At 74.2% G+C, this 57,671-nt stretch carries 42 protein-coding genes and 2 pseudogenes (1 of these 44 running past the window's edge); 29 read left to right on the top strand and 15 right to left on the bottom strand.

The features are described from left to right. The 4 genes from ACIQVD_RS28645 to ACIQVD_RS28630 all read right to left on the bottom strand — a co-directional run. Window positions 1–115, bottom strand: partial view of a DUF262 domain-containing protein gene (locus tag ACIQVD_RS28645; RefSeq protein WP_402292130.1) — the start only. The gene continues 1,706 nt to the left of window position 1, outside the view; the window shows 115 of its 1,821 coding nt (coding positions 1–115); its start codon is at window positions 113–115; its stop codon lies off the left edge, out of view. Window positions 116–211: 96 nt separating this feature from the next. After that, on the bottom strand, window positions 212–2,113 hold the full coding sequence (locus ACIQVD_RS28640; protein ID WP_402292129.1) for a DNA/RNA helicase domain-containing protein: 1,902 nt from the start codon (window positions 2,111–2,113) through the stop codon (window positions 212–214). A 759-nt stretch (window positions 2,114–2,872) separates the two neighbouring features. Beyond that, window positions 2,873–5,101, bottom strand: coding sequence for a SpoIIE family protein phosphatase (locus tag ACIQVD_RS28635; RefSeq protein WP_400690643.1), 2,229 nt, complete (start codon window positions 5,099–5,101; stop codon window positions 2,873–2,875). Window positions 5,102–5,165: 64 nt separating this feature from the next. Beyond that, a complete protein-coding gene (locus ACIQVD_RS28630) occupies window positions 5,166–5,564 on the bottom strand; it encodes an STAS domain-containing protein (protein WP_400690646.1) in 399 nt (132 codons plus the stop codon). 262 nt (window positions 5,565–5,826) lie between these two features. Between ACIQVD_RS28630 and ACIQVD_RS28625 the strand changes: the two genes are divergently transcribed. The 7 genes and pseudogenes from ACIQVD_RS28625 to ACIQVD_RS28595 all read left to right on the top strand — a co-directional run bounded on the left by ACIQVD_RS28625 (window position 5,827) and on the right by ACIQVD_RS28595 (window position 16,012). Continuing rightward, complete coding sequence (locus tag ACIQVD_RS28625) at window positions 5,827–9,996, top strand: SpoIIE family protein phosphatase (RefSeq protein WP_402292128.1); 4,170 nt, start codon at window positions 5,827–5,829, stop codon at window positions 9,994–9,996. Then, window positions 9,996–10,286 (top strand): STAS domain-containing protein, encoded by a 291-nt coding sequence (locus ACIQVD_RS28620; protein ID WP_400690652.1) that lies wholly within the window; start codon window positions 9,996–9,998, stop codon window positions 10,284–10,286. Before ACIQVD_RS28625 ends, ACIQVD_RS28620 begins: the two co-directional genes overlap by 1 nt. A 130-nt stretch (window positions 10,287–10,416) precedes the next feature. Next, window positions 10,417–11,310: an MEDS domain-containing protein gene (locus ACIQVD_RS28615; protein WP_400690655.1), complete on the top strand. Its 894-nt coding sequence runs from the start codon at window positions 10,417–10,419 to the stop codon at window positions 11,308–11,310. Then, complete coding sequence (locus ACIQVD_RS28610) at window positions 11,307–12,281, top strand: anti-sigma factor RsbA family regulatory protein (RefSeq protein WP_400690658.1); 975 nt, start codon at window positions 11,307–11,309, stop codon at window positions 12,279–12,281. Before ACIQVD_RS28615 ends, ACIQVD_RS28610 begins: the two co-directional genes overlap by 4 nt. A gap of 202 nt (window positions 12,282–12,483) precedes the next feature. After that, window positions 12,484–12,733 (top strand): annotated as a pseudogene (locus ACIQVD_RS28605) (transposase); the annotation flags it as partial. A gap of 262 nt (window positions 12,734–12,995) precedes the next feature. Beyond that, entirely contained in the window at window positions 12,996–14,774 is a 1,779-nt protein-coding gene (locus tag ACIQVD_RS28600; RefSeq protein ID WP_400690661.1) for a flavin monoamine oxidase family protein, read from the top strand. After that, window positions 14,771–16,012, top strand: coding sequence for an amidohydrolase family protein (locus ACIQVD_RS28595; protein WP_402292127.1), 1,242 nt, complete (start codon window positions 14,771–14,773; stop codon window positions 16,010–16,012). The genes ACIQVD_RS28600 and ACIQVD_RS28595 overlap by 4 nt, the downstream gene beginning before the upstream one ends. Window positions 16,013–16,026: 14 nt before the next feature. On the opposite strand, the gene ACIQVD_RS28590 is transcribed toward ACIQVD_RS28595, so the two are convergent. After that, window positions 16,027–17,784, bottom strand: coding sequence for a flavin monoamine oxidase family protein (locus ACIQVD_RS28590; RefSeq protein ID WP_402292126.1), 1,758 nt, complete (start codon window positions 17,782–17,784; stop codon window positions 16,027–16,029). 274 nt (window positions 17,785–18,058) lie between these two features. Here ACIQVD_RS28590 and ACIQVD_RS28585 point away from each other — a divergent pair, with 274 nt between their 5' ends. From ACIQVD_RS28585 to ACIQVD_RS28560, 6 genes are all read left to right on the top strand, one after another. Then, window positions 18,059–19,291: an adenosylhomocysteinase gene (locus tag ACIQVD_RS28585; RefSeq protein ID WP_400690670.1), complete on the top strand. Its 1,233-nt coding sequence runs from the start codon at window positions 18,059–18,061 to the stop codon at window positions 19,289–19,291. A 1-nt stretch (window position 19,292) separates the two neighbouring features. Then, window positions 19,293–19,787 (top strand): cupin domain-containing protein, encoded by a 495-nt coding sequence (locus ACIQVD_RS28580; protein ID WP_402292125.1) that lies wholly within the window; start codon window positions 19,293–19,295, stop codon window positions 19,785–19,787. Window positions 19,788–19,795: 8 nt separating this feature from the next. Then, window positions 19,796–21,433, top strand: a complete 1,638-nt coding sequence (locus ACIQVD_RS28575; RefSeq protein ID WP_402292124.1) for a glutamate--cysteine ligase — start codon at window positions 19,796–19,798, stop codon at window positions 21,431–21,433. Continuing rightward, window positions 21,430–22,005: a pyruvoyl-dependent arginine decarboxylase gene (locus tag ACIQVD_RS28570; protein WP_402292123.1), complete on the top strand. Its 576-nt coding sequence runs from the start codon at window positions 21,430–21,432 to the stop codon at window positions 22,003–22,005. Before ACIQVD_RS28575 ends, ACIQVD_RS28570 begins: the two co-directional genes overlap by 4 nt. Before the next feature lie 140 nt (window positions 22,006–22,145). Beyond that, entirely contained in the window at window positions 22,146–23,390 is a 1,245-nt protein-coding gene (locus ACIQVD_RS28565; RefSeq protein ID WP_400690682.1) for an amidohydrolase family protein, read from the top strand. 947 nt (window positions 23,391–24,337) lie between these two features. Continuing rightward, complete coding sequence (locus tag ACIQVD_RS28560) at window positions 24,338–25,183, top strand: SDR family oxidoreductase (RefSeq protein WP_400690685.1); 846 nt, start codon at window positions 24,338–24,340, stop codon at window positions 25,181–25,183. A 476-nt stretch (window positions 25,184–25,659) separates the two neighbouring features. Here ACIQVD_RS28560 and ACIQVD_RS28555 read toward each other — a convergent pair whose 3' ends face one another. Next, window positions 25,660–26,223, bottom strand: coding sequence for a rhodanese-like domain-containing protein (locus tag ACIQVD_RS28555; RefSeq protein WP_402292122.1), 564 nt, complete (start codon window positions 26,221–26,223; stop codon window positions 25,660–25,662). Here ACIQVD_RS28555 and ACIQVD_RS28550 point away from each other — a divergent pair. Continuing rightward, window positions 26,213–26,890, top strand: coding sequence for a phosphotransferase (locus ACIQVD_RS28550; protein ID WP_402292121.1), 678 nt, complete (start codon window positions 26,213–26,215; stop codon window positions 26,888–26,890). The two genes, ACIQVD_RS28555 and ACIQVD_RS28550, sit on opposite strands and share 11 nt — an antisense overlap. 483 nt (window positions 26,891–27,373) lie before the next feature. Next, window positions 27,374–29,428, top strand: a complete 2,055-nt coding sequence (locus ACIQVD_RS28545) for a discoidin domain-containing protein (RefSeq protein ID WP_402292205.1) — start codon at window positions 27,374–27,376, stop codon at window positions 29,426–29,428. A 111-nt stretch (window positions 29,429–29,539) separates the two neighbouring features. Here ACIQVD_RS28545 and ACIQVD_RS28540 read toward each other — a convergent pair whose 3' ends face one another. The 6 genes and pseudogenes from ACIQVD_RS28540 to ACIQVD_RS28515 all read right to left on the bottom strand — a co-directional run bounded on the left by ACIQVD_RS28540 (window position 29,540) and on the right by ACIQVD_RS28515 (window position 36,692). After that, window positions 29,540–30,718: a hypothetical protein gene (locus tag ACIQVD_RS28540; protein ID WP_402292120.1), complete on the bottom strand. Its 1,179-nt coding sequence runs from the start codon at window positions 30,716–30,718 to the stop codon at window positions 29,540–29,542. Between the two features lie 201 nt (window positions 30,719–30,919). Next, entirely contained in the window at window positions 30,920–31,858 is a 939-nt protein-coding gene (locus tag ACIQVD_RS28535) for a DUF389 domain-containing protein (RefSeq protein ID WP_402292119.1), read from the bottom strand. Between the two features lie 448 nt (window positions 31,859–32,306). After that, a pseudogene (locus tag ACIQVD_RS28530) lies at window positions 32,307–32,414 on the bottom strand (acetylxylan esterase); the annotation flags it as partial. A 308-nt stretch (window positions 32,415–32,722) separates the two neighbouring features. Beyond that, a complete protein-coding gene (locus ACIQVD_RS28525) occupies window positions 32,723–33,964 on the bottom strand; it encodes a benzoate/H(+) symporter BenE family transporter (protein WP_402292118.1) in 1,242 nt (413 codons plus the stop codon). A 248-nt stretch (window positions 33,965–34,212) separates the two neighbouring features. Next, complete coding sequence (locus ACIQVD_RS28520) at window positions 34,213–35,088, bottom strand: cyclase family protein (RefSeq protein WP_402292117.1); 876 nt, start codon at window positions 35,086–35,088, stop codon at window positions 34,213–34,215. Beyond that, window positions 35,085–36,692 (bottom strand): FAD-dependent oxidoreductase, encoded by a 1,608-nt coding sequence (locus ACIQVD_RS28515; protein WP_402292116.1) that lies wholly within the window; start codon window positions 36,690–36,692, stop codon window positions 35,085–35,087. The genes ACIQVD_RS28520 and ACIQVD_RS28515 overlap by 4 nt, the downstream gene beginning before the upstream one ends. A 70-nt stretch (window positions 36,693–36,762) precedes the next feature. On the opposite strand from ACIQVD_RS28515, the gene ACIQVD_RS28510 reads away from it, so the two are divergent. The 6 genes from ACIQVD_RS28510 (at window position 36,763) to ACIQVD_RS28485 (ending at window position 42,034) form a co-directional block, all read left to right on the top strand. Then, window positions 36,763–37,203 carry a MarR family winged helix-turn-helix transcriptional regulator gene (locus tag ACIQVD_RS28510; protein ID WP_402292115.1) on the top strand — a complete coding sequence of 147 codons (441 nt, stop codon included), beginning with the start codon at window positions 36,763–36,765 and terminating at the stop codon, window positions 37,201–37,203. A 468-nt stretch (window positions 37,204–37,671) separates the two neighbouring features. Beyond that, entirely contained in the window at window positions 37,672–37,995 is a 324-nt protein-coding gene (locus ACIQVD_RS28505) for a hypothetical protein (protein WP_402292114.1), read from the top strand. Beyond that, entirely contained in the window at window positions 37,992–38,240 is a 249-nt protein-coding gene (locus tag ACIQVD_RS28500) for a hypothetical protein (protein ID WP_402292113.1), read from the top strand. The genes ACIQVD_RS28505 and ACIQVD_RS28500 overlap by 4 nt, the downstream gene beginning before the upstream one ends. 41 nt (window positions 38,241–38,281) lie before the next feature. Continuing rightward, window positions 38,282–38,830, top strand: a complete 549-nt coding sequence (locus tag ACIQVD_RS28495; RefSeq protein WP_402292112.1) for a GNAT family N-acetyltransferase — start codon at window positions 38,282–38,284, stop codon at window positions 38,828–38,830. Further along, complete coding sequence (locus tag ACIQVD_RS28490; protein ID WP_402292111.1) at window positions 38,827–40,878, top strand: ATP-binding cassette domain-containing protein; 2,052 nt, start codon at window positions 38,827–38,829, stop codon at window positions 40,876–40,878. Before ACIQVD_RS28495 ends, ACIQVD_RS28490 begins: the two co-directional genes overlap by 4 nt. Before the next feature lie 232 nt (window positions 40,879–41,110). Continuing rightward, window positions 41,111–42,034: a phosphorothioated DNA-binding restriction endonuclease gene (locus ACIQVD_RS28485; RefSeq protein ID WP_402292110.1), complete on the top strand. Its 924-nt coding sequence runs from the start codon at window positions 41,111–41,113 to the stop codon at window positions 42,032–42,034. A gap of 38 nt (window positions 42,035–42,072) precedes the next feature. On the opposite strand, the gene ACIQVD_RS28480 is transcribed toward ACIQVD_RS28485, so the two are convergent. Beyond that, window positions 42,073–44,379, bottom strand: a complete 2,307-nt coding sequence (locus ACIQVD_RS28480; RefSeq protein WP_402292109.1) for a family 20 glycosylhydrolase — start codon at window positions 44,377–44,379, stop codon at window positions 42,073–42,075. 261 nt (window positions 44,380–44,640) lie between these two features. Here ACIQVD_RS28480 and ACIQVD_RS28475 point away from each other — a divergent pair, with 261 nt between their 5' ends. From ACIQVD_RS28475 to ACIQVD_RS28460, 4 genes are read left to right on the top strand one after another with little or no spacing between them, the layout of a single operon-like run. Beyond that, window positions 44,641–45,408 (top strand): SDR family NAD(P)-dependent oxidoreductase, encoded by a 768-nt coding sequence (locus ACIQVD_RS28475; RefSeq protein ID WP_402292108.1) that lies wholly within the window; start codon window positions 44,641–44,643, stop codon window positions 45,406–45,408. A 58-nt stretch (window positions 45,409–45,466) separates the two neighbouring features. Continuing rightward, window positions 45,467–46,183, top strand: coding sequence for a FadR/GntR family transcriptional regulator (locus tag ACIQVD_RS28470; protein ID WP_402292107.1), 717 nt, complete (start codon window positions 45,467–45,469; stop codon window positions 46,181–46,183). Further along, window positions 46,180–47,325 (top strand): galactonate dehydratase, encoded by a 1,146-nt coding sequence (gene dgoD, locus ACIQVD_RS28465; RefSeq protein WP_400690765.1) that lies wholly within the window; start codon window positions 46,180–46,182, stop codon window positions 47,323–47,325. The genes ACIQVD_RS28470 and dgoD overlap by 4 nt, the downstream gene beginning before the upstream one ends. After that, window positions 47,319–48,143 (top strand): hypothetical protein, encoded by an 825-nt coding sequence (locus ACIQVD_RS28460; protein WP_402292106.1) that lies wholly within the window; start codon window positions 47,319–47,321, stop codon window positions 48,141–48,143. Before dgoD ends, ACIQVD_RS28460 begins: the two co-directional genes overlap by 7 nt. Before the next feature lie 87 nt (window positions 48,144–48,230). On the opposite strand, the gene ACIQVD_RS28455 is transcribed toward ACIQVD_RS28460, so the two are convergent. Both ACIQVD_RS28455 and ACIQVD_RS28450 read right to left on the bottom strand, forming a co-directional pair. Beyond that, entirely contained in the window at window positions 48,231–50,696 is a 2,466-nt protein-coding gene (locus tag ACIQVD_RS28455; RefSeq protein WP_402292105.1) for a ricin-type beta-trefoil lectin domain protein, read from the bottom strand. Between the two features lie 42 nt (window positions 50,697–50,738). Further along, window positions 50,739–52,250, bottom strand: coding sequence for an RICIN domain-containing protein (locus ACIQVD_RS28450; protein WP_400690773.1), 1,512 nt, complete (start codon window positions 52,248–52,250; stop codon window positions 50,739–50,741). 558 nt (window positions 52,251–52,808) lie between these two features. On the opposite strand from ACIQVD_RS28450, the gene ACIQVD_RS28445 reads away from it, so the two are divergent. The 4 genes from ACIQVD_RS28445 to ACIQVD_RS28430 all read left to right on the top strand — a co-directional run. Further along, on the top strand, window positions 52,809–55,046 hold the full coding sequence (locus tag ACIQVD_RS28445; RefSeq protein WP_402292104.1) for an alpha-galactosidase: 2,238 nt from the start codon (window positions 52,809–52,811) through the stop codon (window positions 55,044–55,046). Window positions 55,047–55,228: 182 nt separating this feature from the next. Further along, window positions 55,229–56,038, top strand: coding sequence for a DeoR/GlpR family DNA-binding transcription regulator (locus ACIQVD_RS28440; protein ID WP_402292204.1), 810 nt, complete (start codon window positions 55,229–55,231; stop codon window positions 56,036–56,038). Window positions 56,039–56,363: 325 nt separating this feature from the next. Further along, window positions 56,364–57,416 carry a substrate-binding domain-containing protein gene (locus ACIQVD_RS28435; protein WP_402292103.1) on the top strand — a complete coding sequence of 351 codons (1,053 nt, stop codon included), beginning with the start codon at window positions 56,364–56,366 and terminating at the stop codon, window positions 57,414–57,416. A 79-nt stretch (window positions 57,417–57,495) separates the two neighbouring features. Further along, a partial coding sequence (locus tag ACIQVD_RS28430; protein ID WP_402292203.1) for an ATP-binding cassette domain-containing protein occupies window positions 57,496–57,671 on the top strand: 176 nt, incomplete at its 3' end.

The raw sequence follows: 57,671 nt of genomic DNA, 5'->3' as shown, positions 1-57,671 counted from the left end.
TGGCCCGGATCCGGTCGTCGTCCCACTTCCACTCACGCTGGAAGTCGGGAAGTTGCAGCGTGCCTGAGGCGACGTCCGCGAGGACGTCCTTGAGCTTCGGACTGTCGAGCGCCACCCGGTCTGTTCCCCACCCTAGAAGCCAACGTGTGCCAGAGTAATTCGATCAACGAGGTCACGTCGGCGTCAACCCAGTTGCCTTGCACCGGAATGATCAGACAGTCGCATCAGTCTTCTGGCGAGCTGTCTGAGCCATTTGTGGGCGTACCAGCTCGCGCAGCTTGGCGCGGGTCTCCGAGTCCGTGGAGTACACGACGGTGCCGATCATGCCGCGGGTGAGCAGGACCTTGTAGGTGTTGCGGATCAGGCGGTTGATGTCGGCGTCGCTGGTGGACTTGCGGAAGACCGGATCCTTGGAGGCCGTCCGGTCGGGGACCCAGTGGTCGGTGCGCCAGACCAGGTCCGGGCCGAGGATGACGCCGCTCCAGTCGTACTCGAAGCCCTGGGCGGTGTACACGCAGCCGACCTGGCCGAAGCCTGCCGGGTCGGTGGCCCACAGCGCGGCCGGCGGGGCGCCCGCGATCGAGCGGTCGCCGTAGACGTTCCACGGGCGGGCCCAGTCGCCGATCCGCACGTCGAGGGGGAGCGGATCGCCCGGGGCGACCTTGGTGGTCCACTTCCAGCAGTACCCGGCCGACATCCGGGCGCCGTAGCCCTCCGCGCGCCGGGCGTCGAGGAACGCCTCCAACTCCTCGGGAGCGTCCACGACTTCGAGGGCGACCTTGCCGTCGGGCTCCCAGCCGACCGGGCCGCCGGGCTCCAGACCCAGCAGGCGCACCACCCAGCGCAGGTAGGCGTCGCTGCCGCCGCAGCGGAACTGGCTGTCCAGCTCGACCACCTCGCACTCCAGACCCTTCACCGCGGCAGCGGCCCTGATCTGCGCCACGGTGCCCATCTCGCCCGGCCGGACCACCTGGTGCTCGTCCAGCAGGAACACCGGCACCCGGGCGGCGTCGATCAGCTCCTCGATCTGGGGCTTGCCGGTGCGTTGGGCGGCCCGGGTGTAGCGGTTCGCCGAGGTCTCCCTGATCCGGTGCGCCTCGTCGCAGATCAGCACGTCGAACTCGTTGCGCTCGGCGGTCATGAAGCTGTTGAAGTACTTGAACAGCTCCTGCACCTGGCGCTTGCGCGCCCCGGCCACCCGGCGCATCGTGGTGGTGAACGAACTGGACCCGGTCGCGTGGAAGGCCGTCACTCCGCGCCGGTACAGATCGCCCAGCAGGGACAGCGCGATCACGCTCTTCCCGGTGCCCGGGCCGCCGGTGATGACGACCACCTGCTTGTGATCGGACTGCTGCGCCCGGCGCACCGCCCGCAGCACCAGCTCGTAGGCGATCCGCTGCTCGTCCAGCAGGACGAACTGCTCGCGCTCGCGCACCTCGTCGGCGGCGGCCTTCATCAACTGCCGGGACGGAGCGATCTTGCCCGCGAGCAGCAGATCCGCGGCCTCCGCGCCGGGGACCGGCTTCAGCTTCGAGCGCAGGTACTCGACGAACTCCCCGCGCCGTTCGCGGGTGAAGAGCCGGCCGCGCTCGTCCTGCGGCACCTCGTACAGGCCCTGAACGCCGAACTCCGTCGCGTTGTGCAGGAACGCCACCCCGGAGATCCGCTCGGGGTGCTCGGCGAGCGCCCCGTTGAAGGAGATCAGGTAGTCGCAGTAGCCGCGGACCTGCTCGATCGGGTTCAGCACCGGCCGCGTGTAGGCATCGATCCGGCACAGCAACGGCTCGCCGTCCTCCGGGAGCGCGCTGCTCCACTGCTTGAGCTCGACCACCACGTACGACGGCTCGCCCGTGACCGGGTGAACGCCGGCCAGCACGGCGTCGGCCCGCTTGCTGTTCAGCGGGAGGGAGTACTCGAGGAGCACCTCGACCGCGCCGAGTCCGGCGTCCAGGAGGGCGTTGGTCAGCTCGGGGATGCTCATCTCCCAGGAGCGCACCTCGGACGGGCCGGGCTTGTGGCCGTGCTGGTGGACGAACTGGTCGATGAGGCGCACGAACAGTGATCCGGCCAGCCTCTCGGCGGCGACCGCGGACGCGGAGTCGCGGAACAGCAAGACATGCTCCCAGGCAGCACGAAGTGACTCGTGCGGGTGGGGGCATGTCCCTGGAGGGAAGCCCGGCGGGCCGCGCTGATGACTGGGCCAAACCTACAACGGGCGGTCTGAGCGCGTGCCCGAACACTTGAGCTTCCATCGGCCCATGGTGGCCGGGGGCGGGTGATGGCCACGACAGCTGTGACGGAGTGGGAGAACCGGAGACGCGCGGGGACCACGCGTCGTCTATCGCCGTCTCCGAGGTGGCTTTCGGTGAACGGACAGCGCGGGCTGTCTACGCTCTGACGTGCGGTGACGGCCATCGCCGGGCGACTGGGGGTCAAGGGGTCGCAGGTTCAAATCCTGTCGTCCCGACAGTGATGTCGGTGGTGAGAGCCGGTACTTGGGAGACCAAGTGCTGGCTCTTTCTGTTGCCGCGTCAGGTGGTGGTCGCCGGGCCGGTCGTCGGTGCGCGGGGTGCGGTGGCGGCCGGTGGGGGGAGGGGCGGGGGTGCGCACGGTGACTGCCTCGGAAGGGGCCGGGTGCGCGAGGGTCTGCCCTTGCCAGGGTGCTCCTGGGCTGCGACCACCGGTGGGAAAACGGTGTCCGACCTGGGACAGAGGGAGATCTGCGGCTGCCCGCTGTGCGGTGCTGGCCGGATGAGGCGGTCGTGGTGGGCGTCGGCCGGTGCGCGGACGAGGCGGACGAGGCGGGTGACCGCCCTCCAGTAGCTGATGACGGGGCGCCGGGGGTTCCGGCGCGGCAGGCGTCCGCCGTGCGTCACCCGTCGACGGACGCGGTGGCGGTGAGGACGAGGACGGCTTGGTCGTCGTCGGTGCCGCTGTCGCCGGTGAAGGCCCGGACCGCCTCGACGACCGTGGCCAGGACGGCCGGTGCCTCCCTGCTCGTGGCGGGGGCGAGGGCGTCGAGGAGGCGGTCCTCACCGAACTGCTCCCCGTCGCCGTTGCGGGCTTCGGTGATGCCGTCGGTGTAGAGGACCAGGCTCTGGCCGGAGTCGAGGTGGAGGCGGCGGGTCTCCAGCCGGGGGCGGGGCATGATGCCCAGGAGCAGGCCCTCGCTGTGGACGGGGTGCGTGCCCTCCGCGGTCAGCTGGAGGGGCAGGGTGTGGCCGGCCCTGATGAGTTCGATGTCCAACCCGGTGGCCGTGGGGACGAAGTGGCCGTAGACGAGGGTGACGAAGCCGGTGCCGTTCTGGTTGTGCCAGTCGGTCAGCGCGCGGTTGACCGCTTGCACGACGGCTTCCGGGTCGGCCAGCAGGGGGGCGACGGCGCGGGCGGTGTTGCGGACGAGGGCGGTGGTGGCGGCGGCCCGGGCGCCGCGTCCGCTGACGTCGCCGAGCATGAAGGCCCAGCGGTCCCCCTCCAGCGGGAAGACGTCGTAGAAGTCGCCGCCGACCTCCAGTCCCTCGCCGGCGGGGTGGTAGTGGGTGGCCACTTCGGCGCCCGGCAGATCCGGCAGGTCCGGCAGCAGGAGCCCGGCCTGGAGGTCCCGGGCGAGCGCGGCGCGCTGGGAGTACTGGAGGGCGTTGCGGGCCGCGGAGGCGGCGCGGCGGGCGAGTTCCTCCGCCAGGACGACCGTCCGTCCGTCGAAGGTGCGGCCGCCGGTGCTGAGGAGGGTCAGCGTTCCGAAGAGCCGGCCGCCGTCGGTGAGCGGGACGCACAGGTAGGCGGTGACGTCCAGTTCGGCCCAGGGGCCGGCTTCGGTGGGGGGTCGGCGGGCGACCTCGCTGAGGCCGGAGTCCAGGACGCGCGCGGCCGGGCCGTCCGTCGGGTCGGCCTGGCCGTGGGAGGCCAGCAGGTGCCGGGCGGGTTCGTCGGGAGCGGCCGTGGCGACGCGGCGGAGCCGGCCGGTTTCGAGGATGTCGACGGCGCTCAGCGGGGCCAGGTCGGGGACGCACAGGGTGGCCAGGCGCTTGAGGATCTCGGTGTGGTCGAGGTCGGCGCTCAGGGCGGTGCTGGCCTTGAGGAGGAACGCCAGGTCGTCCCGGGCCGCCTTCTCCCGCGCTTCGGCGGCCGAGCGGGCCTGCTCGACCTGGTGGCGTTCGATGGCCAGGGCCGCGGTGTCGGCGAACACGCCGGCCAGTGCGAGGTCGGCTTCGCTCGGGGTGCTCGGTGTGCGGTGGTACATGGCGAAGGTGCCCAGCAGGCGCCCGTCGCGGGCCAGGATGGGGGTGGACCAGCAGGCGGCGAGCCGGGCGCGTTCGGCCAGGTCGCGGAAGTCGTCCCAGTAGGGGTCGGTGGCGATGTCGGAGACGATGACCCGTCGGCGCCGGTGGGCGGCCGTCCCGCAGGAGCCCACGCCCTCACCGGTGGCGATGCCGTCGATCGCCCGGTTGTAGAAGGCCGGCAGGCTGGGGGCCGTGCCGTGGCGCAGGTGGCGGCCGTCCTCGTCCGCCAGGAGCACCGAGACGAGCACCCCCGGCGACAGTTCCTCGATCGCCCTCGCCATCCCCTCCAGGACCTCGGACAGGGGGGCCTGGCGGGCGATCTGCTCCAGGAGGACGCGGTGTTCGGCGGTCAGCCGTTGGGCGTGCTTGACCTGGGTGGTCTCCACCCCGATCATCCGCACTCCCGTGACGTTCCCCCCCTTGTCGCGCCGGGGTTCGTACGTGAAGTCGAAGAACGCCTCCCGGGCCCGCGCGCCGACGCCCAGCACGACCCGTACGTCACGGCCGGTGTGGGAGCGGCCGGTGCGGTACACGCGGTCGAGGAGCGCCAGGAACCCCTGCTCGGCGAGCTCGGGCATCAACTGGCCGATCGGCAGGCCGGTTTGCGGCCGGTCGGCCCGGCCGATGGCGGTGAAGAACGCCGGGTTCGCCGCCTCCAGGAGGTGCGCGGGGCCCGCCATCGAGGCGAACACCGCCGTCGACTCGCCGAACAGGGCCCGCAGGTCGGTCTCGGTGCTCGGGCCGCCGGCCGTCGCGGACGGGCGCATCCGGTCGGACATCCGGTCGGACATCCGGTCGGAGTGGAAGGGGGTCTCGGTCATCCTCTTCCTCCTCCCCGCTCTCCGGTGGCCGGGCTGGTGGGAGCGCGGCGCGCGCCTCCCGGCCTCATCGGGTCTCGCCGGCCGGGAGCGGCGCACCCGCCTCCGGCGAGGGGGCCAGGGCGTCGAGCGCGGAGTCCAGGGTGGGCCGGAAGGTGAAGAGCTGGTCGAGGCCGACGATGCGGAAGACACGCATCAGATCGCTGTTGGGACCGACCAGGACGAAGGGGGCACCGGTGTCCCGCGCCAGGTTGTAGGCGATGACGAAGGTGGTGATGCCGGTGGAGTCGCAGTAGGTGAGGCCGGAGAGGTCGATCACCACGGGGTTGTCCGGCCCGAAGGTCGCCTCTTCGACGAGTCGGGTCAGCTCCGGCGCGGTGTGCTGATCGAGTTCGCCGGCCGCGCGCAACACGTCCACCCCGGAGGGGTGCCGGAGCCTGGCGGCGGTAAAAGTACGATCGGACACCTTTTCTCCTGTGCGGGTAGCAGGGGGCTGCCTCCGTCGAACGGTACGGGACGGGCGGCACCCGACGACAACCGCGCCGCCCCCGACGGGCACCGCGCCGACCGGCCCGCCGGGACGAGCCGCTCCGCACCGGCCGGCGCAGCGCGGCGGGTGCTGCTGCCCTGCTGCTCCGTACGGTCCTTACCGACCACAAACGCGACTGATCTATCCTACGGAACGAGTCAAGGTCCCCTCCCGCTCCAGGCTCACGAAAGGGTGCTCAGTGACACGTGCGGACAAAGGCGGGAGTCCCGCGCCGTCGACGGCCGGGAACGAGGTCTTCGCGGTCGGCGGGAGCGTCGGCGCCGACCTGGCCCGGGTCGACTGGTCGGCCACGCCGCTCGGTGAGCCCGAGCACTGGCCGCAGAGCCTGCGCACCGCGGTGCGCATCCTGCTGTCGTCGAAGTTCTCCATGTGGATGGCCTGGGGCGAGGAGCTGACGTTCTTCTGCAACGACGCCTACCGGCGCGACACCCTCGGCCAGAAGTACCCGTGGGCCCTGGGTCGCCCCTCCGCCGAGGTGTGGGCGGAGATCTGGGGCGACATCGGCCCGCGCATCGACGCCGTCCTCACCACCGGGGAGGCGACCTGGGACGAGGGGCTGCTGCTGTTCCTGGAGCGCTCCGGCTACACCGAGGAGAGCTACCACACCTTCTCCTACAGCCCGCTCCACGACGACGACGGCACTCCCGTGGGCATGCTGTGCGTGGTCAGCGAGGACACCGAACGGGTCATCGGCGAACGCCGGATGGCCACCCTGCGCGACCTGGGCTCCGATCCCAGCGTGGTGCGGACCGAGCAGGAGATGCTCGACTTCGTCGCCGCCCAGCTCGGCCGCAACCCGTACGACCTGCCGTTCACCCTCACCTACCTCGCCGACGACGAGGGCGGGGCCCGGCTCGCCGCGGCCACGGGCATACCGGCGTCCCACCCGGTCGCCGCGCCCCGGCTCCGGGCGGGCACCGACCCGCTGTGGCCGGTGGCGGCCGTGGCCCACGGGGAGGGCGTCCTGGTCCCCCTGGACGGCGCGCCGTTCGCCGACCTGCCGGCCGGAGCCTGGGAGCAGCCGCCGGTGCAGGCCCTGGTGGTCCCCCTGCTGCAACAGGGCGGCGCGCCGTACGGGTTCATGGTGGCGGGCCTGAACCGCTACCGGGAACTCGACGACGGCTACCGCGGGTTCGTCGAGCTGGTGGCCGGGCACGTCGCCACCGGCGTCGCCAGTGCCCGCAGCTACCAGGCGCAGCAGCGGCGGGCCGAGGAGCTCGCCGAGCTGGACCGGGCCAAGACGACGTTCTTCTCCAACATCAGCCACGAGTTCCGCACCCCCCTGACCTTGATCATGGGGCCGGTCGAAGAGCTCCGGAACCGGCTCGCCGACGCGGACCCGTACGTGCGCGAGGAACTCGACGTCGTCCACCGCAACGGACTGCGCCTGGGCCGACTCGTCAACACCCTGCTCGACTTCTCCCGGATCGAAGCCGGCCGGATGCAGGCCAGCTACGCGCCCGTCGACCTCGCGGCGGTCACCCGGGAACTGGCCAGCGTGTTCCGCTCCGCCGTCGACCGGGCCGGCCTGGACTTCCACGTCGACTGCGCGGCGCTGCCCGAACCGGTGTACGTCGACCGGAGCATGTGGGAGAAGGTGATCCTCAACCTCCTCAGCAACGCGCTGAAGTTCACCTTCGACGGCTCGATCACGGTGGCGGTGGAGGCGCGGGACGGCGAGGCCGTGGTCACCGTCGCCGACACCGGGATCGGCGTACCGGACGAGGAGATGCCCCGGCTGTTCGAGCGGTTCCACCGCATCGAGAACGCCCGCTCCCGCTCCAACGAGGGCAGCGGAATCGGTCTGGCCCTGGTGCAGGAACTCGTCGGCCTGCACGGCGGCTCCATCACCGCGGCCTCCGTCGAGGGGGAGGGGACCCGCTTCACCATCCGCCTGCCGTTCGGGTCGGCGCACCTGCCCGCCGAGGCCCTCCTCCCGGGCGACGGGGTCCTTCCCGCCTCCGCCGCGGACCCCTACCTCCAGGAGGCCCTGCGCTGGCTGCCCGGCGAGCAGGGCGCCGCGCCGTCCGGACAGCCGGCCCCCGTCCTCCCGCAGACCGACGGCGACGCGCCCGCGAACGGCGCGGCGCTCCCGGCGCGGGTACTGGTCGCCGACGACAACGCCGACATGCGCGAGTACCTCGCCCGCCTGCTGCGCGGCGCCGGGTACCGGGTCGACGAAGTCCAGGACGGGTGGCAGGCGCTGGGCGCCGTCCGCGCCGACGCGCCCGACCTGGTGATCAGCGACGTCATGATGCCGGGCCTGGACGGTCTGGCCCTGGTCAGCGCGCTGCGCACCGACCCCCGCACCGCATCGGTCCCCGTGCTGCTGCTGTCGGCCCGCGCCGGACAGGAGGCCTCCATCGAAGGTCTCCAGGCAGGCGCGGACGACTACCTGGTCAAGCCGTTCGCCGCCGCCGAACTCCTCGCCCGGGTCCGCGCCAACATCGAGCTCTCCCGGCTGCGCAACCAGCACGCCCGCTGGCGCACCGCGCTGGTCGACTCCCTCCAGGAGGCCTTCTTCGTCTGCGACGAGGACGGCACCGTCGTCGAGATCAACGCCGCGTTCGCCGCCATCCTCGGCTACGGTCCCGAAGGACTGCCCTACCGGCCCGTGCACCCCTGGTGGCCCGACGCCACCACCGACCCCGAGGCGCACCGCCGGGTGACCGAGGCCTTCCAGAACCTGCTCGAACACAGCCGGGGCAGCTACACCATCCCCGTCACCCACCGGGACGGGCACCGGCTGTGGGCCACCGCCACCTTCAACCAGGTCCACGACCCCACCACCGGCCGCACCGCCATCGTCGGCACCTTCCGGGACGTGACCGCCGAGCACTACGCCATCCAGCGCGAAAGCGCCCTGGCGGCCCTGGGCACCTGCCTGTCGCGAGCCACCAGCGTGCCGGAAGCGGTGACCGGAGCCCTGGCCGAGCTGGGCAAGCTCTGGAACGCCCGCTACGCCGCGGCCGTCGTCTTCGACCAGGACGACCGGCCGACCCTCACCGCGACCGACGCCGACCTGACCTGGCAGCACCTGCCCGTCGAACAGCGCCGGACACTCACCGAACTGCGCCGGCAGCCCCTGCTCACCGCCACCGCCGGGCAGGGCGGCGCGGGCGTCACCCTGGAGCACCCCGAGGGACGACTGGTCCTGTGGCTCGACCTCGGCAGCCTCCGGCCCTTCACCGGCGAGGACCAGCTCCTGCTGTCCCTGCTGGCCAGCCACCTCGCCCAGGGCCTGGCCCGCGCGCACCAGATCGACCAGCAGCGCGAGACCGCCATCGCCCTGCAGCGCGCGATCCTCGGCCCCTCCCACCTCCCCGACGGCTTCGCCGTCCGCTACGAGCCCGCCACCCGGCCCCTGGAGGTCGGCGGCGACTGGTACGACACCGTCACCCTGCCGGACGGCCGCATCGGCATCGTCGTCGGCGACTGCGTCGGCCGCGGACTCGAAGCAGCCAGCGTCATGGGCCAGCTCCGCAGCGCCTGCCGCGCCCTGCTGCTGCAGGACGCCGACCCCGCACAGGTGCTGACGGCCCTGGACCAGTTCGCCGCCAGCGTGCCGGGCGCGGCCTGCACCACCGTCTTCTGCGGCGTCCTGGACCCGGAGACCGGCCACCTGACCTACTCCAGCGCCGGACACCCGCCGGGCATCCTCGTCCAACCCGACGGCACCACCCGGCTGCTGGAGGGCGGCCGCTCCCTGCCGCTGGCCGTGCGCCCGCGCAGGCCGCGCCCGGAGAGCACCTGCACCATCCCGCCCCGGTCCACCCTGCTGCTGTACACCGACGGTCTCGTCGAGCGCCGCCGCCGGCCCATCACCGCCGGCATCGGCCAGGCCGGCGAGGCACTCCAGGACGGCCGCAACACGGCCGTCGACGACCTCGCCACCGACGTCATGTCCCGCCTGGCGCCCGCCGACGGCTACGACGACGACGTCGCTCTGCTGCTGTACCGCCACCCCGCCCCGCTGGAGATGTCCTTCCCCGCCGAGTCCTCCCAGCTCGCCCCCGTGCGCAAGGCGCTGCGGGGCTGGCTCGCGCAGTGCGACCTGCCCCAGGCGACCGTGCAGAACATCCTCGTCGCCGCGGGCGAGGCGTGCGCCAACGCCATCGAGCACGGCCACCGCGACGCCCCCGGCGACACCGTCTACTTCCGGGCCGAAGCCTTCGTCGACAACCTGCACCTGACCATCGTCGACACCGGGCGCTGGAAGCCGCCCCAGCCCGAGCACAACACCCACCGAGGACGCGGCATGGGCTTGATGCGCGCCCTGATGCAGCACGTCAGCGTCAACCCCGGACCAGCCGGAACCACCGTCGACATGCACACGAGGATCGCCTGATGACCACGCCCCTGACCCTCACGCCCAGCCGGCGGCCCGACGGCACGGCCGTGCTCACCGCCGTCGGCGAGATCGACATGAGCAACACCGCCGACCTGACGGACGCGCTCGACAGCATCCAGGGCCCCCTCGTCCTCGACCTCAGCGCCGTCGAGTACCTCGACAGCGCCGGCCTGAGCGTGCTCTTCCGCCACGCCGACCGGATCGAGCTCGTCGCCAACCCCCTCCTGGACCCGATCCTGGCCATCTCCGGCCTGGCCGACGTCACCGCCGCCGACAGCGGTCCGTGAACCTGCCGTCCGGAGCCCCGGCCGGTACCGGCCGGGGCTTGACGAGCCGACGATAGACTGGCGCGGGCACGCCACTGGGCCATCGGACCAGGGCGGCCCCAGGAGGGGCGGTACAGGCCGTGTGGTCGAGGTGACGAAGCGCATCATCGAGGATCGCCAGGTCCGGGACATGGGGCAGGGCGACCACCTGTGCCTGGCGTTCGACGACGACGAGGAACAGCGCCGCGTGGTCACCGCCTACCTGCGCGACGGGCTGGAGCGCGGCGAGCGGGTGGTGTACTACGCCGACCAGTGCACCCCCCGGCAGGTGCTGGACTGGTTGCGCGAGGCGGGGACCGACCCCGGTGAGGCCCTGTCCGACGGGCGGCTCCAGGTCACCACGGCCGGCGCCGGCTACCTGGCAGCCGGCCCCTTCGACCCCGACGCGATGGTCGCCGCGCTGAACCGGGAGGTCGCGGACGCCCTGGCGGCCGGCTACACCGGCTTCCGGGTGAGCGGCGAGATGGGCTGGGCCCTGCGCGGCGTACCGGGCGCCGAGCGGCTCGCCGAGTACGAGCGGAAGGTCGACGCCGTGTTCGCCGCAGGGCGTGCGTCGGCGATCTGCCAGTACGACGCCCGGCGGTTCGACGCGGCAGCCCTGCACGCCTTCGGGCGGGCCCACCCCGGCATGGTGGAAGCCGTTCCGCTGCACAGCAGCTCGACGCTGCGGCTGGTGCCGTCCTTCCACCGGGGCCGGCGCTCGCTGCGGGTGGAGGGCGACGTGGACTTCCACTCCGCCGAAGCGCTCGCCGCCGCCCTCCGGACCGCCGAGGGCTGGCCCGGCGACATCACCGTGGACACCGGGAACCTGCACTTCCTCGACCTCGCCGGGATACGGGCCCTGGTGCGCACCGCCGAACGGCTCTCCCCGGGACGGCGACTGCACGTCGTCGACCTCGATCCGATGCTGCAGCACGTGATCAGCGTGGTCGGCTGGGACCAGGAGCCGGCGCTGGCCGTCACCGCGCGGGAGACGGCCGGATGACCGCGACCGCGAGCTCGCGCGGCCCCCGCCCCGAGCAGGGGGGACGCCTGACGCACCAGGCGCTGGTCTACGGCAGCGACGAGGAGTTCCTCGCCGCCGCGGTGCCGTTCTGCCGCGACGGGCTCGACCGGGGGGACGCCGTCCTCGCGGTGACCACCGGCGCCAACATCTCGCTGCTGCGCCGGGCCCTGGACGGCGACGCCGCCCGGGTGGAGCTCATCGACGCACTCGACTGGTACAGGGCGCCGGGACGCACGCTGGGGGCCTACCACCGTTACGTCGACCGGCGCACCGCCGACGGCGCGCACCGGCAGGTGCGGGTGATCGGCGAGCCGGTGTGGCACGGCCGGGACCCGCTGGAGAAGGCCGAGTGGACCCGCTACGAAGCAGTGATCAACGCCGCCTTCGCCAGTTGTCCGGCGTGGATCGTCTGCCCCTACGACACCCGGGTGCTGCCCCGCGACGTGGTGGACGACGCCCGCCGCACCCACCCGGAGACGGTGACCGGTCGGGCCGCGCACCCGAGCGGTCGATACGCCGCTCCCGACGCCGCGGACGCTCCCTGGGCGCGGCGGCTGTCCGCGGTGGTCGCCGAGGGCGAGCGGGCGGTGATGCGGTTCGGTGACGATCCGGCTTCCGCGCGGGCCTTCGTCACGGAGCGGGCCGCCTCCTTGGGGCTGGACGACAGGGGCGCGCGGCGCCTCGTGTTCGCGGTCAACGAGATCGTCACCAACGCCGTCCAGCACGGGGGCGGTGGGCAGCTGACCCTGTGCCGTTCCGGTCACCGCGTCGTGTGCGACGTCACCGGTCCCTCCCGGGGGAGCGTCGACTGGTACCTGGGTTATCTGCCTCCCGATCCCCGGCAGCCGCGCGGGCACGCCCTGTGGGTGGTGCGCCAACTGTGCGACCTGGTGGAGATCGACTCCGGTCCGGAGCTGACCACCGTCCGCCTGCACCTGAGCCCGTCCTGACGGGAGCCGAGGGGCCACAGGCCCCCGTCCTGCCGTCCCGACCGTGAAGTCGGTCGGGGGAGGCGGCACTCGGGACATCACCTGTCGGTTCTTCCCGTCGCCCGGTCAACCGGCGGGCGGGGGGTGGTGGCAGGGCCGCACGGGCCGGTCCCCGGCGGGGTCGTCGGTGCGAGGGGCGCGGTTGGCGCCACGGCCCGTGCGGCCGGTCGGCCGGGACCGGCCGGGCGGCGGGCACCACCTGCTCACCGACCGGCACGGCACCCCGCCCGCCGTCGCCCTGACCGGCGGGAACCGGCACGACGCCGCCCGGCTCCCGCCGTCGCTGGACGCGGCCCCACCGGTCCGGGGCCCGCGCGGACGACCGCGCCGACGCCCCCGCGGGCTCTGCGCCGACCGCGGCTGCGACCACGGCAAGTGCCGACGGCTGCTTCGCCGCCGCGGCACCGCCCCGGGGACCGCCCGCTCCACCTCGCCCGCCTCCGGCGCGGCCTCCACCGCCGCCACCGTCCGGCGGCGGGACGGGTGGGGCGGGGCCGGATCTGCGCGGCTGTCACCGGCCGGGGTGCAGCGGTCGGCCGTGGCCGGTGCCCGGGCACGGGCGCGGGCGTCCACGGCACGGCTGTTTCCACTCCGGCAGTGTGACGGGGCGTCAGGAAGGGAATCGAACACGGGGGAGGGCGGGGTGGAGAACCCCGCCGCCAGGGGGTGGTGGCGATGGACCCGGAAACCGATCAGACGCCCGGCACCGACACCTGCGCCCCTTCGGGGGCGTCGGGCCGTCCGGCGCGGCTCCAGGTCGATTTCCCGTTCGACTACGCGGCGCACCTCGCGGACGGGCGCCGGATCGGACGCCTGCCCGCGCAGGCCCTGGGCCGGCCCGTCGCGGTGATCGGCGCGGGCGGCAGCGGCCTGGCCGCCGCGTACGAGCTCATGCGGGCCGGGCTCCGGCCGGTCCTGTACGAGGCGGAGGCCCAGGAGGGCGGCCCGGGCGGCCGGCGGCTCGGCGGCCGGATGTTCTCCTACCGGCACACCGAGGCGGACAGCGCCGTCGTGGAACTGGGCTGCATGAGGTTCCCGGACTCCGCGGCGCTGCTGCGCCAGTACGCGCGGCGCTTCGGGGTGCACTGGCGCCCGTGCCGGGACAACTACACCCCCGGCACCACGCCGCTGACCGTCCTGGACGTCGACGGCGCCCGGTTCGCGGTGCGGCGGATCACCGACCTGTACGCCCGGCACGAGGATTTCGCGACCGCGCACCGCCGGTGGCTGGCGGCACTGGACCGCATCGGCCTGCCCCGCCTCCAGGCGGCGCTGGCCGACCGCGACGCGGAGCGGGCGGGGTGCCTGTGGCGCGCGCTGGTCGGGGAGTACGAGCAGTGGAGCTTCTACCGGTTCCTGCGCGACCGGGACGGCGCGGGGCTGACCCACGAGCAGGCCGCGCTGCTGGGCACCGCCGGCGTCGGCCCCGGTCTGTGGGACAGCTTCTTCGACCTGAGCGTCCTGGAGATCCTCCGCCTGCTGCTGGCCACCGACGACACCACGCAGTACTACGCGCAGGAGGGCATCAGCGCGCTGGCCGAGGGGTTCTGGACGCACCGCACCACCGGCCCCGCCGGAGCGGCCGTCAGCCTGGAGCGGATCAACGACGGGGCCCCGCGCCCCGCCGTGACGGCCCTGGAGGTGGACCCCGACCCGGCGGGCGGGGTCGTGGTGCACAGCCGCGACGGCCGTGCCCGGCGCTTCGCCGCCGCCGTCTACACGCCCCAGCTGCACCTGCTGCAGACCGGCGTCGAACTGCGCTCCACCGTCCCCGGCACCTCGCCGCTGGGGCCGAGGCTGTGGCGAGCGGTGCGCCGGCTGAGCTACTGGCCGGCGAGCAAGACCGCGCTGGTGGTCGAGGAACCGTTCTGGCGCGGCACCACGCTGGACGGCGTGACCCTCACGGACCGCCTGCCGCGCAGCTCCTACACCTTCGACTACGGCCCGCCCCGCGCCCCGGGCGGCCGCCGCGCCGTCCTCGACCTCAGCTACACCTGGGGCCGGGACGCGGAGAAGGTCGCCGCCTCCTCCCTGCGGGAACGGGTGGAGCTGTTCGTCCGCGACCTCGCCCTCATCCACCCGGAAGCGGCCGGCGAGCTGCGCGCCCAGGCCGCCCGGGCGCACGCCGTCACCGTCTCCTGGGCGGACCGGCCCCACTTCCGCGGCATGTGCCGCTTCTCGCGCCCGGGGGAGCACGCCTACCAGGCGGACCTGTTCCACCACTTCCTCAAGGACTTCGCCGGCCGTCCCGCCGTGCCGGGCGAGCCCGCCAACGCCCTGTTCCTCGCCGGGGACGACACCTCCTGGTCCCCGGGCTGGCTGGAACACGCCCTCGCCTCCGGCATCAACGCCGCCTGGGGCGTGCTGCGCCTGCTGGGCGGCCGGCCCGAACCCGGCAACCCCGGCCCCGGCGACGTGCTGCTCGCCGCGCACCGCCCGCCCACCGCGCCGTGAGCGGCGACCGGACGGGCGACCGGGCGGCCGGACTGCTGCTGACCGCCGCCCGCTGGTGGGACGGGACCGGCGAGCACCTCCGTCCCCGGGCCAGGATCGCGGTCCGCGGCGGGCGGATCACCGGCGTGGGCGAGGACGCGGCGGCCCCGCCCGGCACCCGGGTGCTGGACCTCGGCGACCGCACCCTGATGCCCGGCCTCGTCGACTGCCACGTCCACCTCGCGGAGTCACCGGCCGGCGACCCCGGCGACCCGGTCGGCCGCCGGGTGCTGACCGCACTGCGTCCGCTGCGCGAACTGCTGGAGCGCGGCTTCACCACGGTGCGGGACCTGGGCTGCGACCTGGAGGAGCCGGTGGCGGTCCACCTGCGCGACGCGGTCCGCACGGGCCTGGTGCCGGGGCCGCGGATGCTCGTCGCACCCCACCTGATCTCCGCCACGGGCGGCCACAGCGACCGCACACCGCTGGCCCGGCCCTACGGCGCCGCCAGGATCGGCCCGCTGGCCGACGGCGCGGACGCCCTGGTCCAGCGGGTGCGGGCCGACGCCCGGGACGGCGCGGACTGGATCAAGTTCGCCGCCACCGGCGGCCTCACCAGCCCCACCGACCGGCCCGACCGGCCCGCCTACGGCCAGCGCGAGACGGACGCCCTGGTGGGCGCCGCCACCGACCTGGGACTGCCGTGCGCCACCCACGCCTTCTCCGACGAGGGCGTGGTCCGCGCCCTGCGGGCCGGCGTGCGCTCCGTCGAGCACGCCTGCCTCGCCACGCCGCCGGTCCTCGACCTGATCGCCGACCACGGCGCCTACCTGGTGCCGACCCTGCACGCCGTCGAGCACTTCCTCGACCACCTCGACGACGACGCCTTCTGGCCACCGGCCCGGCGGCCGACCCGCGAGAAGCTCGCCCGGCACGCCGCCGCCCTGCGCGGGCACGGCCGCCGGGTCGCCGCCAGCCGCGCCGCCGTCGCCTTCGGCACGGACGCCGGGATGTTCCCGCACACCGACAACTGGCGGGAGTTCCCGGCCCTGACCAGTGCCGGACTCACCCCGCACCGCGTGCTGCGCGCGGCGACGAGCACCGCCGCTGACCTGCTCGGCCGACCCGACCTCGGGCGGATCGCCGCCGGTGCCACCGCCGACCTGATCGCCCTGCCGGGCGACCCGTTCGAGGAGATCGAGGCCCTGCACCGGGTCGACTTCGTGATGCAGCGCGGCGCCGTTCGCCGCAGCCGCTGAACCCGCCGGCCTCGCTACGGCGCGTCCAGTTCGTCCGGGGGCAGGGGCCGGTAGTCGGGGTGCGTGAGCAGGTCGCCGGGGCCCGGGGCGTCCGGGTCGCCGCGCCCGCCGAGCAGGGTCATCACGCCCCAGGCGGCGTTGATTCCGGTCGCGAGCGCGTGGTCGAGCCAGCCGGGCGACCAGGACGTGTCGTCCCCGGCGAGGAAGAGGGCGTTGGCGGGCTCGCCCGGCACGGGGCAGCGGCCGTCGCGGTCCTTCAGGCACTGGTGGAACAGGTCGTACTGGAAGCGGTACTCGCCGGGCTGCGAGAAGCGGGCGATGCCCCGGAAGTTCGGCTCCTCCGCCCAGGAGACCGTCACGGCCGGAGCGTTCGCCGCGGCCTGCCGCAGCCGTTCGGCCGAGTCGGGGTGGATGGCGGCCAGCTCCCGCACGAAGGCGTCCACCCGCTCCTGCAGGGAGGAGGCGGCGATCTTCATCGCGTCGAAGGACCAGGTGAAGCTGAGGTCGAGCACGGCCCGCCGCCCGCCGGGGCCGCGCGGCGGGCCGAAGTCGCTGGTGTACGCCGCCCGCGGCAGCCGGTCGGTGAGCGTGACGCCGTCCAGGTCGGTGCCCTCCCAGAACGGCTCGTCCAGGACCAGCGCGGTCTTGGCGGCCGCCCAGTACGTGACCGAGCGAACGGCGCGCCGCAGCCGCGGGCCCAGCGGGTCCGGACCGCCCGCCGCGGCGCTCAGCCGGACGGTGGTCTCCAGCAGGTCGAGCTGCGGGGTGAAGACCGCCGCCGCGTACCTCGCCCGCCCGCCGTCCGCGTCGTGCACGACCACCCCGCGCCGCGGGTCGCCGGGCACCTCGATCGCGGTGACGGCCGGGTGCGGCGCACCGGAGTTGACCTCCTCCAGGCTGGTGCCGCGCCCGCCGGGGCCGGTGGTGCGGCAGGCCCAGAACTGTTCGGCCAAGGCGCTGACGCCGTCCGGGAAGCGGTGCAGCACGGCGCCGTCGGAGGCGAGCAGCAGCCGCAGCAGGTCCACCATGCCCATGCCGAAGAAGCAGTCCCAGGCGGCCGGGCCGATGCCCGCGGTGGCCAGCAGCCTCGCCTCCTCCTCCGACATGCCCGCTCCCTCGGGGTCGCGCAGGAACCGGTGGAACGTCCACTGCTCGTAGCCGCGCACCAGGGCCGACCAGCGCCGGCGCACCTGCGCCCGGTCCCGGTCGGCCACGGCCCGCCGCAGCGCCGGCAGGCCGGCCCGCTCCAGCGCGGCCAGCCAGCGGGTGTGGGCGCGGCGGAAGCCCTCGTGCCGGGAGCGCAGGTCGGCGAGGGTGCGCACCCGGTGGCTCTGCCCGTCGACGTCCCACACCGTCACCGGGGTCGTCGGGTGGGCGTAGTTCTCCCGGAACGGGACGGTGGACAGGCCGAACCGGTCGGCGTAGTGGAACAGCAGCCGCGCGGAGTCGGGGAAGCGCATGCAGCCCAGTTCCACCACCGCGCTGTCGGCCGGGTCGAGGCGCAGGCTGTGCATCCGCCCGCCCAGGCGCCGCCCGCCCGGGCCGTCGGGGCAGGACTCCGCCTCGTAGAGGACGGGCCTGCACCCCAGTCGCAGGAGTTCGTACGCGGCGCACAACCCCGCGCCGCCCGCACCGACGACGGCCACCGGCGCGCCGAGCGCCGAGTCCGGCAGCCGGCCGAGGCGGCGTTCGCCGGCGAGGTGGGCGGCGTAGTCGAAGGGGAAGTCGGGCTGGAGGTCGCAGGCCGGCGGAGCGGCCGGATCGGGTGACACGGGAAGTCGCCTCCGGAGGATCACGCGGGGCAGGGGCGACGGGACCGGCCGCGGCGGCGGGACCGTCCCCGTGCGACTTCCCGGAGTGATGATCCTTAACTCTCCGTCGCACCAACGGGTGGTTCCGGCGATCTCGTCCCGCTCCGGCCCTGGCACCCGAACGGCCGACCTGCTTCAATGACGAAGGGTAATGGACCTGTCGCCCTGTGCTTCCGTCGGGTGCATCCGGAAGCGCGGGCGGTGGCGTCGCACGGGAGTCGAGGGGGGCGCCGCGGTGGACGAGACGGAGGGGCGCATCCACCTCGCGGTCCGGGCCATGCCGGTGACGGCCGGTCTGGGGCGGGCGTTCGCGCGGCAGCGCCCGTTGGCGGGTCTGCTGATCGCGGCGGACCTGCACCTGCTGCCGTCCACCGTGCCGCTGCTGCTGGCCTACCGCGAGGCGGGGGCCCGGCTCGTGGTGAGCGGCTCCAATCCGGCCTCCACCTCCGACGGCGTGGCCCGCTGGCTCGCGCGCCGGCCCGGTATCGAGGTGGTGCCGGACGGCGGGGGCCGCCCGGTTGCGGCAGCCCTGCTCGACCGCCGGCCCGACGTGGTGATCGACGAGGCCGACGCCCTGCTGGGCCTTCTGCACGCCGAGCGGCCGGAACAACTCGACGGCCTGATCGGCGCCTGCGTCCACACCCTCACCGGCGTCAGACGAGTCCGCGGCCTCGCCGCGCGCCGCGGTCTCGGGCTGCCGGTGATGGCCGTCGACGGCTCCGCGCTCAAGGGCACGTTCGACAACCGCCACGGCACCGGTGCCAGCGCGCTGGACGCGGTGGTCGCCCTGACCAACGTCTCGCTCGCCGGATCGGTGACGGTGGTGGTCGGCTTCGGGGCGGTGGGGCGGGGCATCGCCGAACGGGCCCGGGGCCTGGGGGCCCAGGTCCTGGTGACCGAGATCGACCCCTACCGGGCGCTGGAGGCGCACGCGCTCGGCCACCGGGTCAGCCCCCTCGCCGCGGCCGCCCGGGAGGCGACCGTCCTGATCACCGCCACCGGAAGCATCCGGGTGGTGCGCGCCGAACACCTGGCCCTGCTGCCCGACGGCGCGATCCTGGCCAGTGCCGGGCACGGCAGCGTCGAGATCGACCGCGCCGCGCTCGCGGCGGGCCGCACGACCCGCACCGTCCGGCCCGGGGTGGAGGAGTTCACGGACCCCGCCGGGCGGTCCGTCCTGCTGCTGGCCGACGGCAACCCGGTCAACACCGCCGGGGGGCCCGGCCACGCCGCGGCCGCCATGGACCTGTCCTTCGCCGCCCAGGCCCTCGCCGTCGTCGACCTCGTCACCCGCCGCCCCCCGCCCGGTCTGCACGAGCTCGACGAGGGCATCCAGCGGCAGGTCGCGCGCCTGGCCGTCGAGGCGAGATCGATCCCGCTCGACCTCCCCTCGCCCGGCCACGAGGTCTACACCAGCCACCTCACCGGCGAGCCGGAACGCGCCGCCTCCGACACCCCGGAGCGCTGACATGACCCCACCCGAGCACCCGCACCACGCCCCCCGGCCGCTGCGGGACGCGATGCGACCGCACCCCGAAGGCGGCCGGCACCGCGTGATCTGGGAGTCCGGACAGCCCGTCCACCCGCTCGACCACCGCTCCGAGCGCGCGGCCGGCACCGCCATCCAGTACCTGCTGGACCCCGGTGAGGGCGCCGCGTGGCACCGCGTCGACTCCGACGAGCTGTGGATCTGGCAGGACGGCGGCCCGGCCCACCTGCTCACCGCCGACGCTCCGCCCGGCGCACCGGGACACCGCCCCACCGCCCACCGCCTCGGCCCGGACGGCGACCACCGGCCCTGGGACGGCATGCACCGCCTCGTACCCGCCGGAACCTGGCAGAGCACCCGCCTGCTGGAGCCCGTCTACGCCCTGTTCGTCTGCGTCGTCGCCCCCGGCTTCGACACCCGCGACTACACCCTGCTGCCCACCCGCCGGGCCGACCCCCCGGACGGCCCCTCATGAGGAGGACCGTGGAAGCCCGAACCAGCCGCGTCATCGACCGCCCCGCCGACGCCGTGTGGGCCGACGTCGCCGACTTCCCGGCCATCGCGTCCTGGCACCCCGCCCTCGCCCGCAGCGCGCCCGCCGCCGGGCCGCACCTGCGGGAGATCCTCACCCGGGACGGGCAGCGCATCGTCGAGGAACTGCTCACCGACGACGACCGCAACCGCGTGCAGGAGTACGCCCTCGTCCGGCACCCCTTCCCCGTCACCGACTACCGGGCGCGCATCGAAGTCCGCCCGCTGGACCCGGGCCGGTGCGAGGTGCACTGGAGCGCCCGGTTCCACCCCCTGGCGGGGGACGGGCAGGCGGAACGGGCCATGTTCGAGAACGACATCTTCGGCCCCGGCCTCGACGGACTGGCGAACGGGCGGAGCGCCGCCGTGGAGCACCCTCCCGAGCAGGCGACCCTCGGCGTCGAGGAGGAATTCGTCCTGCTCGACACCGGTACCCACCGGCCCGTGCCCCGCGCCGGTCCCGTGATCGCCGGCGGCCGGCTCGTCCTCGGGGCCGAGCACCTCGTGCCCGAGATCTCCCAGGCCATGGTGGAGACCGTCAGCCCCGTGTGCGCCGGAGCCGCCGATCTGGCCCGGGAACTGACCCGGCTGCGCACGGGAACCGCTTCGGAGGCCCGACGGCACGGCTGCCTCCTGCTCGCCTCCGGTGTCGCGCCGTCCGGTTCGGCCGGCCCCGGGCACGGCGACGACCCCGACGGCCTCCCCGCCCTGCACGACCACCCCCGCTACAACGCCATCCGCCGGCGGTTCGGACCCCTGATCAGGCACCAGGGCACCTGTGCCTGCCACGTCCACGTGGGCGTGCCCGACCTCGCCACCGCCGTCGCCGTCGTCAACCACCTGCGGCCCTGGCTGCCCCTCCTGCTGGCGCTGACCGCCAACTCCCCGTACTGGCAGGGCGCCGACACCGGGTACGCGTCCTGGCGGACGGTGCTGTGGGGCAGGTGGCCGACCGCCGGGCCCCCGCCGTTCCTCCGCTCGCCCGAGCACTACGAGGACCTCGTCGCCGCCCTGGTGGCCAGCGGCGCGGCACTCGACCCGGCGATGATCTACTGGTACGCCCGCCCCTCGCGCCACGTACCCACTGTCGAGATCCGCATCGCCGACGTGCTGCCCACCACCGGGCAGACCGTGGCCTACGCCCTGCTGGTGCGGGCCCTCGTCGCCCGGGCCCGCGCGGCACTGGCCGCCGGGCACCCGGCGCCGCAGGTCGAGCAGGACGTCCTCGCCGCGGCCTGCTGGCAAGCCGCCCGCGAAGGCGTCACCGGCTCCGTCCTCGACCTGCTGACCGCTCCGGCCCCCGGCCCCCGGCCCGGGTTCCCGGTGGTGGCCGTCCCGGTGGTCGAACAGATCGGCACGGCGCTCCGGCTCGCCGGCCCCCACCTCACCGCCGACGACCGCCGGACGGTCGAGCACTGGCTGGCCGAACTCGTCCGCACCGGCGGCGCCAGCGGCGCCCAGCGCGCCGCCCACCACGGGGCGGGACGGATGGGAGACCTGATCGAAAGCCTGGCCGTCGCACCGGACCTGACGGCCGACCGCCCCCCGTGCCGGACCCGCCCCCGCTCTTCCGTCGAGGAGACGACATGACCGAAAGCCCCCGGGGACCGCTCGTGCCCGACCGCATGTACTTCACCACCGGCGCCGGTGCGCACGCCCGCGAACTCCAGGCCCACGACCTGATGTACATGGACGCCGGGCTGGGCCGGGTCAACCGGGTCATCGTCTCCAGCCGCGTCCCCCCGCACTGCCGCCTCATCCCGCCCGACGAAGGCGGCGCACAACTCACCGACGGGCAGATCCTGTTCGCGATCCAGGCGCTGGCCGAGACCAACACCCCCGGTGCGCGGATCGCCACCGCCGTGGGCGTCGCCGTCCCCGACGGCGGAGGCTTGGGCTGTGTCGCGGAAGTCCACGAGCAGGACGCCGTCGGCAAGGACGCGGCGACGGCCGAGGCCAAAGCCGTCCAGATGGCGCTGACCGCCATGGGGCTCGAACTGGGCCACCACGACTACGACGGCCGGAGCGCCCACCAGCCCGGCCGGGACCGCTACGACATCGCCGGCACTGCGGTGCGCACGCACGCCGCCTCCATCGAGGCCCGGGGCCCGGAGAACGGCGACTGGGTCAAGATCGTCTCCAGTCTGGTCTTCCTCTTCTGACCCCGTCCACACCGGCTTGTCCCCTCTCGTCTCCTCTCGTCCCCTCTCGTCTCGTCCCGTCCCGTCCCGCTCCGGCGGGGCGGCCGGACCGGAGCACCGCGCGCCGCACCGCAACCACCGTCCTGATCCCGGGAGCCCCCATGACGGAGAAGAAGGACCGGCGATTCCTCCTGCGCCCCGACGCCCTGTGGGACGGCGTGCACGACCACCCGCAACCGGGGGCGCAGGTACTGGTCGAGGGCGACCGCGTCGTCCGCGTCGATCCAGAGCCCCGGCACCACGCGGACGCCGAAGTGGTCGGCCTGCCCGGCTGCACCCTGCTGCCCGGCCTGATCGACTGCCACGTCCACCTCGCCGACGAGGGCGCCGACGGCGACTCCGTCCCCTACCAGGTCCTCACGGCCCTGCCGGCCCTGCGCGCCCTGCTCGACAACGGCTTCACCACCGTGCGCGACCTGGGCAGCGCCCACCAGCCCCTCAACGTCGCCCTCGGCCGCGCCGTGCGGGAAGGGCTCGTCACCGGACCCCGGGTCGTCGCCGCACCGAACATCATCTCCCCGCGCGGCGGCCACGAGGACAAGGCCCCCGGCCTCGCGCAGCGCTACGGGGCGCAGATCGGCAGCGTCGCCGACGGCCCGGACGAGATCCGCAGGATGGTCCGCCGGCAGGCCCGCGACGGTGCCGACTGGATCAAGTACGCCGGCAGCGGAGGCTTCTCCTCACCCGCGGACAGCCCCCACAGCATCGCCTACGCACAAGAAGAGGTGGACGTCCTCGTCGCCACCGCCCGCGACCTGCACCTGCCCTGCGCCGTCCACGCCTTCCCCGACGAGGCGGTGCGCCGCGCGGTACGGGCCGGCGTGCGCAGTGTCGAACACGCGACGCTCGCCACCGAGCCCACCTACGCCCTGATGGAGCGCCACGGCACCTTCCTGGTCCCCACCCAGTACTGCCAGCGCCACTTCGTCGACCACCTCGACGACGAGGACTTCTGGCGGGGCCGACCCGCCCACCTGCGGCAGTCCTACCGGACCTTCGCCGAGCCGCTCCGGGAGGGCCTGCTCCGGCAGGCCGCGGCCTCCGTGCACCTGGCCTTCGGCACGGACGCCGGCATGTTCCCCCACCGCGACAACTGGCGCGAGTTCCCCACCCTCGTCGAGCACGGCCTGTCCCCGCTGCGCGCCCTGCGGGCCGCCACCAGCACCGCCGCCGACCTCCTCGGCCGCCCCGACCTCGGCCGGACCGCCCCCGGCGCGCGGGCCGACCTGACAGCCGTCGAAGGCGACCCGCTCACGGACATCGACGCCATGGGCCGCGTCCGCTTCGTCATGACCGGCGGCCGCATCACCACCCGCCCCGTCCGTCCGTCGACCCCGACCCGGTGACGTTGCGCGGCGCCTCCCCGGGAGGGGCGCGGGCGACTCGCTCCGGGGTGTCGGGCACCATCCGGCCGCTGCCGCCCCTGCAGCCGCCGCGTGGCGCTCTGGACCGCGGCGCCCAGTGAGAGTGCGGCGTCGTCCACGCGGTTCGGCCCGGCGGTCGGCCGGGCCGGCGCGTGGCCGGTGTGGGAGCAGCCCCGGTCCGCACCCGGCTCGAAGCGGGCCGGCCTGAACAGCACCGGGAGTACCAGGGCCGGGCCCTTCCGCGCGATGCTCCGGCCCCCGCGTCCGCGGCGTGGATCCCGCCCGTGAAGTGGAGGCACCACCGGTGTGCCGCAGCGGCATCCGCACCGTGACGCGCGGGTCGACCGCGAAGTCGGGGAGGTGGTCGGCGGCGGACGCATCCAGCGGGGGCGGTGGCGGGCCGGGTCAGTGCCCGGATGGTCCGGCGGGGGGAGGGGTCGGCGTTTCGTGCTCCGGGCGCGTGTCACGGGTGGTCCTGGCTGTCGGTGGCCTAACGTGCCGTCATGGGCACCGGGCAGACGGCGGGCCTCTCCGGTGTCCGTCGGATCATCGAGGTGGGCGTCCTCGGGGCGGGCCGCCCGGCAGCGTCGCCGTCGTGGACGCCGGCGGCGGCGGCCTCGTCGTCCGTGTGCGGATGGACGGCGGGCGGCTCGGTGGTGCCGGGCAGCGGGTCGACGGGGCGCACACCGGTGTCCTGTTCCGGTCGGCGACGGATGGTCTGGCGCGGGGACGACGGGCCGGGCGGGCGGTTCCGGGGCGCGGCGCTGTCGGGGCCGGGCCGGGTGCCGCTGGTGAGCGGGGGCGCGGTGGCCGTGGCCTGGTGACCAGGGGCGGCGTGGGGCGGCCGGGCCGGGGAAGCAGCACGAGGGGGGCGGAGGGCAGGCGTGGTCCGGAACGGCCGGCCACCAGTACGGGAGAGGCGCGACGACATGGCGGGACCGATTCTCATCACCGGTGCGGGCAGCGGCTTCGGCAAGGAGGTCGCGCTGCGGCTCGCCGCGGCCGGGCACGAGGTGATCGCGGGCGTGGAGATCATCGCCCAGGTCACCGCGGTGCGGGCCGCGGCGCGGGAGCGGGGTGTGGAGCTGCGGGTGGAGAAGTTGGACGTCACCGATCCGGGCGACCGGGAGCGGGCCTGGACGTGGAACGCCGAGGTCCTGCTCAACAACGCCGGCGTCTCCGAGGGCGGGGCGAGCGCCGACCTCCCCGAGGAGCGGCTGCGCCGCCAGTTCGAGGTGAACGTGTTCGGCCCGATCCTGCTCACCCAGGGGGTCGCGCGCGCGATGGCGGCCCGCCGAAGCGGGCGGATCGTCTTCATGTCCTCGGTCGCCGGGCTGACGGTCGATCCGTTCACCGGTGCCTACGCCGCCTCGAAGCACGCGGTGGAGGCGTTCGCGGACGCGCTCGACCAGGAACTCGCCGAGTTCGGCGTCACGGTGGCGACGATCAACCCCGGCCCGTTCCTCACCGGCTTCAACGACACCATGTTCGAGACGTGGAAGGAGTGGCGGGACGACCCCGCCGGGCGCCTGTACGACTACGCCCGGCTCGCCTTCCCGCACGAGCAGTACGACCCCGAACCGGTCTTCGAGCGCACCGTGCGCGTCCTGCTCGGCGAGGAGCGCCGCTACCGCAACCTGCTGCCCGCCGAGACGGAGCCGCAGGTCCGCGCGCAGGTCGACGCCCTGTGGGAGCGGCAGGTCAACGACGGCAGCCGCCCCGACCTGGTCCAGAAGGCGTACGACATCAGCCCCGCCACACCGGCCGGTTCCTGACCCGACGTCACCCATGCCTCCGCCGGCGCCGCGGGCGGAGGAGGGGCGGGCCGGTCGAGGAGCCGGGCCGCCATGGCTTCCTCCCCGCGGCCACAGCCGTACCGCCGCCGGTCGCGCGAGCGCGGCCGCGGGGCTGGGCGGGTCTGCTGGGCGGGTCTGCTGGGTGCGGCGTCGCTCCTGGGCCCCCCTCCGGTGCGCGACGCGGCCGGCCACCGCGCTCGCCCGGGGCAACGGCGCGGCCGGCACCTCCTGCCCGTACCCGGGCGACCGGTGGGGGAACTCCTTCGGCGGGTCGGTGAACGACTCCCGGTACGTGGGGCGGCCCCCGTCCCTCCCGGAGTCCCGCACCCTCGCCGTGGACCGGGGCCCGGGGCCCGGGGCGCGCCGTCGACGCGGTGGCCGGGACGGTCACCGCCACCGGCGGCGCCGACCAGCAGTTCCCCCTGCGGACGGCCTGAACCGGACCGGTCGCGGTCTCATCCGGCCGCCCCGGGCGGGGTGCGCCCGGCCGGGCCGGTCAGCACGGGGAGGTCCGGGTCCGCCGTCCACTCCTCCAGGGAGCCGTCGTAGACGCGGACGTCGTCGCGGCCGGTGAGGACCAGGGCGAGGGCGAGCAGGGTGGCGGAGATGCCGCCGCCGCAGTAGACCACCACCGGCCCCACCAGCCCCACCGGCCCCTCCGGCGCGGACGGCAAGCCGGCCGTGCAGGAGGCGAGTTCGGCGGTGGGGCGCACCGTTCCGTCGGCGGCCAGGACGGGGTGGGCGGGCAGGCCGACGCTGCCGGGGATGCGGCCCCGGCGGGTGTACCGGGTGGGGTCGGTGCCCTCGAACTGCCCGGTGCCGAGGGCGCAGACCAGGGCGCCCGCGGCTCGGCCCTCGCTCAGCGCGCGGACGTCGCGGCGGTCGGCCCAGGGTGTGGCGCGTTCCCGGTCGCCCGCCCGGGCGGCCCCGAACTCCCCGGAGAAGCGGGCGGGTTGACCACCTCGCCGGTGCGCACCGGCGGTGGGGCCGGGCACGGGCGCGGTGGCGGTGTTCCTCAAACGCCACCACGCGAGCGTCCGCTCCCTCCGGGGGCTGGCGGAGGAGCACGCCTTCCTGCGCCACCTGCGGGCGCGCGGCGCCCCGGTGGTCGGGGTCCTCGGCGCGCACGCCCGGGGCGAGTGGACCTACGAGGCGCACGCCCCCGGGGCGGGCACCGACCTCTGCCGCGACGCCCTGTCGTGGACGTCGTTCGCCTCGGCGGCCCACGCCCGGCAGGCCGGTGCCGCGCCGGCCCGCTTCCACCTCGCGGCGGCGGGGCATCCGGCACCGGGCCGGTCCGTGCAGCCGCTGGTCTCCTCGGGGAGCATCTTCGCCGACCGCGACCCGCCGGCCGCGCTGGAGCGCTACGCGGCGGCCCGGCCCGCGCTCGCCGAGGCCCTCGACCGGGCCTCGGCGCGCGCGGACACCGAGCGGCTGCACCTGCCGTTCCACGCCCGACTGGCACCACTGCTGGGCGAGTTGGAGTCGCTGTGGACGCACAACGACTGGCACGCCTCCAACTTGCTGTGGCACTGCCCGGCGGACGGCGGCACCGAGCGGGCCCGCGTCGCGACGGTGCTGGAGCACGAGCGCTGGGGCGCCTGTTCGGGGCCTGATCGGGCGAGGGACGTGGGGCGGAAGCTCAGGAGAACCAGGGAGAGCGCTCTCCCGTCGGAGGGGCCGTAGTTCGTCCGCATGTTCCACGGTGGTCGCCCCGGCGAACAAAGGCCGATTCGACTCTTGAACGGAAGACCGCCCGGCCACTCCCGGGTGCATCCGTCGGGCCGCTCCGGTTCTGTGGCGGATGCCCGCACAGTGCGAGTGCGCCGCTTCTTCGAGCGCGGCTCCGCCTCGGAGCTCCCGCCTCGACCCGCGTCGGCCTTTCGCTGAGTCAATCTTGTGTAGGGCGAACGAGTTTCGCGGGGTGCGTATTGCACTGAATGCCTAGCTTGATGTCTGAATATCGGCATCCGGTGCACCGATTAACGATCAATGCTTTGAAGCCTGTTCACTTCGTTGACGCGACCGCAACAGGGGCGCAATCATCACGATATGAGAGAGCGCTCTCTCAGTCAGGACCACTCCAGGAGAGATGCTGTGACAGGTAGCCCCCCACCTCGCGCCCTCGCCGCACCACCCCGCACTCTGGTCTTCGCGTTCGTCGCCGTCCTGATCGCGACACTCGTCCTCGCCGTGAACCAGGCCGCCCCCGCCCGCGCCGAGGGCACCCTGCTGTCGCAGGGGAAGACCGCCACCGCCTCGTCCACCGAGAACGCCGGAACGCCGGCCTCCTCGGCGGTCGACGGCAACGCCGGCACCCGCTGGTCCTCCGCCGCCGCCGACCCGCAGTGGCTCCAGGTCGACCTCGGTGGCACGGCCACCCTCACCTCCGTCGTGCTCACCTGGGAGAACGCGTACGCCAAGGCGTACCAGATCCAGACCTCCGCCGACGGCGCCACCTGGACGAACGTCTACACGACCACGACCGGGCGGGGCGGCTCCGAGAGCCTGACCGTGAACGGCACGGGGCGCTACGTCCGCATCCTCACCACCCAGCGGGCCACCCAGTACGGCGTCTCGCTCTGGGAGTTCCAGGTCTACGGCACGGCAGGCACCGGCACCGGCACCTGCTCGACCACCAACGCCGCGCTGAACAGGGCCGCCACCGCCTCCTCCACCGAGAACGCCGGAACGCCGGCCTCTTCGGCGGTCGACGGCAACGCCGGCACCCGCTGGTCCTCCTCCGCCGCCGACCCGCAGTGGCTCCAGGTCGACCTGGGCTCCTCGCAGAACGTCTGCGGCGTCCAGCTGTCCTGGGAGAACGCGTACGCCAAGGCGTACCAGATCCAGGTCTCGGCGGACGGCGCCACCTGGAGCACCGTCTACTCGACGGCCGACGGCCGCGGCGCGACCGAGCTGGTCACCCTGTCCGGCACCGGCCGCTACGTCCGGATGTACGGCACCCAGCGCGCCACCCAGTACGGCTACTCGCTCTGGGAGTTCCAGGTCTTCACCGGCGGCGGGGGCGGCAACCCGGGCAACCCGGGCGGCGGAAAGACCCTGCTCTCGTACGGCAAGCCCGCCACCGCCTCGACCTTCCAGAACAGCGGCAGCTGCACGGGCTGCACGCCGGCCAAGGCCTTCGACGAGGACCCGGCGACGCGCTGGGCGACCAGTGACGTCAACGGCTGGGTCGACCCGGGCTGGATCGCCGTCGACCTCGGCGCGACCGCGCACGTCACCCAGGTGGTGCTGCAGTGGGACCCGGCGTTCGCCACCGCCTACCAGATCCAGGTCTCCCCGGACGGCAACACCTGGACCAGCGTGTACTCCACCACCACCGGCAAGGGCTTCAAGGAGACCCTCGACGTCGACGGCACCGGCCGGTACGTGCGGATGTACGGCACCGCGCGCAGCAACGGCTACGGCTACTCGCTGTGGACCTTCGACGTGTACGGCACCGGCGGCAGCCCCACCGCCCCGCCCGCCCTCCCGCCGAACCCGGCCAACCCGCCGCGCCTGGTGTGGAGCGACGAGTTCAACGGCGCCGCGAACACCAAGCCGGACCCCGCCAAGTGGACCCAGGACCCGGGCAACGGCCAGAACGGCGAGCTGGAGCTCTACACCAACGGTGACAACACCAACCTGGACGGCAACGGCAACCTCGTCATCGAGGCCCGCAAGGAGGCCAACGGCCAGTACACCTCCGGCCGGATCAACACCCACGGCCACCTCGACTTCACCTACGGGCACGTCGAGGCCCGCATCAAGGTCAGCGGCACCCAGGGCCTGTGGCCCGCGTTCTGGATGCTCGGCTCGAACTTCAAGTCGGGCACGCCGTGGCCGAACTGCGGTGAGATCGACATCATGGAGCACGTCGGCAAGGTCGCGGACTCGGTGTACTCCACCCTGCACGCCCCGGCCTACAACGGCGGGAACGGCTACGGCTCGCCGTACACCCTCGCCGGGTCGGACTTCGCCTCCGCCTTCCACACCTACGCCGTCGACTGGGACTCCACCCACATGACGTTCGCGGTGGACGGCCACAACTTCTTCACCGTCGACCGCTCGACGCTGGAGCAGACCCGTGGCCCCTGGGTGTACGACCACCCCTTCTACATCATCCTCAACAACGCCGTCGGCGGTGACTGGCCCGGCAACCCCGACGCCACCACCGTCCTGCCGCAGAAGATGATCGTCGACTACGTCCGCGTCTCGCAGTGACCGAGGGCTCCGGGACCGGCCGGCCGGTCCGGTCCGGTCCCGGAGCCACTCCCCGCCCGGCGCCGTCGGCGTCGTCGCGGACGCCCCCGGCCGTCGGGGCCGGGGTGCCGGTCAGATGAGGCGGTCGCGGTGGGCTGCGGCGGCGGCGCGGACGAGTCGGGCGAAGCGTTCGCGGCTGCGCCGCTGGTGTGCGACGGCCTGTTCGTCGTCGTCCCGGTCCTCGGTGTCGCCGAGGCCGTCGTCCTCGTCGTCCTCGTCGGGTCCGCCGTGTGCGCTGTGCAGGAGCCAGCAGCCGTGGATGCCGGCGAGGAGGTCCTCCAGGAGGTCGCGGGCGGGGCGCTTGGGGTCGAGCGGGGTCAGGCGGACGGCGACGTCGTCGAGGTCGGGGTCGTCCTCGCCGGTGTGTTCGGCGACGGTCTCCTCGAAGTCCTCCAACTGGTCGCGCAGGGCGACGGGGTCCAGGAGGAGGCCGTCGGTGATGTGCATGGCGTGGCGGACGAGTGCGGCGACTGCCTCGTACGGGGTGGCGCCGTCCTGGATGAGGCCGAGGACGAGGGTGGGGGTCTCGTGGGGGAGTGCTTCGATGTCGTCGGCTTCGAGGACGACCTGGGTGGGGTCCTCGCCGGTGGCTTCGGCGGCGACCTCGGCCGCGGCGGCGAGCCAGTGCGCGGCGGCGACGGCGGCCGCGGTGGGGTCGACGGTGGAGAACAGGGCGGTGGGGCCGAACGGGTCCTGCTGGAGGAGGTGGTCGGCGGCGGCGACCTGGACGGGGGAGGCGTCCTCGCGGCTGAGGAGGACGGCCTGCTGGGCGCGTCCGGTGAGGTCGCCGAGTTCGGCGCTCTCCACGGCGGCGAGTTCCAGGGCCGCCTCGGCCCGGACGGCCTTCGCCAGGGCTTCGTCGCCCGGGCCGCCCGGGCTGCCCAGGCCGTGCAAGGCGCGTCCGGCGCGGTGGGCGGATTCGACGAGCGGGCTGTAGGAGACCGTCATCGTGCCGCCGTGCGGCAGGTGGGGCTCCGTGATCGCGTCGGGAACCCTGCCGAACGCCTCGCGTTCCCTCTCCCGGCGCCAGCCCTCTCCGTCGGGCTCCGGGGAGCCGGCGGCGCTGGACGGGTGGGTGTAGGTGCGCCACGCGGCGTCGGACAGTTGGGTGAGCGAGCGGGCCAGGGCCAGCAGCGCGGAGGTGTCCGCGTCGTCCGGCAGGGCGGCGATGCACCTGGAGAGGTCGCCTTCCCCGGTGCCCCACGAGGCGATCAGTTCACGCCGGTCGAGATCGACGCTGTAGCGCGTCATGCGCTGTACCTCCCGTGCCTGTTCCTGCGTGCCCCGTGGCACCCGGCAAGTCTGACGTATCGGCAGGTTGCCGGGCGTGAGTTCCCGTCTCGGATCGGCGAGACCACCTGCCGGGTGCCGGGTGCCGGGTGCCTGTCGGGTTCGAGATTGACCGTCGCAGCGAGGAGCCCGACGCGGCCGGCGCCCCGACGCGGCGGTGCTTCATCCCCGGCCCGGGCCCCGGCGGGCGAGGCGCCAGGCGGCGTGCTGGACCAGCAGGGTCAGGACGCCGGCCAGGACGATGCCGGAGAGGTTGAGGGCGAGTTGGACGGCGGAGCCCCGGGCCTGGGCGTACTCGCCGTAGGCGAGGGCGACGGCGGCGTTCGCGGCGGCGGGGACGGTGGTGACCGAGATCGCCACGCCGACCAGGGCGGAGGCCTTGGCCGAGGTGAGCGAGAGCAGACCGGCGACCCCGGCCAGGAAGGCGACCACGAAGGACATCGCGTCCGGCTGCCAGATGAAGGAGGTGTTGGGGCGGTCGGCGGCGAACCGGGCGTCGCTGAACAGGCCCAGGGCGTCCATCAGCCACGCGAAGCCCACGGTGAGCGCCACCGCCGCGGCGAAGCCGACCGCCAGCGCCAGCAGCGAGCGCAGCGCCGGGCGCAGCCGCCGCTGCACCACCGCCACGCACAGCCCGGCCAGCGGGCCGAACTCGGGGCCCACCGCCATCGCGCCGACCACCAGGATCGCGCTGTCCAGCACGGCGCCGCAGGCCGCCAGCATGGTCGCCACCGCCAGCAGGGCGAGGAAGACCCCGCTGAGCGTCGACTCCTCGTGGACGACCTCGGACACCTCCTCCCACACCAGCGCGTCCACACCCTCGCCGGGGGCGTCCCGCTCCGCCTCGTCCGCCGCCCGGGAGAGGACCAACCCGGCCTCGTCCATGCTGATCGCGCCGCGCTCGGGCAGCCCCAACTCCTTCAGCTCACCCAGCAGTTCGTCCACCGCCTCGCGCGCCACGTCGCACAGCACCAGGTCCCCGGCCGGGCGCACCGCCCCGCCCGGCAGCACCGCCACGTGGGCCACCCCGACACAGGCGTCGAGCCGCGCCATGACCGGCTCGCGCAGGTCGGCGGGAACGATCAGGCGGAGCTGGAGCACGGAATTCCTCCGGACGGCGGCGACGGACTGCGCCCACCCTAGTGGTGCTCCGCCCGCCGCCCCGTTCCGGCCGGGCGGGCCGCTCCTCCCGGACCCGTGGCGGAGACCGCGATCGGCAGGGCCGCGGAACAGCACCCTCTGCGGGGCACGGGCGTCTTCCCGGTTCGGGCGGGTGCGCCGCTGCGGCGCCGTGCGGTGTCGGCGTACCGACCGGCGCGGTGCCCGTCGGCCGCCCGTACGGCCTCAGCGTGCGGCGGGGGCGGTGACCCGGGCCGCGTGGTTGGCCCTGTCCAGGTGGGAGAGGGTGGCGAAGGCCCGCTCCACCTCGGCGGGGCGGGCCTGGAGGTAGTCGGCCAGCTCCCGGTACGGGGAGGTGTCGGTGACGTGGGTGGATGTGGGTGGCGCGCCGGAAGTGGCACGGGAACGGTACGTCGACGCAGGTGCCGGCCACGTTGGGGTGCAGGGCGGCGGCGATGGCGATGCCGCCGCCCTGGCTGCTGCCGACGACCGCGATCCGGTCGGGGTCGATGTCGTCCAGGGCGGCGCCGGGCGGCACCCGCAGCAGCAGGCGTGAGCCGACGTCCACCGGAAGGTGGGCGACGTCGACCGCGACATGGGAGCCGAACCGGCCGCGGGTAGGGGCGGCCGGGTGGGCCGGGGTGGGGAAGCCGAGCGGTGCGGCGGACGGGCCCGCACGGCACCGCGCGGATTTCCCGCGCCCCGGTTACCCGGGATCGGGCAGCACGAAGGCTGCCTTGTCCCGTCGCGGTGGTGTCACCGCAGCGCCCGGAGCTGACCTTCCCCTCCGTCGGCGGAAGGTCGCCGGCTTCGCGCTTTGCCGTCGGCGCTTCCGGGCCGGTCGGGTCAGCGCGGGTGACGGCGGGTCAGGACGGTGTGGGTGGCCAGGCCCAGGAGGAGGCCCCAGAACGGGGCGCCGATGCCGAACAGGGTCATGCCGGAGGCGGTGGCCAGGAAGGTGACCGCCGCGCCGTCGCGGCCCCGTTCCTCGGCGACGGCGGAGGCCAGGCTGCTCTGGAAGGAGGCCAGCAGGGCGACGCCCGCGATCACCGCGATCAGGGCGTGCGGCAGGCCGGTGAACAGGCTGACCAGGACGCCGCCGAAGCTGCCGACCAGCAGGTAGAGCAGGCCCGCGGACATGCCGGCCACGTACCGTCGGCGGGGGTCCGGGTGGCTCTCGGGGCTGGTGCAGATCGCGGCGGTGATGGCCGCCAGGTTGACGCCGGGCGAGCCGAACGGGGCGAGCAGCACCGACAGGCCGCCGGTCGCGCCGACCAGCAGCCGGTCGTCGGGCGCGTAGCCGGAGGCCCGCATGATGCCGAGGCCCGGGGCGTTCTGCGAGGCCAGCGCGACGATGGTGAGCGGCAGGGCCAGGCCGACGGCGGCGGGCCAGGAGAACGCCGGGGTGGTCCAGACGGGGTGGGTGGGGCCGCCGGAGCCCAGGTGCAGCGGGAGCCCGACGGTGGCCGCGGCCAGCAGCGCGCCCGCGAGCAGGGCCAGCGGGACGGCGTAGCGCGGCAGCAGGCGCTTGGCCAGCAGGAAGACGGCGAAGCTGCCCAGCACCAGGGCGGGAGCCGCGCGCAGTTCGGTGAAGATGCCCGCGCCGAAGGCGAACAGGATGCCGGCCAGCATGGCGTTGACGATGCCGGTCGGGATCGCCCTGATCAGCCGTCCGAACAGGCCGGTGACGCCGAACAGCGCGACGGCGACCGAGCTGAGCAGGAACGCGCCGACCGCCTCCGGGTAGGGGTACGCGCCGAGGCTGCCGATCAGCAGGGCCGCGCCGGGGGTCGACCAGGCGGTGATGACGGGGGTGCGGGTCCACCAGCTGAGCAGCAGGCAGGTCAGTCCGCTGCCGATCGACACCGCCCAGATCCAGGAGGCGGTGTGCGCCTGGTCCAGGTGTCCGGCGGCGGCCGCGGCGAGCACCACGACCAGCGGGCCGGAGAAGGAGACGGCGATGCACACCAGGCCGGCCAGCAGAGCGGGCACCGAGGCGTCGCGCCGCAGCGAGGGCCGGTCCGTCGGCGGGGCGGGCGACTCGACCGGGGCGGGCCCGACGGGAGCTGCGGTCCGATGATCTGACATTGCAGCAGTATCCCGCCACCTCGGTGCCCGTCCGCCGAGCCCCCGGCGGCGGCCCGACGAGGCGGCGGGGCACGGCAGGTCGCGGCCGTCACCGCCCACGGTCCACCCGCAGTTCGTCCACGGCTTCGCGGACCGCACCGAACGGGCCGGGTTCCGGCCGGGCGCGCCGCGCCGTTCCGGCCGGCGCCCCGGGGCGGGGAGCGGACGGCCGCTCGGCACCGGGCGCACCGGGCGTGCCGTCCGGCGGCTCAGAAGACGGCGATCGGATTGACGGCGAGCCCGGTGGTGCCGGTGATGCGCGGTGGTGCCAGGACCAGCATGAAGCTCCAGCGGTTCGACGCCTCGCAGTGCCGGGCGAGCCGCTCGAGGTCGGCGACGTCGACCAGGGGGAGGCCCAGCCGCGCGAGGGCGACCTGGTGCATCGGCATGGGGGGCCGTGCCGGGCGGGCGTCGCCGATGTCGCCGACGTAGACGCTCGCGCCCTGCTCGTCCAACCACCGCACGGCGCTGAGGTCCAGGCCGGGCACGGGTTGGTCGAAGGGCCGGTTGATGTCCCATCCGCCGCGCACCGCGACGGCGTCTCCGGCGGACAGCGGCGTGCCCGCCCGTTGGAGGACGGCGTCGAGGTCGGCGCCGGTGACGCGCCGGTCGGCGGGCAGGCGGCCGCCCCCGGGCGCGAGGTCGAGGAGTACCGCGCGGGTCACGATGCCCTCGCCGAACGGGTCGGCCGAGCCGTGCGTCACCCCGGTCGGCGTCACCGCGGCGTGCACCGGCACGCCGGGGTAGACGTGTCCGTCGACGGGCATGTGCGTGACGGCGTCCATGTGCGTCAGGCCCGCGTTGTGCGTGTTGACGAGGAGGCTGTCGGTCATCGCCAGGGGCTGAGCGCCGTTGAAGTTCACGGCCTGGAGGACGCCGGCCGGCATGACGGCCGGGCTGCCGACGGGGCTGAGTCCGGTGGTGAGCGGCACCGGCTCGGTGCGGCGGGCCAGGCTGACGTGGAACCCCTCGCGCACCTCTGCCGCGGCCCGCCGCTTCGCCGCCGCGTCGATCAGGTGCAGCGTGCCCAGTTGGTCGTCGTCGCCCCAGCGCCCCCAGTTGGTGGGGAGTCGGGTCTCGTTCACTTCGCGGCTCCGTCGCGCGTCGACAGGCACGTGGTCAGCCGGTCGAGGGCGGCGAGGAGGTCGGCGTCCCCGGTGCCGCGTGCGCTGAGGTAGCCGTCGGGGCGGACGAGGATCCAGTCGCCCCCGGCGGCGGCCAGCGTGTCCCCGACCCGGCCGTCGGGGTCCCACACGCCGCGGGTCCCGCCGTCCGGGTGCGGTCGGCTGCGGCTGACGGTCACCTCGTCCAGCCAGGCGGGCAGCGGCCGGGCCCCCGTGAGGGCGTGCCCGCTGCGTCCGAAGACGAGCAGGTGCCAGGCCGGGGTCCTGAGCAGTCCGCGCAGGGCCGTCCAGCCGGGTGACTGGGCGTCGGCGGCGGAGACCTGGGTGAGCCGCTGGCCGGGCCGCGGACCCTCGTCCGGCCCGTCGTCCGGCCCGTCGCCGGGCACCGTCAGCGGGCTGTCGGGGTAGGCGATGCCGAGTCCGGACATGGTCCGGATGAGGCGGCGCATGAAGTCGCGGTCGGCCGCCCGGGCGTCGTGGGGGGTCGTCGGGGCGTCGACCATGGCCGTGTTCATGACCTCTCCGGTGGAGGCGAGCAGGGCCCGGCCGATGGGAACGCGCTCGGCGTCGTAGGTGTCGAGCAGGGCGGTACCGGCGTGGCCGTGCAGGACCATGGCCAGCTTCCACGCCAGGTTGTACGCGTCCTGGACGCCGGTGTTGAGGCCCTGTCCGGAGGCGGGCGAGTGGACGTGGGCGGCGTCGCCGGAGACGAAGCACCGTCCGACGTGCATCGCGGGCACCGCGCGCTGCTGGATGGTGAACTTCGACGCCCAGGTGGGGGTGTCCACGAGCGTGTCGCGCCCCAGGGCCTGTGACAGCTTGCCGCTGAACTGCCGGGCGATCTGCCCGGGTTGATCGGCGTCCCCCTCGCCGGTCGTGTCCAGCAGCCGCCACTTGCCCGGGTCCGGGAAGGGGAACAGCATCAGCGCGCCGCCCGGGGGGAAGAGCCAGTGCAGGCCGTCCCGCTCCAGATCGGTGTGCACGACCGCGTCGGCGATCAGCCAGGTGTGCGCGGTTTCCCCCGCGAGCGGGAGCCGGAGGGCCTTGCGAACGGTCGAGCGTCCGCCGTCGCAGCCCCACAGGTACCGCGCGCGCACGGTCTCGCGCCCGGCGCAGGGGCCGTCGCCGCCGTGCAGCACGGCTGTGACGGCGTCGTCGTCCTGCCGGAACGACTCCAGCCGGGTGTTCCACTCCACCGCGACCCCGGCCGCGGCGGCGTGCCCGCGCAGCACGCGTTCGGTGATCACCTGGTCGACGTTGAGCATGTACGGGAACCGGGTCGCCAGGCCGTCGAAGTCGTAGTCGACCCGGGACGTGCGGTCGGCCTGGTGGCGGACGAACCCGTTGACCCTCGTTCCGTGCGGAGCGATGTCGCCGAGGACTCCCAGCTGGTCGTAGATCTCCAGGCTGCGGGCGTGCGTGCCCAGCGCGCGGCTGGTGGTGGCCGGACCGGCAGCGGCGTCCACCAGGCGCACCGAGACGCCCGCCCGGGCCAGTTGCAGGGCCGCCGTGAGTCCGACCGGGCCGGCCCCCGCGACGAGGACGTCGACGTCATAACTTGTCATCGCAAGCAAACCCCCTGTGTCAGCAAAGCTGACACAGGAACGTATCCCCCGATCGAGAGGAACGCAAGCAATGGACACCGGAGATCACGCGGACGCGAACCTGCCGCTGCTCCACCTCCTGCAACGAGGTGTCCGCTGGTTCTCCGACGAACTGCTGGAACGCCTGGAAGCCGCGGGCGTGGACCCCATCACGCCGGCCCACGCGACCGTGCTCGCCCACCTAAACCGCGAGACGTCGCTGAGCGTCGCCGAACTGGCCCGCCGCGCCGGCGTCACCCGCCAGACGATGCACCGCGCCGTCACGCAACTCCTCGCCGAGGGCCTCCTGGTCAGCACGCCGGGGCCGGGGTTCCCGCGCAGCACCCTCATCGGCCTGACCGACGCGGGAAGCCTGCGCCGCGACGCCGCGTTGGGAATCCTCCACGACCTGGAACAGGTTCTCGGCAGCCGACTGGGGCCCGCGGCGCTGACGGAGTTGCGCGACGGTCTGACGCGGGCGTGGCCGCGCTGAAGCGGGTGCGGGCGCGGGCGCGGGCACGGTGAAGCGGGAGCGGGCGCGGGTGCCGCGGTCAGCGGCTCCGGCCCGGGCCGTCACCGCGCCCGCCGACGGGGGCGCGTAGGGCGCGCGGGGTACTGCTGGGGCTGCCGGGCGGCGCGAGGAGGGCGGTCGCGGCCCCGGAGCGCTGTCTCCGGCAGGCCGCAGCTCCGTGTTCCGGGTGTGAACCGGAACCGATCGGAGGCTCCTGCGGCGCAGTTCGCGGGTGAGGGTGTGCAGGACCCGCTTCGGGCCGGAGCGCCGGGTGGGGAGGTCGGGGAGGGCGGGTTCGCTTCGGTAGCCGCCCCGCTGGGTGGACGGGGGGTCGGGGGTCGGCGGCACTTTCGGTCGGCGTCCGGAATCGAAAACCTCCCTTCGGCCATGCCTCGCCCCGGAACCGCCCGGGTTGAGCGAGCGATGCGATCACGGCCAGGATGCGGGGCCATGGACATCGTGGAAGCCGTCAACTCCGATGCCGGGAAACTGGGTTCGCTGTCGGCCGCGCCACCGGGGCAGCTGGCCGCCGCGCAGGCGTCCAAGGTCGCGGAGGAGGCCGGGGAGCCCGCCCGGGCCGTCATCGGCCCACTCGCGGCGAACCCCCGGAAGGGACGTTCGCACGCCTGGCCGGACGTGGACGCGGAGGCGTGCGGCGTCGTGGGCGCCGCGTTGGTCCTGTCGGCCCGCCGCGACGAGGACCCGGGCCGGTGCAGGGAGGAGCAGTTGGGCCACCTGACCCGGCGCCCGCTCGCCCGGGAGTCCGCCGCTTGATCACCTCACCGGGAACGCCGGGCCGGCACCGGCGCCCGGCACCGGCGCCCGGCGTCCCGCCGGAGGCCGCCGAACTGCACCTGCGGGCGATCGCGGACGGTCGGCCGGTCGAGGAGGTCGGGGTGTTCACCGCTGGAGGGGTCGCGTTCTGGTACCGGGGGGAGTACCTCCCCGACGGCCGCACCCTGCGCTACCTGGTGCGCCTGGACAGCGCACTCCCGTTCCCGCCGCCCGACCCGCTCTGAGGCCCCGCCCGTCCGCTGCCCACCGCCCGAGGGAGACCCCGATGACACCGCACCCCGTCCGCCCCGTCCACCCCGTCCGCCCTGCCGTGCCCGAGGACGCCGAGGAGCTGCTGCGCCTGCGCGTCGACGCCCTGACCGGGCAGGCGGCCACCGACGCCTGGCGCGCCACCTTCCTGGCCGACATGCAGGCCCGGCTCGGCACCGACCCGCACCTGCTCGCTTACGTGGCCGACGGCGGGGACGGTGGGGACGGCGGGGACGGCGGGGACGGCACGCTGGCGGCGTGCGCGATCGGCGTCGTCTACCGGGGCTACAACGGTCCCTCCTACCCCGACGGCCGGTGGGGGCGGGTCCACACCGTCGTCACCGATCCGCGCCACCGGCGCCGGGGGCTGGCGGAGGCCGTCACCCGGGCCCTGGTCGGCGCGCTCCAGGAACGGGGCTGCTCCTCGGTCGAGTTGATCGCCACCCCGGAGGGTCTGCCGCTGTACCGGAAGCTCGGCTTCGACCCCGCCGCCCACTACCTGACGCTGCGTCAACCCCTGGCGGCGGCCGGCACCGACCGGACGGCGGCGGGAGGGGCGGCGTGAGGCGGCGCCGACCCGGGGCGGCCCCGGCGGACGGGTCGTCCCCGAGCGAGCGGCTGCTGTTCGGCGGCCCGATGCGCTACGACAGCGGGTTCGTCCGCCACGAGGAGACCACCGCGCAGGCCGGCCTGTGGACGGTGGCCCGGCAGATCCCCGGGATGCTGCGCCTGGCGTGGGTGCTCGCCTGGCGGGCCGACCGGGCGGCCCTGGCGGGGGTGGTCCTCGCCGAGGTCGGCCGGGCGGGCGCGGCGGCGCTGTCCCTGGTCGCCGTCAACGCCGCCCTGGGGCACCTGTTCGCCTCCGCCGGTGCAGCCGGTGCAGCCGGTGCGGCCGGTGCGCTCCGTGCGGTGCTGCCCGCCGTGCTGGCGGCCGGTGCCGCCGCCGGTGCCGGTGCCGTCCTCGCGGCGGTCTCCTCCTGGGGAGCCGACCGGCTCAGCCCCCGGATCCAGCGCACGGCGACCGTCACCCTGCTGGAGCGGGCCCAGCGGGTGGAGCTGGCCTCGATGGAGGACCCGGAGTTCAACCGCCTGCTGGAGTCCGCCCGGTTCGGCATCAACTCGGTCCACCGGCTGACCACCGAGTCGGTCGCGGTGCTCAGCACCCTGCTCTCCATGGCCGCCACCGGCGGCGTGCTGCTCACCCTGTCCCCGGTGCTGCTGCCGCTGCTCGTGCTGATCGCGGCCCCCCGCGCGTGGGGCGCGGCCGTCACCGCCCGGCGGCGGCGCAACTCGACGACGGCCTGGCTCCAGCACCTGCGGGCCTCCCAGCTCATCGCCCAACTCCTCACCCAGACCCACACGGCCGCCGAGATCCGGGTGCACGGCGGCGGCACCTTCCTGCTGCACCACTTCGAACGGATGGCCGCGGCCTCGGACGCGGAACAGGCCCGCCTGGCCGCGGCCGGCGCCCGCACCAAGGTCGCCGCCGCGGCCGCCTCCGGCCTCGCCTTCGCCGCCACCTTCGGCCTGCTGGGCCTGCTGGTCTCCACCGGGCACCTGGCGCTCGCCGCCGCGGGCACCGCCGTCGTCGCGGTGCGCACCGGCGCCGCGAACGTCGGCGGCCTGCTCGGCAGCGTCAACCAGCTGTTCGAGGAAGCCCTCTACGTCGGCGATTTGCAGACGCTCACCACCGAGGCCGACACCCGGGCCATCCCCGCCGGCGGCGCCGACCTGCCCGAGCGCCCCGCCGCGATCCACGTCGAGGACGTGTCGTTCACCTACCCGGGCCGCACCGCGCCGTCGCTGGACGGGGTCAGCCTGGTGGTGCCGACGGGCCGGATCGTGGCCCTGGTCGGGGACAACGGCGCCGGCAAGTCCACCCTGGCCAGGCTCCTGTGCGGGCTGTACCAGCCGGACCGCGGCACCATCCGCTGGGACGGCGTCGACACCGCGACCGCCGACCGCGCGCAGCAGTTCGCCTCCACCGTGCTGCTCCCGCAGGACTTCTTCCGCTGGCCCCTCACCCTCCGGGCGATCGTCACCACCGGCCGCCCCGACCACCACGACGATGCGCAAGTCCTGGGCGCGGCAGCCGAGTTCGCCGGGATGGAGGACCTGCTCCGGCAGCAGGACCGGGGCTGGGACACCCTGGCGGCCAAGGGCTTCGAAGGCGGGGTCGACTTCTCCGGCGGCCAGTGGCAGCGGATCGGCACCGCCCGCACCCACCTGCGCGCCACCACCACCGGCACCGACGGCCGCCGCCCGTTCCTGGTCGTCGCCGACGAGCCGACCAGCGCGCTCGACCCGGCCGCGGAGGTGCGGGCCTTCGACCGCCTGCGCCGCCTCGCGGACCAGGGGCTGACCGTCCTGCTGATCACGCACCGCCTGGCGGCCTCCGCCTCCGCCGACCTCATCCACGTCCTGAAGGACGGCCGCCTGGTCGAACAGGGCACGCACGAGGAACTCATGGCCGCCGACGAAGCCGACCCCGGCGGGGACCGGCCCGGCGCGGGCAGCTACCGCACCGCCTACCTCCTCCAGGCCCAGCAGTACGCCACCCGGCTCCCCGGGCCGCGCCCCGCCGCCGAACCGGCCGAGCGGAGCGACCGGTGACCGCCCGGCAGCCGTGCGGTCCTCGGTCCGGTGCCGCTGCCGGGCGGTCCGTCGTCACCGGAGCGGCACCGCGACGCCGGTCACCCGGTCCGCGGCGAGGTCGGCGCGTGCCGGCCGTCGTCGAGGGCGACGACCTCACCCCCGCCGCCGCCGCCACCCGGGACGCGCCGCACCGAGCCCGTCCGACCCGGCTGTCACCCCGTGTCGGCGCTCCGCCGTACGCTGGGCGGCCATGGACTGGCTGGAGCGGGTGGCGAAGCTGAGACGGTGGACGGGCAACGGCGTCCGGGCGCCGCACAAGCCGCTGCTGCTGCTGTACGCGCTGGGCAGCTACCAGCGGGACGCCGACGGCGGGCTGCGGTACAGCGTGGTGGAGGGGGAGTTGAAGCGGCTGTTGGAGGAGTACGGGCCGTCCCACCCGACCACCCCCGCGTACCCGTTCCACCACCTGGTCAGTGACGGGGTGTGGGAGGTCGGGACCGACCGGGGGCCGGGGAGTCCGGGCACCGGCGTGGGGGTGCTGCGCTCCAGTGGCGCGACCGGGCGGCTGGCGCCCGGGCTGCGGGCGGCGCTGCGGAGGGAGCCGGCGCTGCTGGGACGGCTGGCGCGGGTGCTGCTGGACTTCCACTTCCCGCCGTCGCTGCACACGGACCTGTGCGAGGCGGTCGGGCTCGACCTGGACCTGGCCGACACCGAGGACGTGCGGGGTGGTGGACGGGCGCGGGCGGCGCGGCGGCAGCGGGACCGGCGGATGCGTGAACTCGTGCTGATGGCCTACGAGTTCCAGTGCGCGTTCTGCGGCTACGACGGGATGCTGGGCGCGAGCGCGGTCGGGCTGGAGGCGGCGCACGTGCGGTGGTGGTCCTTCGACGGGCCGGACGAGGTCGACAACGGCCTGTGCCTGTGCTCGCTGCACCACAAGCTCTTCGACAAGGGCGTGCTGGGGCTGGGGGAGGGGCACCGCGTCCTGGTCTCCCGGCACTTCGTCGGCCGCGGCGAGGCCAGCAGGCAGCAGGTGCTCGCCCTGACCGGACGACCGGTCATCGGCCCGCAGCCGGGCCTCCCCCCGGTCGCGGACCGGCACCGCGCGTGGCACGCCGCCCAGGTCTTCCGCGGCGAGCCCCGGCCGTCCCCGGACCCGGTGCCCACCGGCTGACCGGGTCCGACCGCAGGACCCGGACGCCGGTGGCGGGATCAGGTGAGCTGCCAGTTCTGCGCGGCCGTGCCGGTGGCGGGCTGCTGGGTGACCGGGGCGCCGTCGGTGGGGGCGGTGGCGGTGAGGAGCAGGCCGCTCTGCTGGTTGGTGACGGTGTATCCGCTGCCGGCGGGGGTGAACCGCCAGCGCTGGCTGTCGGTGCCGGTGCAGGCGGCCTGGACGGCGGCGGCTCCGGCGGCGGGGGAGGCGGCGGCGACGTCCAGGCAGAGGTGGGAGGCGCCGTTGGTCAGGGTGTGGGTGCCGTCGGCGTTGGGGACGAGCTGCCACTGCTGGTTGGGGCCGCCGTGCGGGGTCCAGGTGATCAGCCGGGTGCCGGCGGCGGTCGAGGAGGCGGGGTCGTCCAGGGCCTTCCCGCCGGTGGTGAGGGTGTGGGTGCCGCTCGACGGTCCGCCGTAGACCTCGAACTCGTGGAGCGAGTAGCCGTAGGCGGTGCCGCGCTGGGTGCCGTACATCCGGACGTAGCGGCCGCTGCCGGTCAGGCCGGTGAGGTCCTGGACGCCGCCCGTGCCGGTGGTGGTGGTGTAGGCGGTGCGCCAGGTGGTGGCGTCGTCGGAGAGCTGGATCTGGAAGGACTTCCCGTACGCGGCCTCCCAGCGCAGCACCACCCGGCTGACGGCCCGGGTGGAGCCGAGGTCGACCTGGAGCCACTGCGGGTCGCGGTAGGCGCTGGACCAGCGGGTGGCGCCGTCGCCGTCGGTGGCGGAGGCGGCGGGGAAGTCGGCGGTCTCGGTGCTGGAGGCGGTGGTGGGGCGGTTGCGGGCCAGGTTGCCGGGCTGGGAGAGGCCGGGCCAGGCCGGGTTGTGGCCGACGGCGGTGGCGATCGGGGTGAAGGCGGCGTAGTCGGCGGCGGGTTTGGGGGAGCCCCAGGTCTGCTGGGCGAGCGTGCGCAGCGGGTAGGCGATGCCGGCGGCGATCTGCTCCTCGGTCTCCGCGGTCGGGTTGTCGCACCAGACGTGGAGCAGCGAACCGGGGTTGCGGGTGGGGTCGTCGAGGGTGTTGCCGCCCTGGAACAGGTCCGGCGTCCAGGTCTCGTACATCCACGTGGTGTCGGGTTTGGCGCCGCCGAGCACGTAGTAGGTGGGCGTCCAGGACTCGTTGGCGACGGTGTGTCCGGCCGCGGCCAGCTGCTGGGGCGTCAGGCCGTAGTCGTACCAGTACTCGACCAGGATGTCGGCGTTCGGGCTGACGGTGCCGTCGCCGGACTTGATGCCGTCGTTCCACATCCGGGTGGTCTTGCCGCCCGCCCGGACCAGGGCGTCGGACCAGTTGACGAAGCCGTAGTAGGCGTCCTTGGCGGTGGCGCCGGCGCCGTAGGTGGCGCGGGCGTAGGCCAGCAGCTGCGGGTACTGGCCGTAGTCGGTGACGTACTCGTCGGCGCCGATGTGCCAGTAGGGGCCGGGGAAGAGCGGCAGGTACTCGTTGATCAGGTCCTTGACCAGGGTGTACGTGCCGGGCAGCGAGAGGTCGACGAACTCGGCGCTGGTCGCGCCGGAGCTGCTCCTCAGCTTCAGTTCGGGGTGGGCGGCGAGGATCGTGTTCATGTGCCCGGGGGTGTCGATCTCGGGGACGATGGTGACGTGGTACTTCTGCCCGAGGGCGACCAGGTCGGCGATGTCCTGCTTGGAGTAGTGGTCGGCGGAGACGATCTCGGGGTGGGTGGAGCTCTCCAGGCGGAAGCCGAAGCTGTCCGACAGGTGGAAGTGGAAGTAGTTGAGCTTGAGGTAGGCCAGCTCCTTGACGTGCTGCTTCACCCAGTCGACGGTGAAGAACTTCCGGCCCTGGTCGATCATCAGGCCGCGCTCGGACTTGGCGGGCCAGTCCACCGCGGTGCCGGCCGGTACGGTGGCCGACCGGTGGAGGAGCTGGAGGACCGTCCGGGTGCCGTAGAAGGCGCCGGTGTCGGTGGCCGCGCTGATCGCGATGCCGGTGCCGACGGTCATCCGGTAGCCCTCGGCGGGCAGTGAACCGTCGCCGAGGGTGAGCGCGATGTCCCCGGCGGCGGCCGGGCCGGTGACCACGCTCACCGGGCGGCCCTCCAAGGCGCCGAGGTCGTCGGCGAAGGTGGCCGCCTCGTCCGCGAGTTGGGTGCGGTAGGCCGGGTCGACGGCGATCCGGGTGGCGGCGGTGACGGTGAACGTGCCGCTTCCGGCGGTCCACTGGCGCAGCGCGGGGACGGTCTGCGGGGCGCCGGTCGCGGCGTGGGCGGGCGGTGCGGTGGTGAGCGCGGGCAGCACCAGGGCGGCCGCGGTGCAGAGGGTGGCGAGCAGGACGGACCGGATGCGCATCGACGCCTCCATTGGTATGGACCTGTCAGTGGTGCCGGTGAACTGCCCACCAGTGCAGCGTAGTTGGCGGTTCGTGTCAATGGATGCTCGCGGAGTGCGACTTCCGCGCACGAATGAGCACGCGGCCCGGGCGGCTCGTTTCCTGGCCCGCCGGCCCCTCCCGCCGGCCCCTCCCGCCGGCCCCTCCCTCCGGCCCTTCCGTCCGCCCCGCCTCGCCGCCGGGATATTTCCATAATTAATGCCAAGCGCTACGGTGAGGGCATGACCGAGCAGACCTGCCGACGATTCCAGGGCCGGGTGGCCCTGATCACCGGTGCCGCCAACGGCATCGGTGCCGCCACCGCACGGCGACTGGCCGCCGAGGGCGCGGCCGTCGTGGCCGTGGACATCGACGACACCGCCGGGGAGGCCGTGGCCGAGGCGATCCGGGCGGAGGGCGGCCGGGCCGAGTACCGGCACGGCGACGTCACCTCCGCCGCGGTGTGGGACGAGCTGGCCGCGCACGTCGCCGACCGCTACGGGCGGCTGGACGTGCTGCACGGCAACGCCTACGCCGTCGTCGTCAAGCCCGCCCACGAGCTGACCGAGCCCGAGTGGGACACCCAGCTGGCCGTGACGCTCAAGGCGTCCTGGCTGGCGGTCCGGGCCTTCGCCGGAGCCCTGCGGGACACCGGGGGCTCGATCGTGCTCACCTCGTCCGTCCACGCGCTGGTCGGCCTGCCGGGCCACCCCGCGTACGCCGCCGCCAAGGGCGCGCTCTGCGCGCTGGGCCGTCAACTCGCCGTCGAGTACGGCCCGCGGGTGCGGGTCAACACCGTCCTGCCCGGGCCGATCATGACCGCCGCCTGGGACCGGGTGGACGAGGCGGGACGGGCCGACAGCGTCGCCGAGACCGTGGCCAAGCGCTTCGGCCGGCCCGAGGAGGTCGCGGCGGCGGTGGCGTTCCTCGCCTCCTCGGACGCCTCCTACGTCACCGGCGCGAACCTGGTGGTGGACGGCGGCTGGTCCGTGGTCAAGGCCTCCTCGTGACCGCGCGGTACCCGGGTGCGCGCGCGACCGCCCCGCGCACCGCGACGGAGGGGGCCCGGTGAACCGGCCGGCCCGCGGACTGCACGGACAGGCCGTCGAGATCATCGGCGAGCGGATCCTCCGCGGCGTCCACGCCCCGGGCGACTCGATCTCCCCCGACCGGATCGAGCAGGAACTCGGGGTCAGCAAGACCGTCGTGCGCGAGGCGCTGCGCGTCCTGGCGTCCAAGGGGCTGATCGCCTCCCGCCAGAAGCGCGGCACCTTCATCCGGCCGCGCTCCGACTGGAACCTGCTGGACGGCGACCTGCTGCGCTGGCAGGGCCTGGGCAGCCCCGACGCGACCTTCCTCGGCAACCTCGGCGAAGTCCGCGCCATCGTCGAGCCGGCCGGGGCCCGGCTGGCCGCCGAGCGCCGCGACCAGGCCGACCTCGCCGCCCTGGAGGACGCACTCCGGCGGATGGCCGCCGCGGGCGACGACGCCCATGCCGCGGTCGAGGCCGACCTCGCCTTCCACCGCGCGCTGCTGGCCGCCGCCCACAACGAACTCCTCACCCGGATGGAGGTCGTGATCGAGGCCGGCCTGCGGGTGCGCGACCACCTCGTGCACGGCTCCGAGCACGGCTCCGACGCGGTCCCCGCCCACCGGGCCGTCCTCGACGCGGTGCGCGCCCGCGAGCCGGAGGCGGCCGAGCGCGCCGTCCACGCCCTGCTCGCCCGGGCCGCCGCCGACCTCCGCCACCTGACGGACCGAGCCGCTCGGCAGGAGACCGAATGAAGATCACATCACTGGAGACCTTCCTGGTCGCCCCGCGCTGGCTGTTCCTGCGCGTCGCCACCGACGAGGGGATCACCGGCTGGGGCGAGCCCGTCGTCGAGGGCCGCGCCGAGACCGTGCAGGCGGCCGTCCGCGAACTCGCCGACCACCTGGTCGGCGAGGACCCGCTGCGCATCGAGCACCACTGGCAGATCCTCACCAAGGGCGGCTTCTACCGGGGCGGCCCGGTGCTCTCCAGCGCGGTCGCCGGCATCGACCAGGCCCTGTGGGACATCGCCGGCAAGGCCCACGGCGTCCCCGTCCACCACCTGCTCGGCGGCCACGTCCGCGACCGGGTCCGGGTGTACGCCTGGATCGGCGGCGACAGTCCGGCCGACGTCGCCGAACTCGCCCGGGCCCAGGTCGAGGCGGGCTTCACCGCCGTCAAGATGAACGGCTCGGCGCAGCTGCGCCCCATCGACACCCCGGCCCGGACCCGGGCCGTCGTCGACCGGGTCGCCGCCGTCCGCGAGGCGATCGGCGACGAGCACGACGTGGCCGTCGACTTCCACGGCCGGATGTCCACCGCCATGTCCCGGCGCCTGCTGCCCCTGCTGGAGCCCCTGCACCCGCTGTTCGTCGAGGAGCCCGTCCTCCCCGAGCACTCCCGCGACCTGCGCAGCCTCGTCGACTCGACCTCCGTCCCGCTGGCCGTCGGCGAACGGCTCTACTCCCGCTCGGACTTCCGCGACGTGCTCGCCGCCGGCATCGCCGTCGCCCAGCCCGACCCGTCGCACGCCGGCGGCATCTCCGAGGTCCGGCGCATCGCGGCCCTGGCCGAGACCCACGGCGTCACGATGGCCCCGCACTGCCCGCTCGGCCCGATCGCCCTCGCCGCCTGCCTCCAACTCGCCTTCGCCACACCGAACTTCCTCATCCAGGAACAGAGCCTCGGCATCCACTACCACCAGGGCGGCGACCTCCTGGACTACCTGCTGGACCCCGAGCCGTTCCGCTTCACCGACGGCCACGCCGCCCGGCCCACCGGCCCGGGCCTCGGCATCGACATCGACGAGGACGCCGTCCGCCGCGCCGCCGAGACCGGGCACCGCTGGCGCAACCCCGTCTGGCACCACCAGGACGGGTCGTTCGCGGAATGGTGACCGACCGGCCGGTCACGGCCCGCACCGACCTGCCGTGCGGCGGCCGGTGGACCTCCCTGCGGGCCGGCGGGCGCGAATGGCTCTGGCACCGGCCCGACCCGGCCCGCGCCACCGCCCGCCCCGGCGACGCCTTCGTCGACGCCGGAGGGCTGGAGGAGTGCGTTCCGACCGTGCGCGGCACCCCCGACCACGGCGACGCCTGGTCCCGCCCCTGGCGGCGCGACGGCGACACCGACCTGGTGGAGTGCCCCGACTTCGTGCTGCGCCGCCGCGTCGAGGGCGGACCGGCCGGGCTGCGCGCCGCGTACGAGCTGCGCGCCGAACCGGGCTACCGCTTCCTGTGGGCCGCCCACGCGCTGCTCGACCTCGGCCCCGACGCCCGCCTCCGCGCGCCCGGGTCCACCGCGACCCGGCTCTTCCCCGAGGCGGCCCGGCTGCTGGAACGGCCCTGGCCCGCCGGCGCCCGGCACGTCACCGGCCCCTGGCCCGCGCCGCACGGCCTGCGCCTGGACCGGCTCGGCCCCGACGACGGCACCGCCGTCGGCGCGGTCCTCACCGGCTGCCCGAGCGTGACCGTCCTGGACGGCCCCGACACGCTCACCATGTCGCTGCGGGCCGACGCCGGGGTGCCCGTCTCGGTGGCGCTGTGGCGCAACCTGCGCGGCTTCCCGGCCCCGGCCCCCTACCGCAGCATCGGCGTCGAGCCCATGCTCGGCTCGGTCTTCGACCTGGCCGAGGCCGGACCGGGCGAGGCCGCGACGGTGCCGCCCGGCGGGACGCTGCGCTGGGAGCTGCGGATCACCGCGACGAGCGGCTGAACGCCGACCGGCCCGGACCGGCCTCCTTCCGGAGGCGCGGCCGGGCCGGGCGGGCCGGGCAGGCCGGGCGGGCAGGCGGGGCGACCGCTACGGCAGCTGCCAGCGCTGGTTGGCACCCCCGTTGCAGGTGTAGACGATCAACTGGGTGCCGTCGGTGGTGTCGTAGCCCGGGTCGTCCAGGCAGATCCCGGACCCGGCCGCCGGGAGCGCGCTCCTCAGCGTGCCGTCGGGCTGCGGCTGCCACTTCTGGTTCGCGCCGCCGTTGCACTCCCACAGGTCGACCTTGGTGAGGTTGGCGGTGGAGGCCCCGACCACGTCCAGGCACAGGCCGTGGTGGCTCAGCGCGCCGTTGGCCCAGACCCACTGCTGGTCGGCCCGGTCGGCGCAGTCGCGGAGCTGGGCGGGGTTGCCGTTGTCGTCGGCGTTCGTGGCGCTCACCGCGCCGGCGGCGACGCACTTGCCGGGCAGGGCGGAGGCGGTCCGGCCGGAGCGGGGGGTGGCGTCGGTGCCGGGCGTGACGGCGAAGTCGTCGAACTGGTCGGTCTGGTAGCCGCCCACGCCGAGCCCGGCCTGGCCGCTGGGGTAGGTGGAGTCGTTCGCGCTGCCGACGGCGGTGCCGTCGATGCGCGCGGTGAGGGTGGAACCCTGCGCGGTCAGGGCGATGGTGTGCCACCGGCCGGTGCCGAGCGCCGTCGTGGTGCCGGAGGCCAGGGTGGTGGTGCGCCAGCCCAGGTCGGTCTTGACGATCGACCAGGCCCCGGTGTCGCCGACCCGCAGGTGGTAGCCGTCCAGGCCGTTGTTGTTCTTGCCCTGCCGCATGACCCGGCCGAGGACCTCGACGGTGCCCGGCTGCTCCAGCAGGACGTCGGTGGCGACGGTGTAGTTGCTCCACGCGGCGTCGCCCAGGAAGGTGTAGGGCGCGTTGTAGGGCTCGTCGGTCCAGCGGACCGGTGTCGCGGGCGCCACCTGGCGCAGGCACGACCCGGTCCGCCCGCCGCCGCACGCGCTGCGCTGGAAGGCGCCGTTCATGTCGGTGAAGTACTTCGGCGAGGTGGTCGTGGCGGCGGTCTCGAAGGTGTCGCCGTAGGGCAGGGCCAGCTGCCCGCGGGGCGGGGAGGCCGCGGTGCCCTTGGCGCCGGCCGGCAGGGTGGTGGTGAAGGTGTAGACCCGGCCGGGCTGGAGGGTCGCGCTGTAGTGCCCGCCGGACGGGACGATGTCGGCCTGCCGCACGAACCAGTCGGCGGGATCGGTCGAGTCGAGGTCGGTGGCCCACACGTGGACGGTGCCGCCGGAGAGCCCGCCGGTGGTGGTGACGTCCACGCTCTGCGGTGCGCCGGCGTCCACCGTCTCGACGACCGTGGTGTAGTCGGAGTCGTTCGTCGACTTCAGCGTGGTGTAGCTGCCGTTGGCGCGGTTGCCGCCGAGGTAGCCGCTGGCGGCGTCGAGGTAGTGCCAGCCGGGCTTGGTGAACTGGGTGGTCTGGGCGGTGACCCAGGTCGTCCTGCCGATGTCGTACCGGCCGGACCAGGGCTGGTCGGCCACCGCCATGCCGGTGAAGGAGAAGTTCAGGTTCGGGTACGCCGAGCCGACGAGCGGCCAGTTGATGTACGAGGTCATCCGGCCGTCGATGTAGTCGCGGTTGATCGCCCGCGCGACGGCCGGGGCGCTGCCGTCGTAGTGCTCCGACCCGTTCTCGGAGGCCCAGAGCGGCTTGCCGAGCGACTGCGCGGTCGCGTTCGAGGGACAGGAGGTGAAGGCGCCGCCGTAGCCGCACGGGTAGTGCACGCCGACGACGTCGACCGCCGACTTGAAGCCCGGGTTGGCCGCCATGTCGGAGGCGGTGGACCAGTTGTTGTCGCCGCCGACGATCTTGACCGAGGCGTAGCCCTTGTCGTTCAGCGTCGTCCTGAGCTTCTGGTACCAGGACATCGCGGTGCTGTCGCCGCCGGAGTAGCGCTCGTTCCACCCGCCGAGGTAGTCGATCGTCAGGTGGTGCTGCTTCGCGCAGTCCAGCCAGCTCGTCAGGTAGGTGATCGCGTTGTCGGTGTAGAAGTAGTTGCCGTTCGGGTTGACCCAGCCGGGCGCGCCCCAGGACAGGCCGGCCAGCTCGACGTCGGGGTTGCGGGCCTTGGCCTGCTCCATCAGCCACCACTCGTAGCCCTGGCCGCAGTCGACGGTGCCGGCCGTGTGCATGTGGCTGGCCTCGGCGCCGTCGGTGGAGTTGGTGTCGCCGCCGATCTCGACCTTGAGGATCTGCAGGTCGGCGCCGTAGCCGGGCTTGAACAGGTAGTCGAGGACCTGGCCGCGCTGCGGTTCGGGGTAGTCGGCCAACAGGCGGGAGTTGCCGCCGCCGCCGCTGATCGCGCCGATGCCGTCGAAGACCCGGCCGCCGCCGTTGCCGTCCACGGTGATCGTCGTACCGGTGGCGGCGTCCGCCGGCTGCGGCGCGACGGCGTTCAGGGTCGCGACGGAGAGCAGCAGGGCGGACAGGGCGGCGAGCCGTTTGGCGCGTCCGCCGCTCGTGGGTGAGGTCGTGCGCGAGGCGTCGTGCATGGGGGTTCCCTTCCGGGGTGGACGGTCAGGGGAGGTGCACGGTCAGGAGGCCGGGAGCAGGTTCCAGACCTGGTTGGCACCGGAGTTGGCGCGGTACTGGATGACCCGCGCCCCCTGGCCGGTGGCCGCGCCCGAGACGTCGGCGACCAGGCCGCTGCCCAGGTTGACCAGCTGGTACGAGGTGTTCCCGGGCGAGGAGTACGCGCCCGCGGCGACGAGCGCCCACTGCTGGTGGGCCCCACCGGTGCAGGTCGACTGGTCGAGCGGGGTGCTCTCCGCGGCGAGCGACCCGACGGGCACCTCCAGGCACTTGCCGCTGTGCACGTTGGTGAGCGTGTAGGTGTTCCCGCCGACCCGCGTCAGGGTCCACTTCTGGTTGGCGCCGTTGTCGGCCGGCCACTGGATGACCTTGCCGCCGTCGGCGGTGGAGTTGTCGCTGACGTCCATGAGCAGCCCGCTGTTGGCGCTGCTCAGGGTGGACGTCCCGGTCTGCGGGCCGGAGGAGCCCGTCCAGGTGCCGGTCGCCGGGTCCAGGCTCCAGGAGTTCTGCCAGCCGACGGCGACCGTGGTCCCGCTGATGGTCATCGGCAGCCAGATCAGCGGGGACGCGCCCAGGTCGGAGAGGTTCCAGCGGTCGGCGGCGTAGACGTACGTGGTGCCCGCGCTGCCCTGGACCGGGACGATGTTGGCCGTCTGGCTGTCGTAGGTGCGGGTGCCGACCGGCGCGAAGGTGCGGAACGGCTCCCAGGGGCCGGTCGGCGACGGCGCGCTGGAGTAGACGTTGTCGTTGGTGCCCCAGCCGGTCAGGTGCGATCCGAGGAGGTAGTACCGGCCCCCCGCCTTGACCAGCGCCGGGGACTCGAAGTCCTCGCCCTGGCCGTTCTGGCCCGGGAAGAGGTGCACGGTGCTGTCGACGCTGAGGTAGTCGGCGGAGAGCCGGTCGATCCGCAGGCCGTTCGCCCGGTCCTCGGTGAGCAGGTAGCCGGTGCCGTCGGTGTCCTGGAACAGGCCGATGTCCAGGCTCATCTGGCCCAGCGGGCGGAAGCTGCCGCGGTAGGTGTAGGGCCCGCACGGGGTGCTGCTGGTCGCGACGCCGACCTTGCGCTCGCCGTAGCCGCGGTCGTCGACGTGCAGGTACATCACGTACGTCTTGGTGGCGGCGTTGTAGAGGACCTTCGGGCGCTCCACGATGCGGTTGGGGCCGAGGTCCCCGCTGCTCTGCCGGCTGAGCGCCGGGCCCTGCGGGGTCCAGTGGGCGAGGTCGGTGGAGCTGTAGCAGGCGATGCCCTGGAAGGAGGTGTCGGCGGAGGACTCCCCGGTCTTGTCCTCACCGAAGCCGTACCAGGTGGAACCGGACTTGACGATGCCCAGGCCGTGCAGTTGCAGGGGCGCGCCGGCGGTGTCCGCCCACGCCTGGCCGGGGGTGAACCGGACGGGTGCGGCCTGGGCCTCCCCCGCCGGCAGGAGCCAGGCCGGGACGGACAGGAGGGCGGCGGCGAGGAGACCGGAGAGGCGGGGCTTCCGCGGGGTGCGTGCGGCGAGCGGAACGGGCACGGGATTCCTCCATCGCTGAACGGAGAGCGGGTCTGTTGGGGGAGCGGCGCTGAGCGATCTCCCAAAATCAAACAATTCTCGACAGGCCGGGTGAATTCTTGACCACGGGCCTGCGGCCTGTCCAGACATCCGTCAAGTCGACTGTGAGCAGCAGGGGTTCGATCTCGGGTGCCCGGCAACAAGCCTTGAAGGCCGCCCGGGGCGGTGTGCCTGTCGCGCCTTCAAGTGTTCGACTGTGAAGTTCCGCGACCCCCGGGCGGAGCCGAATTCCCGCTGGTCACAGGAGGGTTGTGCGGCGAGCCCGCCCGGTCGCGGGTCTTGACGCGTACGTGAACAGGGCGTTACGAATGTGCATGAGTGGTTGGTTGCGAGCTTTTCTGATCCGTTGTGTTGCTTTCGGCCGGTCAGTTGCCTGGTCGCCCGGTCGCCTGGCCGGTCGATCGGCTGGTCGGCAGCCACTCGTCCCTTCCGCCCCCGCCCCGCCCCGCCCCCGCGCCGGTCACCGGTACCCCGTACGCGGACCCTCCGGCGGCCACCCCGCACCTCCGAGGAGCGCTCATGTCCACACTCCCCACCTCCCCGTCCGGGCGGAGGGTCCGGCGCCGGCCGGCGCTCGCGGTCCCGGTCGGCCTCTCCGTCGCCCTGGCCCTCGTCCCCCTCGCGGTGGTCGGCGGCGCCGCCCCGGCCGCCGCCCAGGACAACGGCGCCGCGCTGACGCCGCCGATGGGATGGAGCAGTTGGAGCAGCGTCCGCTCCAACCCCACCGAGGCCAAGATCATGGCCCAGGCCAAGGCCCTGCACGACAACGGCCTGGTCTCCCACGGCTTCACGTACGTCAACGTCGACGACTACTACTACCTCAAGACCACCACCGACGTGGACGACTACGGCCGGTGGAAGACCGACCCCGCGAAGTTCCCGAACGGCATGAAGCCCGTCGGCGACTACGTGCACGGCCTGGGCGAGAAGTTCGGCATGTACCTCACCGCGGGCGTCCCGGTGGCGGCGTACGACCGGAACACCCCGATCGAGGGCACCGCGTTCCACGCCCGGGACATCGTCTCCGACACCACGAAGTTCGAGAACAACTTCGGCCCCGGCCGCAACGGCATGTACTACATCGACTACGCCAAGAACCCGGCCGCCGCGCAGGCGTACCTCGACTCCTGGGCCGGCCTGCTGGCCTCCTGGGGCGTGGACTACGTCAAGCTGGACGGCGTCGGCACCTGGAACGTCCCCGACGTCCAGCACTGGTCGCAGGCCCTGAACCGGACCGGCCGGACCGTCCACCTCGGCCTCTCGCTGGCCCTGGACGTCAAGTCCGCCGCCACTTGGCGGCAGTACGCCAACAGCTGGCGCACCGACGGCGACCTGGAGTGCTACTGCGGCACCAACGGCAGCCCCTACCCGCTGACCAAGTGGGACAACGTCGCCAAGCGCTTCGCCGGCTCCCCGAAGTGGACCGGGTTCAACGGCCCCGGCGGCTGGAACGACCTGGACTCGCTGGAGATCGGCAACGGCCCCACCGGCGCCGGTCTCACCCGGGACGAGATGCAGACCCACATGACCCTGTGGGCGGTCACCAACTCCTCCCTCCTGCTCGGCACCGACCTGACCGCCATGGACCCGACCGACCTGGCGATGCTGAAGAACGACGAGGTGATCGCCGTCGACCAGGCCGGCCGCACCGCCCGCCCGGTCGACCAGCTCACCCAGCAGCAGACCTGGGTCACCCCGAACCCGGACGGCAGCTACACGGTCGCCCTGTTCAACCTCGGCCCGTCCGCGGCCGACGTCACCGCCCGCTTCGCCGACCTCGGCTTCTCCGGCCCGGCGACCGTGCGCGACCTGTGGACGCACACCGAACTCGGCTCCTTCACCGGCTCGTTCGGCGCCGGCCTGAACCCGCACGCCAGCCGCCTGCTCAAGGTCACCCCGGCCGCCGCCGCCACGTACACCTCGGTGCGGTACCAGCTGGTCAACGCCGCCACCGGCCAGTACCTGGACGTCTCCGGCGGCTCGACCGCCGACGGCGCCGGCCTGGTGCAGGCGGCCGCCAACGGCGCGACCGACCAGCAGTGGCAGCTGGCCCCCACCGGCGACGGCTACTTCAGGATCGACAACGTCAGGAGCGGCCGGCTCGTCAACGTCCCGGGCCCGACCACCGTCCCCGGCACCCAGCTGATCCAGTACCACGACGACCACCACGACAACTCGCAGTGGAAGCTGACCCCGACCGGCACCGGCGCCTACACCGTCACCTCCCGCTACGACGGCCAGAACATCGCCGTCTCCGGCGGATCGGTCGTCCAGCAGACCGCCGCCGCCGGCAGCACCGCCCAGCAGTGGACGCTCGTCCCGGTCCCCGTCGCGGGCGTCGAGTACAAGCTGGTCAACGCCAACAGCGGCGGCCGGCTGGACGTCAGCGGCGCCTCCACCGCCGACAGCGCCGGCCTCGTCCAGTGGCAGGACAACCAGGCCGCCGACCAGCGGTGGACGTTCACCGCGCAGGGCGGCGACTCCTACGGCGTCACCAACGTCCACAGCGGCAAGGCGCTGAACGTCCCCGGCTCGACCACCACGGCCGGCACCCAGCTCGTCCAGTGGCCCTACGACGGCAACGCCAACTCCCGCTGGAAGCTGGTCGACGCCGGACCCAACCTGGTCCAGCTCAGGAGCGTCTCCGACGGCCAGGCCGTGGACGTCGACAACGGCTCGCTCGTCAACGGCGGCAAGGTCCTCCAGTGGCCCGCCGGCAGCGGTGCCAACCAGAAGTGGAGCCTGGTCTCGCCCTGACCCGCGTCCTGACCCGCGCCCTGACCCGCGCCCGCGACCGGGCCGGAGGCCGACCGGGGCCGGTGCCGGGCCGTCGAACCGGCGGTCCGGCACCGGCCCCGGACGTACCTTCCCCGGCCGCCGCCGGGTACCCTGCTGCCCCGGACGGGTGCGACCGCATCCGCGGGTGCGGAAGAGGCACGATCGTGGCGGACCAGGGACTGCTGGCTCCTCAGCGCCGGGCGCTGATCATGGAGTCGGTGTCGCGCCACGGCGCCGTCCGGGTGGTCGAACTGGCCGCCCGGATGGGCGTGTCGGGCATGACCGTCCGTCGGGACCTGGACGCGCTGGCCCGCGAGGGAGTCCTGGAGAAGGTGCACGGCGGCGCGGTGGCGCTGACCGGGGCGCGGACCGACGAGCCGGGCTTCGAGGCGAAGTCCGCCCTGGAGTCGGGGGCCAAGGCCGCCATCGCGGACGCGGCGGCGGCGCTGGTGCAGCCCGGCAGCGTGATCGCCCTGTCCGGCGGGACGACGACCCACGCGGTCGCCGAGCGGCTGCTGGCGGTGCCCCGACTGACCGTCGTCACCAACTCGTTGGCCGTCGCCGGGCTGCTGGCCGACGCCGCCGCGCGGCGCGCCGCCTCCCCGGTGCTGCTGCTGACCGGCGGGACGCCCACCCGGTCCGCGGCCCTGGTCGGCGCGATCGCCGACCAGGTGCTCGCCTCGCTCCACGTGGACCTGGCGATCCTGGGCGCCCACGGCGTGTCCGAGCGGGTCGGCCTGACCTCGCCCAACCTCGCCGAGGCGCAGACCAACCGCGCGCTGGTCGCCTCCGCCCGCCGGGTGGCGGTCGTGGCCGACCACACCAAGTGGGGCACGGTCGGGCTGAGCGGATTCGCGCGGCTGGACGAGGTCGACTGCTTCGTCACCGACGACGGCCTGCCCGCGCCGGCGCGCGCGGTCCTCGCCGAGGCGGTCGGCGAACTCGTCGTCGCACCGGTCTCCCGGGGCTGACCCGCCCGCACCTGATCGTCCGGCGTCCCGGGCCCGGTCCGCCCCCGTACCGGTCCGGCCCCTCGCGCGTGCCCGCCCCTCTCCCCCCATGTAACAGCCCAATATCGATCGTGTCAGCCGGCGCGATCCCATTGACGCGCCGTTCACGATGGTTGTTCCATTGCGACGGATCGCGTTACTTGCTGTTTGATTCTGGTGACTTCACGTCGACGGTCTCGTGGTCCGCACCGCGACCGGCCCCCAGTCGCTGCCCCGGATCCAGGACTTCCTGCCGCCCCACCTGGCCGACCGCCTCCAGGCGGTCGACATGCAAGGAGAACCATTCATGCGTGCTGCGTACAACCGTCGGACCGTGGTGGCCGCCGCCACGGCCCTGACCGCCGTCCTCGCCCTGGCCGCCTGTTCGACCGGCAAGGAGTCGGTGAAGGGCGGTGACACCTCGGTCGCCAAGGTCGACGGGAAGATCTCGTTGACGTACCTGCAGAAGCAGGGTGATCAGGAGTACTTCATCGGTGAGGCGGACGGTGCGAAGGCGAAGGCCGCGGAGTTGGGGATCGACCTGAAGGTCGTGAACCTGGGCAACGACGCGAACAAGACGGTCAGTGAGGTGCAGTCGGCTGTCGCGCAGAAGAGCAACGGCGTGATCATCGTGGTGCCGGACCCGGCGGTGGGCCCGCAGGTGGTGCAGACCGCGAAGGACGCGAAGGTGGCGCTGCTGACCTCGGACGACCAGATCTGCGCGACCGGCCCGGACCCGTCCTCCTGCGCCAAGGACGACCTCGTCGCCCGGATCGGCTTCTCCGGGGAGCAGATGGGTACCGAGGTCGGCAAGCGGGCCGCGGAGGAGTTCAAGAAGGCGGGCTGGAACCCGGCCGACACCCGGATCGTCTCCGCCTGGAAGCAGGACGTCACCGTCTGCGGCGACCGGGTCAAGGCCGCCAAGACCGCCTTCGCCGCCGGGGCCGGCGCGCAGGTGCAGAACATCGACGTGGCGACCGACAACACCCCGACCGGCGCCCAGGACAAGATCGCCGCGACGGTGACGGCCAACGCCGGCGTGAAGCACTGGGTGGTGTGGGGCTGCAACGACGAGAACGTGCAGGGCGGCGTGACCGCGCTGGAGAACGCCGGCATCGGTGCCGACGACGTGATCGGTGTGGGCCTGGGCGCCTACCTCGCCTGCAAGGACTGGAGCGGCAGCAAGCCGTCGGGCATGAAGGCGGCGCTGTTCATCAACGGCAAGGACGTCGGCGCGCTGGCCGTCCAGACCATGTACGACAAGCTCAAGAACGGCAAGGACTTCCCGAAGGAGGCCTTCGCCCCGACCACCATGGTCGACGCGACCACCTGGAAGTCCGCCGGCGTCACCTGCAGCTGATTCCCGAAGGGCCGGACCGTCTCCCCGGTCCGGCCCCGTCCCGCCCCGGCTCCGGCCGGACGACTCGAAGGCCACCCTCATGAGTACGGCCCACGCCAAGACTCCCCTCCCACCCTCCGAGCACACCGGGGTGTTGAACGTCTCCAAGCGGTTCGGTGCGGTGCAGGCTCTTGCCGGTGTCACCCTGGATTTCCCGGCCGGTCGGGTGACCGCGTTGATGGGGGAGAACGGGGCCGGGAAGTCGACCCTGTTGAA

The organism is Kitasatospora sp. NPDC090308 (assembly GCF_044769485.1).
Taxonomy (GTDB): Bacteria; Actinomycetota; Actinomycetes; order Streptomycetales; family Streptomycetaceae; genus Kitasatospora; species Kitasatospora fiedleri.
This window is presented reverse-complemented; position numbering and strand designations above follow the sequence as displayed.

What these genes read in the sequence shown, in the direction of transcription:
- ACIQVD_RS28505 (WP_402292114.1), top strand. Translation starts at nt 37,672, where the DNA reads ATGGACATCGTGGAAGCCGTCAACTCCGATGCCGGGAAACTGGGTTCG.
- ACIQVD_RS28435 (WP_402292103.1), top strand. Translation starts at nt 56,364, where the DNA reads ATGCGTGCTGCGTACAACCGTCGGACCGTGGTGGCCGCCGCCACGGCC.
- ACIQVD_RS28515 (WP_402292116.1), bottom strand. Translation starts at nt 36,692, where the DNA reads ATGACAAGTTATGACGTCGACGTCCTCGTCGCGGGGGCCGGCCCGGTC.
- ACIQVD_RS28480 (WP_402292109.1), bottom strand. Translation starts at nt 44,379, where the DNA reads ATGCGCATCCGGTCCGTCCTGCTCGCCACCCTCTGCACCGCGGCCGCC.
- ACIQVD_RS28540 (WP_402292120.1), bottom strand. Translation starts at nt 30,718, where the DNA reads ATGACGCGCTACAGCGTCGATCTCGACCGGCGTGAACTGATCGCCTCG.
- ACIQVD_RS28485 (WP_402292110.1), top strand. Translation starts at nt 41,111, where the DNA reads ATGGACTGGCTGGAGCGGGTGGCGAAGCTGAGACGGTGGACGGGCAAC.
- ACIQVD_RS28620 (WP_400690652.1), top strand. Translation starts at nt 9,996, where the DNA reads ATGACCACGCCCCTGACCCTCACGCCCAGCCGGCGGCCCGACGGCACG.
- ACIQVD_RS28455 (WP_402292105.1), bottom strand. Translation starts at nt 50,696, where the DNA reads ATGCACGACGCCTCGCGCACGACCTCACCCACGAGCGGCGGACGCGCC.
- ACIQVD_RS28635 (WP_400690643.1), bottom strand. Translation starts at nt 5,101, where the DNA reads ATGACCGAGACCCCCTTCCACTCCGACCGGATGTCCGACCGGATGTCC.
- ACIQVD_RS28510 (WP_402292115.1), top strand. Translation starts at nt 36,763, where the DNA reads ATGGACACCGGAGATCACGCGGACGCGAACCTGCCGCTGCTCCACCTC.
- ACIQVD_RS28570 (WP_402292123.1), top strand. Translation starts at nt 21,430, where the DNA reads ATGACCGAAAGCCCCCGGGGACCGCTCGTGCCCGACCGCATGTACTTC.
- ACIQVD_RS28475 (WP_402292108.1), top strand. Translation starts at nt 44,641, where the DNA reads ATGACCGAGCAGACCTGCCGACGATTCCAGGGCCGGGTGGCCCTGATC.
- ACIQVD_RS28610 (WP_400690658.1), top strand. Translation starts at nt 11,307, where the DNA reads ATGACCGCGACCGCGAGCTCGCGCGGCCCCCGCCCCGAGCAGGGGGGA.
- ACIQVD_RS28580 (WP_402292125.1), top strand. Translation starts at nt 19,293, where the DNA reads ATGACCCCACCCGAGCACCCGCACCACGCCCCCCGGCCGCTGCGGGAC.
- ACIQVD_RS28460 (WP_402292106.1), top strand. Translation starts at nt 47,319, where the DNA reads ATGGTGACCGACCGGCCGGTCACGGCCCGCACCGACCTGCCGTGCGGC.
- ACIQVD_RS28565 (WP_400690682.1), top strand. Translation starts at nt 22,146, where the DNA reads ATGACGGAGAAGAAGGACCGGCGATTCCTCCTGCGCCCCGACGCCCTG.
- ACIQVD_RS28600 (WP_400690661.1), top strand. Translation starts at nt 12,996, where the DNA reads ATGGACCCGGAAACCGATCAGACGCCCGGCACCGACACCTGCGCCCCT.
- ACIQVD_RS28495 (WP_402292112.1), top strand. Translation starts at nt 38,282, where the DNA reads ATGACACCGCACCCCGTCCGCCCCGTCCACCCCGTCCGCCCTGCCGTG.
- ACIQVD_RS28525 (WP_402292118.1), bottom strand. Translation starts at nt 33,964, where the DNA reads ATGTCAGATCATCGGACCGCAGCTCCCGTCGGGCCCGCCCCGGTCGAG.
- ACIQVD_RS28445 (WP_402292104.1), top strand. Translation starts at nt 52,809, where the DNA reads ATGTCCACACTCCCCACCTCCCCGTCCGGGCGGAGGGTCCGGCGCCGG.
- ACIQVD_RS28560 (WP_400690685.1), top strand. Translation starts at nt 24,338, where the DNA reads ATGGCGGGACCGATTCTCATCACCGGTGCGGGCAGCGGCTTCGGCAAG.
- dgoD (WP_400690765.1), top strand. Translation starts at nt 46,180, where the DNA reads ATGAAGATCACATCACTGGAGACCTTCCTGGTCGCCCCGCGCTGGCTG.